Origin of the sequence: Bosea sp. 124 (genome assembly GCF_003046175.1) — a bacterium.
In the GTDB taxonomy this organism is placed as follows: Bacteria; Pseudomonadota; Alphaproteobacteria; order Rhizobiales; family Beijerinckiaceae; genus Allobosea.
Window position 1 is genome coordinate 4,320,250 of record NZ_PZZM01000001.1, and the last position, 54,529, is coordinate 4,374,778.

Annotated in this window: 62 protein-coding genes and 1 tRNA gene (2 of these 63 running past the window's edge); 51 read left to right on the forward strand and 12 right to left on the reverse strand. The window is 65.8% G+C overall.

Features of this window, described 5'->3' with window-relative positions; genetic code table 11:
- From rpoB to C8D03_RS20680, 36 genes are all read left to right on the forward strand, one after another.
- Positions 1–3,373, forward strand: the 3' portion of a protein-coding gene (gene rpoB, locus C8D03_RS20505) for a DNA-directed RNA polymerase subunit beta (protein ID WP_108049203.1). Its footprint begins 749 nt before the window's first position; 3,373 of the gene's 4,122 nt are visible here — the last part of the coding sequence; its start codon lies off the left edge, out of view; it ends in the stop codon at positions 3,371–3,373.
- A 134-nt stretch (positions 3,374–3,507) separates the two neighbouring features.
- A complete protein-coding gene (gene rpoC, locus C8D03_RS20510) occupies positions 3,508–7,722 on the forward strand; it encodes a DNA-directed RNA polymerase subunit beta' (RefSeq protein WP_108049205.1) in 4,215 nt (1,404 codons plus the stop codon).
- A gap of 428 nt (positions 7,723–8,150) precedes the next feature.
- The gene (gene rpsL / locus C8D03_RS20515) at positions 8,151–8,522 is read left to right on the forward strand and encodes a 30S ribosomal protein S12 (protein ID WP_038358286.1); all 372 of its coding nucleotides are present in this window, start codon (positions 8,151–8,153) and stop codon (positions 8,520–8,522) included.
- 73 nt (positions 8,523–8,595) lie between these two features.
- Positions 8,596–9,066 (forward strand): 30S ribosomal protein S7, encoded by a 471-nt coding sequence (gene rpsG, locus C8D03_RS20520; RefSeq protein ID WP_108049208.1) that lies wholly within the window; start codon positions 8,596–8,598, stop codon positions 9,064–9,066.
- Between the two features lie 35 nt (positions 9,067–9,101).
- Positions 9,102–11,177: an elongation factor G gene (gene fusA / locus C8D03_RS20525; protein WP_108049210.1), complete on the forward strand. Its 2,076-nt coding sequence runs from the start codon at positions 9,102–9,104 to the stop codon at positions 11,175–11,177.
- Between the two features lie 53 nt (positions 11,178–11,230).
- Complete coding sequence (gene tuf / locus C8D03_RS20530) at positions 11,231–12,421, forward strand: elongation factor Tu (protein ID WP_103872334.1); 1,191 nt, start codon at positions 11,231–11,233, stop codon at positions 12,419–12,421.
- Between the two features lie 68 nt (positions 12,422–12,489).
- A complete protein-coding gene (rpsJ, locus tag C8D03_RS20535; protein WP_043237115.1) occupies positions 12,490–12,798 on the forward strand; it encodes a 30S ribosomal protein S10 in 309 nt (102 codons plus the stop codon).
- Between the two features lie 74 nt (positions 12,799–12,872).
- Positions 12,873–13,598 carry a 50S ribosomal protein L3 gene (gene rplC, locus C8D03_RS20540; RefSeq protein WP_108049212.1) on the forward strand — a complete coding sequence of 242 codons (726 nt, stop codon included), beginning with the start codon at positions 12,873–12,875 and terminating at the stop codon, positions 13,596–13,598.
- Positions 13,598–14,218: a 50S ribosomal protein L4 gene (rplD, locus tag C8D03_RS20545; protein ID WP_108049214.1), complete on the forward strand. Its 621-nt coding sequence runs from the start codon at positions 13,598–13,600 to the stop codon at positions 14,216–14,218. The genes rplC and rplD overlap by 1 nt, the downstream gene beginning before the upstream one ends.
- A complete protein-coding gene (locus C8D03_RS20550) occupies positions 14,215–14,523 on the forward strand; it encodes a 50S ribosomal protein L23 (protein WP_108049216.1) in 309 nt (102 codons plus the stop codon). The genes rplD and C8D03_RS20550 overlap by 4 nt, the downstream gene beginning before the upstream one ends.
- A gap of 15 nt (positions 14,524–14,538) precedes the next feature.
- Positions 14,539–15,381: a 50S ribosomal protein L2 gene (gene rplB / locus C8D03_RS20555; RefSeq protein WP_108049219.1), complete on the forward strand. Its 843-nt coding sequence runs from the start codon at positions 14,539–14,541 to the stop codon at positions 15,379–15,381.
- Between the two features lie 8 nt (positions 15,382–15,389).
- Positions 15,390–15,668, forward strand: coding sequence for a 30S ribosomal protein S19 (gene rpsS / locus C8D03_RS20560; RefSeq protein WP_054144265.1), 279 nt, complete (start codon positions 15,390–15,392; stop codon positions 15,666–15,668).
- Between the two features lie 3 nt (positions 15,669–15,671).
- On the forward strand, positions 15,672–16,055 hold the full coding sequence (gene rplV / locus C8D03_RS20565; RefSeq protein WP_108049221.1) for a 50S ribosomal protein L22: 384 nt from the start codon (positions 15,672–15,674) through the stop codon (positions 16,053–16,055).
- Between the two features lie 10 nt (positions 16,056–16,065).
- Positions 16,066–16,776, forward strand: coding sequence for a 30S ribosomal protein S3 (gene rpsC, locus C8D03_RS20570; protein ID WP_108049223.1), 711 nt, complete (start codon positions 16,066–16,068; stop codon positions 16,774–16,776).
- 18 nt (positions 16,777–16,794) lie between these two features.
- A complete protein-coding gene (gene rplP, locus C8D03_RS20575; protein WP_108049225.1) occupies positions 16,795–17,208 on the forward strand; it encodes a 50S ribosomal protein L16 in 414 nt (137 codons plus the stop codon).
- An 11-nt stretch (positions 17,209–17,219) separates the two neighbouring features.
- Entirely contained in the window at positions 17,220–17,432 is a 213-nt protein-coding gene (gene rpmC / locus C8D03_RS20580; RefSeq protein WP_054144261.1) for a 50S ribosomal protein L29, read from the forward strand.
- An 11-nt stretch (positions 17,433–17,443) separates the two neighbouring features.
- Positions 17,444–17,686, forward strand: coding sequence for a 30S ribosomal protein S17 (rpsQ, locus tag C8D03_RS20585; RefSeq protein WP_054211873.1), 243 nt, complete (start codon positions 17,444–17,446; stop codon positions 17,684–17,686).
- 210 nt (positions 17,687–17,896) lie between these two features.
- Complete coding sequence (gene rplN / locus C8D03_RS20590) at positions 17,897–18,265, forward strand: 50S ribosomal protein L14 (RefSeq protein WP_054144259.1); 369 nt, start codon at positions 17,897–17,899, stop codon at positions 18,263–18,265.
- Positions 18,265–18,582 (forward strand): 50S ribosomal protein L24, encoded by a 318-nt coding sequence (gene rplX / locus C8D03_RS20595; protein ID WP_069055531.1) that lies wholly within the window; start codon positions 18,265–18,267, stop codon positions 18,580–18,582. The genes rplN and rplX overlap by 1 nt, the downstream gene beginning before the upstream one ends.
- Positions 18,575–19,144: a 50S ribosomal protein L5 gene (gene rplE, locus C8D03_RS20600; protein ID WP_108049227.1), complete on the forward strand. Its 570-nt coding sequence runs from the start codon at positions 18,575–18,577 to the stop codon at positions 19,142–19,144. Before rplX ends, rplE begins: the two co-directional genes overlap by 8 nt.
- 36 nt (positions 19,145–19,180) lie before the next feature.
- A complete protein-coding gene (rpsN, locus tag C8D03_RS20605) occupies positions 19,181–19,486 on the forward strand; it encodes a 30S ribosomal protein S14 (protein ID WP_108049229.1) in 306 nt (101 codons plus the stop codon).
- 12 nt (positions 19,487–19,498) lie between these two features.
- A complete protein-coding gene (gene rpsH, locus C8D03_RS20610) occupies positions 19,499–19,894 on the forward strand; it encodes a 30S ribosomal protein S8 (protein WP_092177802.1) in 396 nt (131 codons plus the stop codon).
- 33 nt (positions 19,895–19,927) lie between these two features.
- On the forward strand, positions 19,928–20,461 hold the full coding sequence (gene rplF, locus C8D03_RS20615; RefSeq protein WP_108049231.1) for a 50S ribosomal protein L6: 534 nt from the start codon (positions 19,928–19,930) through the stop codon (positions 20,459–20,461).
- Between the two features lie 5 nt (positions 20,462–20,466).
- Entirely contained in the window at positions 20,467–20,829 is a 363-nt protein-coding gene (gene rplR / locus C8D03_RS20620; protein ID WP_108049233.1) for a 50S ribosomal protein L18, read from the forward strand.
- Positions 20,830–20,983: 154 nt separating this feature from the next.
- Positions 20,984–21,544, forward strand: coding sequence for a 30S ribosomal protein S5 (rpsE, locus tag C8D03_RS20625; protein ID WP_108049235.1), 561 nt, complete (start codon positions 20,984–20,986; stop codon positions 21,542–21,544).
- 10 nt (positions 21,545–21,554) lie between these two features.
- Positions 21,555–21,752: a 50S ribosomal protein L30 gene (rpmD, locus tag C8D03_RS20630; protein WP_108051858.1), complete on the forward strand. Its 198-nt coding sequence runs from the start codon at positions 21,555–21,557 to the stop codon at positions 21,750–21,752.
- A gap of 13 nt (positions 21,753–21,765) precedes the next feature.
- Positions 21,766–22,245 (forward strand): 50S ribosomal protein L15, encoded by a 480-nt coding sequence (gene rplO / locus C8D03_RS20635; protein WP_108049238.1) that lies wholly within the window; start codon positions 21,766–21,768, stop codon positions 22,243–22,245.
- A 106-nt stretch (positions 22,246–22,351) separates the two neighbouring features.
- Positions 22,352–23,689 (forward strand): preprotein translocase subunit SecY, encoded by a 1,338-nt coding sequence (secY, locus tag C8D03_RS20640; protein WP_108049240.1) that lies wholly within the window; start codon positions 22,352–22,354, stop codon positions 23,687–23,689.
- The gene (locus tag C8D03_RS20645) at positions 23,689–24,273 is read left to right on the forward strand and encodes an adenylate kinase (protein WP_108049242.1); all 585 of its coding nucleotides are present in this window, start codon (positions 23,689–23,691) and stop codon (positions 24,271–24,273) included. Before secY ends, C8D03_RS20645 begins: the two co-directional genes overlap by 1 nt.
- Complete coding sequence (locus tag C8D03_RS20650; RefSeq protein ID WP_146170242.1) at positions 24,273–24,968, forward strand: tetratricopeptide repeat protein; 696 nt, start codon at positions 24,273–24,275, stop codon at positions 24,966–24,968. Before C8D03_RS20645 ends, C8D03_RS20650 begins: the two co-directional genes overlap by 1 nt.
- Before the next feature lie 242 nt (positions 24,969–25,210).
- Positions 25,211–25,579, forward strand: a complete 369-nt coding sequence (rpsM, locus tag C8D03_RS20655) for a 30S ribosomal protein S13 (RefSeq protein WP_108049246.1) — start codon at positions 25,211–25,213, stop codon at positions 25,577–25,579.
- A 171-nt stretch (positions 25,580–25,750) separates the two neighbouring features.
- Positions 25,751–26,140 (forward strand): 30S ribosomal protein S11, encoded by a 390-nt coding sequence (rpsK, locus tag C8D03_RS20660; protein ID WP_054144247.1) that lies wholly within the window; start codon positions 25,751–25,753, stop codon positions 26,138–26,140.
- Between the two features lie 88 nt (positions 26,141–26,228).
- On the forward strand, positions 26,229–27,245 hold the full coding sequence (locus tag C8D03_RS20665) for a DNA-directed RNA polymerase subunit alpha (protein WP_054211959.1): 1,017 nt from the start codon (positions 26,229–26,231) through the stop codon (positions 27,243–27,245).
- 117 nt (positions 27,246–27,362) lie between these two features.
- Positions 27,363–27,779 carry a 50S ribosomal protein L17 gene (gene rplQ, locus C8D03_RS20670; protein ID WP_108049248.1) on the forward strand — a complete coding sequence of 139 codons (417 nt, stop codon included), beginning with the start codon at positions 27,363–27,365 and terminating at the stop codon, positions 27,777–27,779.
- A 246-nt stretch (positions 27,780–28,025) separates the two neighbouring features.
- A complete protein-coding gene (locus C8D03_RS20675; protein ID WP_181301137.1) occupies positions 28,026–28,844 on the forward strand; it encodes an alpha/beta hydrolase family protein in 819 nt (272 codons plus the stop codon).
- 125 nt (positions 28,845–28,969) lie between these two features.
- Positions 28,970–29,941: a tripartite tricarboxylate transporter substrate-binding protein gene (locus tag C8D03_RS20680; protein WP_108049252.1), complete on the forward strand. Its 972-nt coding sequence runs from the start codon at positions 28,970–28,972 to the stop codon at positions 29,939–29,941.
- Positions 29,942–29,950: 9 nt separating this feature from the next.
- Here C8D03_RS20680 and C8D03_RS20685 read toward each other — a convergent pair whose 3' ends face one another.
- On the reverse strand, positions 29,951–30,370 hold the full coding sequence (locus C8D03_RS20685) for a BLUF domain-containing protein (protein ID WP_181301139.1): 420 nt from the start codon (positions 30,368–30,370) through the stop codon (positions 29,951–29,953).
- Positions 30,371–30,512: 142 nt separating this feature from the next.
- Between C8D03_RS20685 and C8D03_RS20690 the strand changes: the two genes are divergently transcribed.
- The gene (locus C8D03_RS20690) at positions 30,513–31,946 is read left to right on the forward strand and encodes a DegQ family serine endoprotease (RefSeq protein ID WP_108049256.1); all 1,434 of its coding nucleotides are present in this window, start codon (positions 30,513–30,515) and stop codon (positions 31,944–31,946) included.
- Positions 31,943–33,250 (forward strand): replication-associated recombination protein A, encoded by a 1,308-nt coding sequence (locus C8D03_RS20695; protein WP_108049258.1) that lies wholly within the window; start codon positions 31,943–31,945, stop codon positions 33,248–33,250. Before C8D03_RS20690 ends, C8D03_RS20695 begins: the two co-directional genes overlap by 4 nt.
- Positions 33,251–33,256: 6 nt before the next feature.
- Here the strand turns inward: C8D03_RS20695 and C8D03_RS20700 are convergent, their stop codons facing one another.
- Positions 33,257–34,576 carry a hypothetical protein gene (locus tag C8D03_RS20700; protein WP_108049260.1) on the reverse strand — a complete coding sequence of 440 codons (1,320 nt, stop codon included), beginning with the start codon at positions 34,574–34,576 and terminating at the stop codon, positions 33,257–33,259.
- Between the two features lie 118 nt (positions 34,577–34,694).
- Here C8D03_RS20700 and crcB point away from each other — a divergent pair, with 118 nt between their 5' ends.
- The 9 genes from crcB to C8D03_RS20745 all read left to right on the forward strand — a co-directional run bounded on the left by crcB (position 34,695) and on the right by C8D03_RS20745 (position 43,322).
- Positions 34,695–35,078, forward strand: a complete 384-nt coding sequence (crcB, locus tag C8D03_RS20705) for a fluoride efflux transporter CrcB (RefSeq protein WP_108049262.1) — start codon at positions 34,695–34,697, stop codon at positions 35,076–35,078.
- Positions 35,075–36,460: an RluA family pseudouridine synthase gene (locus C8D03_RS20710; RefSeq protein WP_108049264.1), complete on the forward strand. Its 1,386-nt coding sequence runs from the start codon at positions 35,075–35,077 to the stop codon at positions 36,458–36,460. The genes crcB and C8D03_RS20710 overlap by 4 nt, the downstream gene beginning before the upstream one ends.
- Before the next feature lie 208 nt (positions 36,461–36,668).
- Complete coding sequence (locus C8D03_RS20715; protein WP_108049266.1) at positions 36,669–37,163, forward strand: hypothetical protein; 495 nt, start codon at positions 36,669–36,671, stop codon at positions 37,161–37,163.
- 71 nt (positions 37,164–37,234) lie between these two features.
- The gene (locus C8D03_RS20720) at positions 37,235–37,927 is read left to right on the forward strand and encodes an HAD-IA family hydrolase (protein ID WP_108049268.1); all 693 of its coding nucleotides are present in this window, start codon (positions 37,235–37,237) and stop codon (positions 37,925–37,927) included.
- Between the two features lie 438 nt (positions 37,928–38,365).
- Positions 38,366–38,764, forward strand: coding sequence for a hypothetical protein (locus tag C8D03_RS20725; protein WP_108049270.1), 399 nt, complete (start codon positions 38,366–38,368; stop codon positions 38,762–38,764).
- Between the two features lie 347 nt (positions 38,765–39,111).
- The gene (locus C8D03_RS20730; protein ID WP_108049272.1) at positions 39,112–41,112 is read left to right on the forward strand and encodes an acetyl-CoA carboxylase biotin carboxylase subunit; all 2,001 of its coding nucleotides are present in this window, start codon (positions 39,112–39,114) and stop codon (positions 41,110–41,112) included.
- 169 nt (positions 41,113–41,281) lie between these two features.
- Positions 41,282–41,902: a glutathione S-transferase family protein gene (locus C8D03_RS20735; RefSeq protein ID WP_108049274.1), complete on the forward strand. Its 621-nt coding sequence runs from the start codon at positions 41,282–41,284 to the stop codon at positions 41,900–41,902.
- Position 41,903: 1 nt separating this feature from the next.
- Positions 41,904–42,464: a DUF1311 domain-containing protein gene (locus C8D03_RS20740; protein WP_146170243.1), complete on the forward strand. Its 561-nt coding sequence runs from the start codon at positions 41,904–41,906 to the stop codon at positions 42,462–42,464.
- A gap of 69 nt (positions 42,465–42,533) precedes the next feature.
- On the forward strand, positions 42,534–43,322 hold the full coding sequence (locus C8D03_RS20745) for a YdcF family protein (protein WP_108049277.1): 789 nt from the start codon (positions 42,534–42,536) through the stop codon (positions 43,320–43,322).
- Positions 43,323–43,364: 42 nt separating this feature from the next.
- Here the strand turns inward: C8D03_RS20745 and C8D03_RS20750 are convergent, their stop codons facing one another.
- Entirely contained in the window at positions 43,365–43,652 is a 288-nt protein-coding gene (locus C8D03_RS20750; RefSeq protein ID WP_108049279.1) for a DUF3253 domain-containing protein, read from the reverse strand.
- Entirely contained in the window at positions 43,649–44,341 is a 693-nt protein-coding gene (locus C8D03_RS20755; RefSeq protein ID WP_108051859.1) for a DUF599 domain-containing protein, read from the reverse strand. The genes C8D03_RS20750 and C8D03_RS20755 overlap by 4 nt, the downstream gene beginning before the upstream one ends.
- A gap of 266 nt (positions 44,342–44,607) precedes the next feature.
- On the opposite strand from C8D03_RS20755, the gene C8D03_RS26530 reads away from it, so the two are divergent.
- Positions 44,608–44,781, forward strand: a complete 174-nt coding sequence (locus C8D03_RS26530) for a hypothetical protein (RefSeq protein ID WP_181301141.1) — start codon at positions 44,608–44,610, stop codon at positions 44,779–44,781.
- A gap of 21 nt (positions 44,782–44,802) precedes the next feature.
- Here the strand turns inward: C8D03_RS26530 and C8D03_RS20760 are convergent, their stop codons facing one another.
- The 8 genes from C8D03_RS20760 to C8D03_RS20795 form a co-directional block, all read right to left on the reverse strand.
- On the reverse strand, positions 44,803–45,318 hold the full coding sequence (locus tag C8D03_RS20760; RefSeq protein WP_108049281.1) for a gamma-glutamylcyclotransferase family protein: 516 nt from the start codon (positions 45,316–45,318) through the stop codon (positions 44,803–44,805).
- A 138-nt stretch (positions 45,319–45,456) separates the two neighbouring features.
- The gene (locus C8D03_RS20765; protein WP_108049283.1) at positions 45,457–46,629 is read right to left on the reverse strand and encodes an isovaleryl-CoA dehydrogenase; all 1,173 of its coding nucleotides are present in this window, start codon (positions 46,627–46,629) and stop codon (positions 45,457–45,459) included.
- A gap of 144 nt (positions 46,630–46,773) precedes the next feature.
- Positions 46,774–47,784, reverse strand: a complete 1,011-nt coding sequence (locus tag C8D03_RS20770; RefSeq protein WP_108049285.1) for a CorA family divalent cation transporter — start codon at positions 47,782–47,784, stop codon at positions 46,774–46,776.
- 122 nt (positions 47,785–47,906) lie between these two features.
- Entirely contained in the window at positions 47,907–48,839 is a 933-nt protein-coding gene (locus tag C8D03_RS20775) for a glycoside hydrolase family 25 protein (RefSeq protein ID WP_108049287.1), read from the reverse strand.
- Between the two features lie 141 nt (positions 48,840–48,980).
- Complete coding sequence (locus C8D03_RS20780; RefSeq protein WP_248308553.1) at positions 48,981–49,916, reverse strand: glycoside hydrolase family 25 protein; 936 nt, start codon at positions 49,914–49,916, stop codon at positions 48,981–48,983.
- A gap of 212 nt (positions 49,917–50,128) precedes the next feature.
- Complete coding sequence (gene mgtE / locus C8D03_RS20785) at positions 50,129–51,535, reverse strand: magnesium transporter (RefSeq protein ID WP_108049289.1); 1,407 nt, start codon at positions 51,533–51,535, stop codon at positions 50,129–50,131.
- A 192-nt stretch (positions 51,536–51,727) separates the two neighbouring features.
- Positions 51,728–51,812: transfer RNA gene (locus C8D03_RS20790), tRNA-Leu, on the reverse strand.
- 97 nt (positions 51,813–51,909) lie between these two features.
- On the reverse strand, positions 51,910–52,179 hold the full coding sequence (locus C8D03_RS20795; protein WP_248308554.1) for a FliM/FliN family flagellar motor switch protein: 270 nt from the start codon (positions 52,177–52,179) through the stop codon (positions 51,910–51,912).
- A gap of 149 nt (positions 52,180–52,328) precedes the next feature.
- Between C8D03_RS20795 and lipB the strand changes: the two genes are divergently transcribed.
- The 3 genes from lipB to C8D03_RS20810 all read left to right on the forward strand — a co-directional run.
- Entirely contained in the window at positions 52,329–53,003 is a 675-nt protein-coding gene (gene lipB, locus C8D03_RS20800) for a lipoyl(octanoyl) transferase LipB (RefSeq protein ID WP_108051861.1), read from the forward strand.
- An 89-nt stretch (positions 53,004–53,092) separates the two neighbouring features.
- Positions 53,093–53,293 (forward strand): hypothetical protein, encoded by a 201-nt coding sequence (locus C8D03_RS20805; RefSeq protein WP_146170244.1) that lies wholly within the window; start codon positions 53,093–53,095, stop codon positions 53,291–53,293.
- 129 nt (positions 53,294–53,422) lie between these two features.
- Positions 53,423–54,529, forward strand: the 5' portion of a protein-coding gene (locus tag C8D03_RS20810; RefSeq protein WP_108051862.1) for a carboxyl transferase domain-containing protein. It continues 501 nt past the right edge of the window; 1,107 of the gene's 1,608 nt are visible here — the first part of the coding sequence; it begins with the start codon at positions 53,423–53,425; its stop codon lies off the right edge, out of view.

Sequence of the window (54,529 nt, forward strand, 5' to 3'; positions counted from 1 at the left end):
GCGCATGAAGGGCTTCAAGACGACCGAGGACATGATCGACGCCGACACCGGCGAGGTCGTGGTCGAGGCCGGCAAGAAGCTCGTTGCCCGCACCGCCCGGCAACTAGCCGAGAAGGGCCTCAAGTTCCTGCGCGCCACGGACGAGGACCTCTACACCCAGTACATCGCCGAGGACCTGGTCAATCCGGCGACCGGCGAGGTCTTCGCCGAGGCTGGCGAGGAGATCAACGAGAAGCTCCTCAAGCTGCTAACCGACGAGGGTTTCGACGAGATCCCGGTGCTCGACATCGACCACATCACGGTCGGCCCCTATATCCGCAACACGCTGAACGTAGACAAGAACTCGCGCCGTGAAGAGGCGCTGTTCGACATCTACCGCGTGATGCGTCCGGGCGAGCCGCCGACGCTCGAGACCGCCGAGAACATGTTCCAGTCGCTGTTCTTCGACGCCGAGCGCTACGACCTCTCGGCCGTCGGCCGCGTCAAGATGAACATGCGCCTCGACCTCGACGCCGAGGACACCGTGCGCATCCTGCGCAAGGAGGACATCTTCGCGGTCGTCAAGGCGCTGGTCGACCTGCGCGACGGCAAGGGCGAGATCGACGACATCGACCATCTCGGCAACCGGCGCGTGCGCTCGGTCGGCGAGCTGATGGAGAACCAGTATCGCCTGGGCCTGCTGCGCATGGAGCGCGCCATCAAGGAGCGCATGTCCTCGGTCGACATCGACACGGTGATGCCGCAGGACCTGATCAACGCGAAGCCTGCGGCCGCCGCCGTGCGCGAGTTCTTCGGCTCGTCGCAGCTCTCGCAGTTCATGGACCAGACGAACCCCCTCTCGGAAGTCACACATAAGCGTCGTCTTTCGGCGCTTGGCCCGGGTGGTCTGACCCGCGAGCGCGCCGGCTTCGAGGTGCGCGACGTGCACCCGACGCATTACGGCCGCATCTGCCCGATCGAGACGCCGGAAGGCCCGAATATCGGCCTGATCAACTCGCTCGCCACCTTCGCGCGGGTGAACAAGTACGGCTTTATCGAGAGCCCCTATCGCCGCATCCGTGACGGCAAGCAGACCGAGGAGATCATCTATCTCTCGGCGATGGAGGAGGCGAAGTACAACGTCGCCCAGGCCAATGCCGCCGTCGACAAGGAAGGCCGTCTGACGGACGATCTGATCGTCTGTCGCCGCGCCGGCGAGGTCATCGTCACGCCGGTCGACAAGGTCGACTTCCAGGACGTGTCGCCGAAGCAGCTCGTCTCGGTCGCCGCGGCGCTGATCCCGTTCCTCGAGAACGACGACGCCAACCGCGCGCTGATGGGCTCGAACATGCAGCGCCAGGCGGTGCCGCTGGTTCGCGCCGATGCGCCCTTCGTCGGCACCGGCATGGAAGCTGTCGTCGCCCGTGACTCGGGCGCCGCGATCGCGGCCCGCCGCGCCGGCGTCGTCGACCAGGTCGACGCGACGCGTATCGTCATCCGCGCTTCCGACGAGATGGACCCGACCAAGCCGGGCGTTGACATCTACCGGCTGCAGAAGTTCCAACGCTCGAACCAGTCGACCTGCATCACGCAGCGTCCGCTGGTGCGCGTCGGCGACGTCATCAAGAAGGGTGACATCGTCGCTGACGGCCCGTCGACTGAGTTCGGCGAGCTTGCGCTCGGCCGCAACGTGCTCGTCGCGTTCATGCCGTGGAACGGCTACAACTTCGAGGACTCGATCCTGCTCTCGGAGAAGATCGTCTCGGAAGACATCTTCACCTCGATCCATATCGAGGAATTCGAAGTCATGGCCCGCGACACCAAGCTCGGGCCGGAGGAGATCACGCGCGACATTCCGAACGTTTCGGAAGAGGCGCTGAAGAACCTCGACGAAGCCGGCATCGTCTATATCGGCGCCGAAGTGGCGGCTGGCGACATCCTCGTGGGCAAGATCACGCCCAAGGGCGAAAGCCCGATGACGCCGGAGGAGAAGCTGCTCCGCGCCATCTTCGGCGAGAAGGCCTCGGACGTCCGCGACACCTCGCTGCGGGTTCCGCCCGGCGTGCAGGGCACGATCGTCGAGGTGCGCGTGTTCAACCGCCATGGCGTCGACAAGGACGAGCGCGCCCAGGCGATCGAGCGCGAGGAGATCGAGCGTCTCGCCAAGGACCGCGACGACGAGCAGGCGATCCTGGACCGCAACACTTTCGCGCGTCTTGGCGACATCCTGACCGGCAAGGTCGGTCTCGCCGGTCCGAAGGGCTTCAAGAAGGACACGGTCATCTCCCGCGAGGGCATGTCCGAGTTCCCGCGCTCGCAGTGGTGGCTGTTCGCGGTCGGCGACGACCCGCTGATGACCGAGATCGAAGCGATGCGGAAGCAGTACGACGAGTCGAAGAAGCGCCTCGAGCAGCGCTTCCTCGACAAGGTCGAGAAGCTGCAGCGCGGCGACGAACTGCCTCCGGGCGTGATGAAGATGGTCAAGGTCTTCGTCGCGGTGAAGCGCAAGATCCAGCCGGGCGACAAGATGGCCGGCCGTCACGGCAACAAGGGCGTGGTCTCGCGCATCGTTGCCGCCGAGGACATGCCGTTCCTCGAGGACGGCACCCATGCCGACATCGTGCTGAACCCGCTGGGCGTGCCGTCGCGTATGAATGTCGGGCAGATCCTGGAGACCCATCTGGGCTGGGCCGCTGCCGGTCTCGGCAAGCAGATCGGTGCGGCGATCGACGCGTACAAGAAGGCGCATGACGTCAAGGCGCTGCGGGCTTCGTTCGACGCTGTCTACGAGGACAACGAGATCATCGCCTCGATGGACGAGAACGAGCTCGTCGAGATGGGCCAGAACCTGCGCCGCGGCGTTCCGATCGCGACGCCGGTGTTCAACGGCGCCAAGGAGGCCGATATCGAGCGGCTGCTGGAGCAAGCGGGCTTGCACTCGTCCGGCCAGTCCACGCTCTATGACGGCCGGACTGGCGAGCCCTTCGACCGCAAGGTCACGATGGGCTACATCTACATGCTGAAGCTGCACCATCTGGTCGACGACAAGATCCATGCCCGTTCGATCGGCCCGTACTCGCTCGTTACCCAGCAGCCGCTGGGCGGCAAGGCGCAGTTCGGCGGACAGCGCTTCGGCGAGATGGAGGTCTGGGCGCTCGAGGCTTACGGCGCCGCCTACACGCTGCAAGAAATGCTGACGGTGAAGTCGGACGACGTCGCGGGCCGTACCAAGGTCTACGAGTCGATCGTGCGCGGCGAGGACAACTTCGAGGCGGGCATCCCCGAGAGCTTCAACGTGCTCGTCAAGGAAATGCGCTCGCTCGGCCTCAACGTCGAACTGGTCAGCAACAAGCCGCGCCCCGGCGAGTTGCCGCCGGCCGAAGCGGCCGAATAAGGCTTGCGCGCCTCCGCGAGGGGGCAGCGCGCCGGACACGACATCATGCCAGCGGCACTCACGCCGCCGGCATAATCGCATGAAGGCCGGGCAGGGCGGTTCACCAACCCCCGCCGGCGGCAGGAGAGCAGGCGATGAAGCAAGAGGTCATGAATCTCTTTGGGCAGCAGCCGGTGCAGCAGGCGTTCGATGCGATCCGCATCTCGATCGCCAGCCCGGAAAAGATCCTGTCCTGGTCCTATGGCGAGATCAAAAAGCCGGAGACCATCAACTACCGCACGTTCAAGCCGGAGCGCGACGGCCTGTTCTGCGCCCGCATCTTCGGGCCGATCAAGGACTACGAGTGCCTGTGCGGCAAGTACAAGCGCATGAAGTTCAAGGGCGTCATCTGCGAGAAGTGCGGCGTCGAAGTCACGCTCGCCCGCGTCCGGCGCGAGCGCATGGGCCATATCGAGCTGGCCGCCCCGGTCGCGCATATCTGGTTCCTGAAGTCGCTGCCCTCGCGCATCGGCCTTTTGATGGACATGCCGCTCAAGGATCTCGAGCGCATTCTCTACTTCGAGTCGTATGTGGTCATCGAGCCAGGCCTGACGCCGCTCAAGGACCGCCAGCTTCTGTCGGAAGAAGAGTATGTCCGGTGCCAGGAAGAGTACGGCGCCGACACCTTCACCGCCATGATCGGCGCGGAAGCCATCCGCGAGATGCTGCGCGCGCTCGACCTCGACCAGATCAACGCCGATCTCAAGCATGAGATCGCGACGACGACGTCGGAGCTGAAGCCCAAGAAGCTGATGAAGCGCCTCAAGATCATCGAGGCGTTCCAGCAGTCGGGCAACAAGCCGGAATGGATGGTCATGACCATCATCCCGGTGATCCCGCCCGATCTGCGTCCGCTCGTGCCGCTCGATGGCGGCCGCTTCGCGACCTCGGACCTGAATGACCTGTATCGCCGCGTCATCAACCGCAACAACCGCCTGAAGCGGCTGATCGAGCTGCGCGCGCCGGACATCATCATCCGCAACGAGAAGCGGATGCTGCAGGAATCGGTCGATGCGCTGTTCGACAACGGCCGCCGCGGCCGCGTCATCACGGGTGCCAACAAGCGCCCGCTGAAGTCGCTCGCCGACATGCTGAAGGGCAAGCAGGGCCGCTTCCGCCAGAACCTGCTTGGCAAGCGCGTCGACTATTCCGGCCGTTCGGTCATCGTCGTCGGTCCGGAGCTGAAGCTGCACCAGTGCGGGCTGCCCAAGAAGATGGCACTCGAGCTGTTCAAGCCGTTCATCTATGCGCGCCTCGACGCCAAGGGCTACTCGACCACGGTCAAGCAGGCCAAGAAGCTCGTCGAGAAGGAGAAGCCTGAGGTCTGGGACATCCTGGACGAGGTCATCCGCGAGCATCCGGTGATGCTGAACCGGGCGCCGACGCTCCATCGCTTGGGCATCCAGGCCTTCGAGCCGACGCTGATCGAGGGCAAGGCGATCCAGCTTCACCCGCTGGTCTGCGCCGCCTTCAACGCGGACTTCGACGGCGACCAGATGGCGGTGCACGTGCCGCTGTCGCTGGAAGCGCAGCTCGAAGCGCGCGTCCTGATGATGTCGACCAACAACATCCTGCACCCGGCGAACGGCTTGCCGATCATCGTGCCGTCGCAGGACATCGTGCTCGGCCTGTACTACCTCTCGATCGTCTCGGACGGCGAGCCGGGCCAGGGCAAGATCTTCGGCGATATCGGCGAGCTCGAATACGCGCTCTACGAGAAGGTCGTGACGCTGCATTCGAAGATCAAATACCGCTGGACCGGGGTCGACCAGGACGGCAAGTCCTATACCAAGATCTACGACACCACGCCCGGCCGCGTCATCCTCTCGACCGCGCTGCCAAAGCACCCGAACATGACCTTCGACGTCAGCAACCGCCTGATGACGAAGAAGGAAATCTCCGGGATGATCGACGCCGTTTATCGCGGCTGCGGTCAGAAGGAATCGGTGATCTTCTGCGACCGCATCATGTCGCTGGGCTTCACCCACGCCTTCAAGGCCGGCATCTCCTTCGGCAAGGACGACATGGTCGTGCCGGAGAACAAGTGGGAGATCGTCGACACCACCCGCGCGCTCGCCAAGGATTACGAGCAGCAGTATCAGGACGGCCTGATCACCCAGGGCGAGAAGTACAACAAGGTCGTCGACGCCTGGGCGAAGTGCTCCGACAAGCTCGCCCAGGAGATGATGCTGCGCATCTCGACGGTGAAGAAGGACGAGCACGGTCGCGACAAGCCGATCAACTCGATCTACATGATGAGCCACTCCGGAGCGCGTGGTTCGCCGGCGCAGATGAAGCAGCTCGCGGCGATGCGCGGCCTGATGGCCAAGCCCTCGGGCGAGATCATCGAGTCGCCGATCATCTCGAACTTCAAGGAAGGCCTCGACGTTCTCGAGTACTTCAACTCGACCCACGGCGCCCGCAAGGGCCTTGCCGATACGGCGCTGAAGACGGCCAACTCCGGCTATCTGACCCGTCGTCTCGTCGACGTGGCGCAGGATGCCATCATCTCCGAGACGGATTGCGGCTCGGAGAGCGGCATCAAGATGCGCGCCATCATCGACGCCGGCCAGGTCGTGGCTTCGCTCGGCATCCGCATCCTGGGTCGCTCCGCGGCTGAGGACGTGACGGATATCGACGGCAAGGTCCTAGTGCCGAAGGGCACGATGATCGAGGAAAGCCATATCGAGGCGATCAACGCCGCTGGCGTGCAGGAGGTGAAGATCCGTTCGGTGCTGACCTGCGCCACCAAGAACGGCGTCTGCGCGACCTGCTACGGTCGCGACCTGGCTCGCGGCACGCCCGTCAACATGGGTGAGGCCGTCGGCGTCATCGCGGCGCAGTCGATCGGCGAGCCGGGTACGCAGCTCACGATGCGCACCTTCCACATCGGCGGCGCGGCGACGATCGCCGACCAGTCCTTCGTCGAGTCGAACTTCGAAGGCACGGTCAAGATCCGCAACCGCAACCTCGCCCGCAACTCGGACGGCGACCTGATCGCCATGGCGCGCAATATCGCCGTGGTCATCGTCGGCCCGGACGGGGCGGAGCGCGCGGTGCATCGCGTCCAGTTCGGTTCGAAGCTGCGGATCGACGAGGGCGACAAGGTCAAGCGCGGTCAGCGCCTGATCGAGTGGGACCCCTATTCCCGCCCGATCCTGGCAGAGGTCGACGGCACCGTCGGTTACGAGGACCTGGTCGACGGCATGTCGATCACCGAGACGACCGACGAGGCGACCGGCATCTCCAAGCGCGTCGTGATCGACTGGCGCGGCTCGGCCCGGACCTCGGATCTGCGTCCGGCGCTCACCGTGCATGGCCCCGACGGCAAGATCGGCAAGCTCGCCCGTGGCGGCGAGGCTCGCTACATCCTGCCGGTCGAAGGCATCATCTCGATGGAGCCCGGCGCCTCGATCAAGGCCGGCGACGTGCTGGCGCGTGTCTCGACCGACTCGGCCAAGACCCGCGACATCACCGGCGGCCTGCCGCGTGTCGCGGAATTGTTCGAGGCCCGTCGTCCGAAGGATGCGGCGATCATCGCGGAGAAGTCCGGCGTGATCGGCTTCGGCAAGGACTACAAGAACAAGCGTCGCGTCACGCTGACGCCGCATGACGGTTCCGAGGGGCTCGAATATCTGATCCCCAAGGGCAAGCACATCCATCTCCAGGACGGCGACGTCGTGGAGACGGGCGACTACATCCTCGACGGCAACCCGGCCCCGCACGACATCCTGGCGATCAAGGGCGTCGAGGAACTGGCGGCTTATCTGGTGAACGAGATCCAGGAGGTCTATCGCCTCCAGGGCGTGGGCATCAACGACAAGCACATCGAGGTGATCGTCCGGCAGATGCTGCAGAAGGTCGAGATCACGGAGTCGGGCGATACCGACATCCTGACCGGCGACCAGGTCGACCGCATCGAGCTGCAGGAGATCAACGCGAAGATGAAGGAAGAGGGCAAGAAGCCGGCCTCCGGCGTCCCCGTGCTGCTCGGCATCACCAAGGCCAGCCTGCAGACGCGCTCCTTCATCTCGGCGGCGTCGTTCCAGGAGACCACCCGCGTCCTCACCGAGGCGGCGGTCAACGGCAAGTACGACACGCTGGAAGGCCTCAAGGAGAACGTCATCGTCGGCTCGCTGATCCCGGCCGGCACCGGCGCGCAGGTCGCCCGCATCAAGCAGGTGGCGACGCGTCGCGACGATCTCATCGTCGGCCAGAAGGCGGAAGCGGCCGCGAAGGCCGCGGCTTCGGCTGCCAAGGCCGTCGAGGCGGCCAGGGCTGTCGAGGCGGCGATCCCCGCGGCGGAGTAATCCGTCTCCGCACGCCAGCGGACTGCAACAGTTGAACATGGCCGCTCCCGCAAGGGGCGGCCATGTCGGTTTCGGGGCGCTGGACCCGTGGGGCAGGGCTTTTCGGCGCCCAATCCCGAGAATGGGGGTTGACGCGAATCTATCCCCGAGTCATAAGCGCGCCACTATCGGTGGTTGTCGGACACGTATGTCGCCTTAGGCTTTGTTGCTGGCGAATTTCGCGGCCGAAACTCCACCGGAATTCCAGCGTCGATTGACGACATGGCAAGATGCATGAACGCGGTGAGAGCCGTGCTCCTCTGCTGGCGAACGCGCCTGAGGCCTCCCTGCCGGGAGCCGATGGCGCGGCTTCGTTTGTGTCATGGCAACGGTCGGCCTGGGCCACGGATCTAGCGATTTCCAAACGCTCAGTGGAGCGAGAGGCCAGAATGCCGACAATCAGCCAGCTCATTCGCAAGCCGCGTTCGCCCGTCAAGGCGCGCAACACCGCTCCGGCGCTCGAGTCCTGCCCGCAGAAGCGCGGCGTCTGCACGCGCGTCTACACGACGACGCCGAAGAAGCCGAACTCGGCGCTGCGTAAGGTCGCCAAGGTGCGCCTGACCAACGGCTTCGAGGTGATCGGCTACATTCCGGGTGAGGGTCACAACCTCCAGGAGCACTCCGTGGTCATGATCCGCGGCGGTCGCGTCAAGGACCTTCCCGGCGTGCGCTACCACATCCTGCGCGGCGTGCTCGACACCCAGGGCGTCAAGAACCGCAAGCAGCGCCGTTCGAAGTACGGCGCCAAGCGTCCCAAGTAATTTCTGCCAGACCGGCAGGGCCTTGATGGTTCGCGCCGGTTCGCAGCATTGAAGATTGACCGGAGACTAGACGATGTCCCGCCGCCATAGCGCCGAAAAGCGCGAGATCATTCCCGATCCGAAGTTCCACGACGTGATCGTGACCAAGTTCATGAACTCGGTCATGTACGAGGGCAAGAAGTCGACCGCAGAGCGGATCGTCTACGGTGCCTTCGACATCATCGAGAGCAAGATGAAGAGCGATCCGCTCGCTGTCTTCAAGAGCGCGCTCGAGAACGTCGCTCCGGCGATCGAGGTGCGTTCGCGCCGCGTCGGCGGCGCCACCTACCAGGTTCCGGTCGAGGTTCGTACCGAGCGCCGTCAGGCGCTGGCGATCCGCTGGCTGATCTCGGCCGCTCGCGGCCGCAACGACAAGACGATGGTCGAGCGTCTCTCCTCGGAGCTGATGGATGCGGCCAGCAACCGTGGCAACGCGGTCAAGAAGCGTGAAGACACGCACCGGATGGCGGAAGCCAACCGTGCCTTCTCGCATTATCGCTGGTAATCGTCCGCGCCACTTCGGAAAGACAGAGCATACTCATGGCCCGTTCCCATCCCATCGACCGTTATCGTAATTTCGGCATCATGGCCCACATTGATGCCGGCAAGACGACGACGACCGAGCGAATCCTGTTCTACACGGGCAAGTCGCACAAGATCGGCGAAGTCCATGATGGCGCCGCGACCATGGACTGGATGACGCAGGAGCAGGAGCGTGGCATCACGATCACCTCCGCTGCGACGACCTGCCTGTGGCGCGAGCATCGCCTGAACATCATCGACACCCCTGGCCACGTCGACTTCACCATCGAAGTCGAGCGTTCGCTGCGCGTGCTCGACGGCGCCGTCTGCGTTCTCGACGGCAACCAGGGCGTCGAGCCCCAGACCGAGACCGTCTGGCGCCAGGCCGACAAGTATGACGTGCCGCGCGTCGTGTTCGTCAACAAGATGGACAAGACCGGCGCCGATTTCTATCGCTGCGTTCAGGACATCATCGATCGCGTTGCCGGCAAGCCTGTCTGCCTGCAGATCCCGATCGGCGCCGAGTCGGATTTCGCCGGCGTCATCGATCTGATCAAGATGAAGGCGATCGTCTGGAACGGCGAAGCGCTGGGCGCGTCCTTCGAAGAGACAGACATCCCGGCGAACCTGCTCGACAAGGCCGTCGAGTATCGCGGCAAGCTGATCGAAGCCGCCGTCGATATGGACGATGCGGCGATGGAAGCCTATCTCGACGGCACCGAGCCGGATGCCGAGACGCTTCGTCGCCTGGTGCGCACCGCCGTGCAGCGCCGCGCCTTTCATCCCGTGCTCTGCGGTTCGGCCTTCAAGAACAAGGGTGTGCAGCCGCTTCTCGATGCGGTCGTCGACTTCCTGCCGTCCCCGGTGGATCGCGGCGAGATCAAGGGCATCGACTTCAAGACCGAGGAAGAGACCGTTCGTCATCCGACGGATGAGGATCCCTTCTCCATGCTCGCCTTCAAGATCATGGACGATCCGTTCGTCGGTACGATCACCTTCTGCCGCGTCTATTCCGGCAAGGTCGAGACCGGCCAGGGCGTGATCAACTCGACCCGCGACAAGAAAGAGCGCGTCGGCCGCATGCTGCTGATGCACGCGAACAACCGCGAAGACATCAAGGAGGCTTTCGCCGGCGACATCGTCGCCCTGGCCGGCCTCAAGGATGTCCGCACCGGCGACACGCTGTGCGACCCCCTCAAGGCGGTCATCCTCGAGCGCATGGAATTCCCCGAGCCGGTCATCACGATCGCGATCGAGCCGAAGTCCAAGGCCGACCAGGAGAAGCTCGGCCTCGCCCTGGCGAAGCTCGCCAACGAGGATCCCTCGTTCCGCGTCTCGACCGACCAGGAGAGTGGCCAGACCATCCTCAAGGGCATGGGCGAGCTGCATCTCGACATCAAGGTCGACATTCTGCGCCGGACCTACAAGGTGGACGCCAATATCGGCGCGCCGCAGGTGGCCTATCGCGAGACCCTGACCAAGAAGGTCGAGGTCGACTACACCCACAAGAAGCAGACCGGCGGTACCGGCCAGTTCGCCCGCGTCAAGCTGGTGATCGAGCCCAACGAGACGGGCAAGGGCTTCGAGTTCGAATCCAAGGTCGTCGGCGGAACGGTTCCGAAGGAATATATCCCCGGCGTCGAAAAGGGCCTCAACTCGGTCATCGGCTCGGGCGTGATCGCCGGCTTCCCGGTGGTCGACGTCAAGGTGACGTTGATCGACGGCGCCTTCCACGAGGTTGACTCGTCGGCTCTTGCCTTCGAAATCGCGTCGCGCGCCGCGCTTCGTGAAGGTCTGCAGAAGGGCGGCTCCGTGCTGCTCGAGCCGATCATGAAGGTCGAGGTCGTGACCCCGGAAGACTATACCGGTTCGGTCATCGGCGATCTGAACTCGCGTCGTGGCCAGATCCAGGGCCAGGACATGCGCGGCAACGCGGTCGTCGTGAATGCGATGGTCCCGCTCGCCAACATGTTCGGCTATGTCAACCAGCTGCGCTCGTTCAGCCAGGGCCGTGCCAACTACACCATGCAGTTCGACCACTATGAGCAGGTTCCGTCGGCGGTGGCCGCCGAGGTCCAGGCCAAGTACGCCTGATCACCAGCCCGACCTGCTTTAACGCAACAACGATTTGACTGACGGAGGCTACGATGGCCAAAGAGAAATTTGCTCGGACGAAGCCGCATTGCAACATTGGAACGATTGGTCACGTCGACCATGGCAAGACGTCTTTGACGGCTGCGATCACGAAGATCCTGGCGGAGTCGGGCGGGGCGACGTTCACGGCGTATGACCAGATCGACAAGGCTCCGGAAGAGAAGGCCCGCGGCATCACGATCTCGACGGCGCATGTCGAGTACGAGACGGCTGCGCGTCACTACGCTCACGTCGACTGCCCCGGCCACGCCGACTATGTGAAGAACATGATCACGGGCGCGGCGCAGATGGACGGCGCGATCCTGGTGGTGTCGGCGGCCGACGGCCCGATGCCGCAGACCCGCGAGCACATCCTTCTGGCGCGCCAGGTCGGCGTTCCGGCGCTGGTGGTGTTCATGAACAAGGTCGATCTCGTCGACGACGCCGAGCTGCTCGAGCTGGTCGAGATGGAGATCCGCGAGCTTCTGTCGAAATACGATTTCCCCGGCGACGACATCCCGATCACCAAGGGTTCGGCCAAGGTCGCGCTCGACAATGGCGACAAGACCATCGGCCATGACGCGGTTCTGGCGCTGATGAAGACGGTCGACGAGTACATCCCGCAGCCGGCGCGTCCGCTGGACCTGCCGTTCCTGATGCCGGTCGAGGACGTGTTCTCGATCTCGGGCCGCGGCACGGTGGTGACGGGTCGCGTCGAGCGCGGCATCGTCAAGGTCGGCGAGGAAATCGAGATCGTCGGGCTGAAGGACACGGTCAAGACGACGGTGACGGGCGTCGAGATGTTCCGCAAGCTGCTCGACCAGGGCCAGGCGGGCGACAACATCGGCGCGCTGCTGCGCGGCACGAAGCGTGAGGACGTCGAGCGCGGGCAGATCCTGTGCAAGCCGGGCTCTGTGAAGCCGCACACGAAGTTCAAGGCCGAGGCCTACATCCTGACCAAGGAGGAGGGCGGTCGCCACACCCCGTTCTTCACCAACTACCGCCCGCAGTTCTACTTCCGCACGACCGACGTGACGGGCGTGGTGCACCTGCCGGAAGGCACGGAGATGGTGATGCCGGGCGACAACATCGCCATGGAAGTGCACCTGATCGTGCCGATCGCGATGGAAGAGAAGCTGCGCTTCGCCATCCGCGAAGGCGGCAGGACCGTCGGCGCCGGCGTCGTCGCAAGCATCATCGCGTAACAGGCGTTTTCGTGAGGGCGAAGGCCCTGCGGCCTTTGCCTTCTCACGTCACGAGGAAGATTGAGACCATGAACGGTCAGAATATCCGGATCCGCCTCAAGGCGTTCGACCACCGCATTCTCGACGCTTCGACGCGCGAGATCGTGTCGACCGCAAAGAGGACGGGCGCCCAGGTCCGCGGCCCCATCCCGCTGCCCACGCTCATCGAAAAGTTCACGGTCAACCGCTCGCCCCACATCGACAAGAAGTCGCGCGAGCAGTTCGAAATGCGGACCCACAAGCGGGTTCTCGACATCGTCGACCCGACCCCGCAGACGGTCGACGCCCTCATGAAGCTCGATCTCGCCGCCGGCGTCGACGTCGAAATCAAGCTCTGATCCTAATTTAGCCGGGTCCTCTGTCTCCCGCATATCGGCGGGATGAACATGACCCCAAGGGAAGGTATGCACCGATGCGTTCCGGTGTGATTGCACAGAAAGTCGGGATGACCCGCATCTTCACGGATGCCGGCGAACATATCCCGGTCACCGTGCTGAAACTCGATAACTGCCAGGTCGTCGCTCATCGCACGATCGAGAAGAACGGCTATGTCGCCGTGCAGCTCGGAACAGGCTTGGCCAAGGTCAAGAATGTCTCGAAGGCTGAGCGCGGCCATTTCGCCGTCGCCAAGGTCGAGCCCAAGCGCAAGGTCGTCGAGTTCCGCGTGTCCGATGACGCGCTGATCCCGGTCGGCGCCGAGCTGACGGCGGACCACTTCGTCGTCGGCCAGTTCGTCGATGTCAGCGGCACGACGCTCGGCAAGGGCTTCGCCGGTGGCATGAAGCGCTGGAACTTCGGTGGTCTGCGCGCCACGCACGGTGTTTCGGTCTCGCACCGCTCGATCGGTTCGACCGGCGGCCGTCAGGACCCTGGCAAGACCTTCAAGAACAAGAAGATGCCTGGCCACCTCGGAGCCGAGCGCGTCACCACGCAGAACCTGCGCGTCGTCCAGACGGATGTCGAGCGCGGTCTGATCCTGGTCGAGGGCGCTGTCCCCGGGCACGCCGGCGGCTGGATCCATGTGCGGGACGCGATCAAGCGCGCCCTGCCGAAGGATGCGCCCCTGCCGGGCAAGTTCAAGCTGAATGGCGGCGAAACGCCGGCTCCCGCAGCCGAGACGGTTGAGGAGAACGCGTGATGAAGCTCGATATCACCACCCTCGAAGGTGGCTCGGCCGGTTCGGTCGAGCTCTCGGATGCGATCTTCGGCCTTGAGCCGCGCGCCGATATCCTGGCCCGCATGGTGCGCTACCAGCTCGCCAAGCGCCGCGCCGGCACGCACAAGTCCAAGGGCCGGTCGGAAGTCGACCGCACCCGCAAGAAGATCTACAAGCAGAAGGGCACCGGCGGCGCTCGTCACGGTGCAGCGTCTGCTCCGCAGTTCCGCGGTGGCGGCAAGGCCTTCGGCCCGATCGTTCGCGACCACGCTCACGATCTGCCCAAGAAGGTCCGCGCCTTGGCTCTGCGCCATGCGCTTTCGTCCAAGGCCAAGACCGGCGGCATCATCATCATCGATGACGCCAAGCTGTCCGAGCCGAAGACCAAGGTGCTGCTCGGCCATTTCGGCAAGCTGGCTCTTTCCAGCGCGCTGGTGATCGGCGGCGCCGAGATCGACACGAATTTCGGCCTGGCGGCACGTGCGATCCCGAATGTCGACGTCCTGCCGATCCAGGGCATCAACGTTTATGACATCCTGCGTCGCGACAAGCTTGTCCTGACCCGCGCGGCTGTCGATGCGCTGGAGGCGCGCTTCACATGAGCTCCGCGAAGAATCTGGACCCGCGCCACTACGACGTCATTCGTGGCCCGGTGATCACCGAAAAGGCGACCATGCTCTCCGAGCACAACAAGGTCGTCTTCAAGGTCGCCAAGACCGCGACCAAGCCGCAGATCAAGGCGGCGATCGAGAAGCTGTTCGATGTCAAGGTGAAGAGCGTCAACACGCTTGTCACCGAGGGCAAGATGAAGGTCTTCCGGGGCCGGCTCGGCCAGCGCTCGGACGTCAAGAAGGCGGTCGTGACCCTCGAGGAAGGTCACTCCATCGATGTGACCACGGGCCTGTAAGGAAGGATCGCAAACATGGCTTTGAAGCATTTCAAGCCGGTCACGCCGAGCCTTCGCCAGCTCGTGATCGTCGACCGCAGCGAGCTCTACAAGGGCAAGCCGCTCAAGGTGCTGACGGAGGGCAAGTCGTCCTCCGGCGGCCGCAACAATCTCGGCCGCATCACCGTCCGCTTCCGCGGTGGTGGACACAAGCGGACGCTGCGCCTGATCGACTTCAAGCGTCGCGGCAAGGATGGCATTCCGGCCGTCGTGGAGCGGCTTGAGTATGATCCGAACCGCACGGCGTTCATCGCGCTGATCAAGTACAGCGACGGCGAGCAGGCCTATATCCTGGCCCCGCAGCGCCTTGCCGTCGGCGACAGCGTGATCTCGGGTCCGTCGGTCGACGTGAAACCCGGCAATGCCGCCCCGATGGGCACGCTGCCGATCGGCACGATCGTCCACAATGTCGAGCTCAAGATCGGCAAGGGCGGACAGCTGGCGCGTTCGGCTGGCAACTATGCCCAGATCGTCGGTCGCGACCAGGGCTATGTCATCGTCCGCCTGAACTCGGGCGAGCAGCGCCTGATCAGCGGCCTTTGCTATGCTACGGTGGGCGCGGTTTCGAACCCCGACCACATGAACAGGAACGACGGCAAGGCGGGTCGCTCGCGCTGGCTCGGCCGTCGTCCGCATAACCGCGGCGTCTCGATGAACCCGGTCGACCATCCCCATGGCGGCGGCGAAGGCCGCACCTCGGGTGGCCGTCACCCGGTCACGCCCTGGGGTCAGCCGACCAAGGGCAAGAAGACCCGCTCGAACAAGCGGACCGATACGTTCATCGTGTCGAGCCGTCACGCCCGCAAGAAGAAGAACTGAGGTCCGTCATGGCGCGTTCGCTTTGGAAAGGTCCGTTTGTCGACGGATACCTTCTGAAAAAGGCCGAGGTTGCCCGTTCGGCGGCCCGGTCTGAGGTCATCAAGATCTGGAGCCGTCGCTCCACGATCCTTCCGCAGTTCGTCGGTCTGACGTTCGGCGTCTACAACGGCCACAAGCATGTGCCGGTGAACGTCTCCGAGGAGATGGTGGGCCACAAGTTCGGCGAGTTCTCGCCGACGCGCACCTTTCACGGCCACGCCGCCGACAAGAAGGCGAAGAGGAAGTAAGCCATGGGAAAAGCATCAGCCCCCCGTGCGCTGCCCGAGAACGAAGCCGTTGCAATCGCTCGCAACCTTCGCGTCTCGCCGCAGAAGCTCAACCTCGTCGCCCAGCTCATCCGGGGCAAGAAGGTCGCTACGGCGCTCGCCGATCTCGAGTTCTCGCGCAAGCGGATCTCGCTCGATGTGCGCAAGTGCCTCCAGAGCGCGATCGCCAATGCCGAGAACAATCATGATCTCGACGTCGACGATCTCGTGGTGGCCCAGGCCTTCGTCGGCAAGGCGCTCGTGATGAAGCGCTTCCATGCCCGCGCCCGCGGCCGTGGCGCCCGCATCCTGAAGCCCTTCGCGAACATCACGATCATCGTGCGCGAAGTCGCTGCGGCCAAGGCCTGAGGAGAGAACGATGGGTCAGAAAATCAATCCGATCGGGCTTCGCCTCGGCATCAATCGCACCTGGGATTCGCGCTGGTTCGCGCAGAAGGGCGAGTACGGCAAGCTGCTTCATGAGGATATGGCGATCCGCGCCTCCCTGATGAAGATGCTGAAGCAGGCCGCGATCTCCAAGATCATCATCGAGCGCCCGCACAAGAAGTGCCGCGTCACCATCCACTCGGCTCGTCCGGGCGTGGTGATCGGCAAGAAGGGCGCCGATATCGAGAAGCTGCGCAAGTCGGTGATGAAGCTCACCAAGGCCGATGTGACGATCAACATCGTCGAGGTGCGCAAGCCCGAGATCGACGCGACGCTGGTCGCCGACTCGATCGCGCAGCAGCTCGAGCGCCGCGTCGCGTTCCGTCGCGCCATGAAGCGGGCCGTTCAGTCGGCCATGCGTCTGGGCGCCGAGGGCATCCGCATCAACTGCTCGGGCCGTCTCGGCGGCGCTGAAATCGCGCGGCTGGAGTGGTATCGCGAGGGCCGCGTGCCGCTGCACACGCTGCGCGCCGATGTGGATTACGGTGTCGGCACCGCCTTCACCACCTACGGCACGTGCGGCATCAAGGTCTGGATCTTCAAGGGCGAGATCCTCGAACACGACCCGATGGCCCAGGACAAGCGCATGGCAGACGAGGGCAGCCGTTCCGGCGGTGGCCATCGTCGTGACCATGCAGCGTAAGGCTGATCGAGAAGAGCCATGTTGCAACCAAAGAAGACGAAGTTCCGCAAGCAGTTCAAGGGGCGCATTTCCGGCGTCGCCAAGGGCGGCACGGATCTCAACTTCGGCCAGTTCGGTCTGAAGGCCCAGGAGCCCGAGCGCGTCACCGCCCGGCAGATCGAGGCGGCCCGCCGCGCGATCACCCGTGCCATGAAGCGTGCCGGCCGCGTCTGGATCCGCATCTTCCCGGACGTGCCGGTTTCGAAGAAGCCGACCGAAGTCCGCATGGGCAAGGGCAAGGGCGCGCCTGAATTCTGGGCAGCCAAGGTCAAGCCGGGCCGGATCATGTTCGAGATCGACGGCGTGCCCGAGGATATCGCTCGCGAGGCCATGCGCCTCGGTGCGGCCAAGCTGCCGATCAAGACGCGCTTCATCCAGCGCATCGCCGAGTAAGGGAGGACACGATGAAAGCTTCGCAACGCCTGTCCGACCTGACCGCCATGAGCGTGGACCTGCTTCAGGACGAACTCCTGAAGCTCAAGAAGGAGCAGTTCAACCTGCGCTTTCAGAAGGCCACCGGCCAGCTCGAGAACACCGCCCGGGTGACCGAGGTCCGCAAGGACATCGCCCGCATCAAGACGCTGCAGCGGTCGAAGACCGTGGCGGCGAGCGCCTGAGGAGTTAGACAATGCCGAAGCGCGTGCTGCAGGGCGTCGTCGTCAGCGACAAGCAGAACAAAACTGTTGTGGTCAAGGTCGAGCGGCGCTATACGCACCCTCTCCTCAAGAAGACGGTTCGCCGTACCAAGAACTACCACGCCCACGATGAGGCGCAGGTGGCCAAGGTCGGCGATCAGGTCTGGATCGAGGAGTCCAAGCCCATTTCCAAGCTGAAAAGCTGGGTTGTGCTCGACAACGCCCCCAAGGCGTAGGTCAACGCGGTCTCCATGGTCCGAATCATATCGGATCGCGGGGAGGGCGGAATACGAAGTCGGGCATGTTTAGCCGCAAGAGTGCGCGCCACTTTTGCGGATCATGCTTTGTTTTGAGGCCAGGGGGCGATCGACCCCCGTCAGTCGTAGTCCCGGAGGCGCTGATGCTTTCGGGAAACCGCGCTGATACACACTGGAAGGATCAAGGCCATGATCCAGGTGCAGACGAATCTCGAGGTCGCGGATAACTCCGGCGCCCGTCGCGTGATGTGCATCAAGGTTCTCGGCGGGTCGAAGCGGCGCTATGCCCGCATTGGCGACATCATTGTCGTTTCGATCAAGGAAGCCATTCCGCGCGGTCGCGTGAAGAAGGGCGACGTCATGAAGGCGGTCGTCGTTCGCACGGCCAAGGACGTCAAGCGCGCCGACGGCTCGGTGATCCGCTTCGACCGCAATGCGGCCGTGCTGATCAACAACCAGAAAGAGCCGGTCGGCACCCGTATCTTCGGACCGGTTCCGCGCGAGCTGCGCGCCAAGAACCACATGAAGATCATCTCGCTTGCGCCAGAGGTGCTTTGATGGCTGCGAAAATCAAGAAGGGCGACAAGGTCGTCGTGCTGGCCGGCCGTGATAAGGGCAAGGCCGGTGAAGTGCTCCAGGTGATGCCGAAGGATGCCCGCGCCGTGGTGCGTGGTGTCAACCTCGTCAAGAAGCACACCAAGGCGTCTGCCCAGTCCGAAGGTGGCATCATCTCCAAGGAAGCCACCATCGATTTGTCGAACCTGGCCGTGGCCGATCCGAAGGACGGCAAGCCGACCCGCGTCGGCTTCAAGGTTCTGGACGACGGCCGAAAGGTCCGTTTCGCCAAGCGTTCGGGAGATCTGATCGATGGCTGATAATCAGCAGCAGGCGGCTCTCACGCCGCGCATGAAGACGCATTACGAGGACGTCGTCCGTCCTGCGATGATCGCCGAGTTCGGCTACAAGAACGTCATGGAGGTGCCGACCATCGAAAAGGTCGTCATCAACATGGGCGTTGGCGAAGCGACGGCCGATCGCAAGAAGGTCGACAACGCCGCCGGCGACCTCGCCCTGATCGCCGGCCAGCGGCCGGTCATCACCAAGTCCCGCCTCGCCATCGCCGGCTTCAAGCTGCGCGAGAACATGGCGGTCGGCTGCAAGGTCACGCTGCGCAAGACCAAGATGTTCGAGTTCGTCGACCGGCTCGTCACCATCGCCCTGCCGCGCGTGCGAGACTTCCGGGGTCTCAACCCGAAGTCCTTCGACGGGCGCGGCAATTTTGCGCTCGGGATCAAGGAGCACATCGTGTTCCCCGAGATCAACTACGACAAGGTCGACCAGGTCTGGGGTATGGACGTGATCGTCTGCACGACTGCGAAGTCGGACGACGAGGCACGCGCCCTGCTCAAGCACTTCAACTTCCCGTTCCGGCAGTGAACTTAAGCGTTCATACGCGGAAACCAGGAGAGATCGATGGCTAAGAAAAGCTCCGTCGAGAACAACAACCACCGCAAGGCTCTCGTGAAGAAATTCGCGGGCAAGCGCGCGCGGCTTCTCGCGATCGCCAATGACGAAAGCCAGTCCATGGACGAGCGGTTCCTCGCTCGCCTCAAGCTGGCCGAACTGCCGCGCAATTCGGCGCCGACCCGCGTTCGCAACCGTTGCGAAGTGACCGGCCGTCCGCGTGCGTTCTATCGCAAGCTGAAGATGTCGCGCGTTGCTCTGCGCGAGCTCGGCAACAAGGGGCTGGTTCCCGGCCTCGTCAAGTCGAGCTGGTGAGGAGGACGCATCGTGATCATTGATCCGCTTGGAGATATGCTGACCCGCATCCGCAATGCGCAGATGCGGCGCAAGTCGCGCGTTTCGACGCCCGGTTCGAAGCTGAGGGCTCGTGTCCTCGACGTGCTTCAGTCCGAGGGCTACATCCGCGGCTACACGCAGACCGAGTTCGGCAATGGCCGGACCGAGTTCGATATCGAGCTGAAGTACCATGAGGGACAGCCGGTCATCCGGTCGATCTCGCGTGTGTCGAAGCCCGGCCGCCGCGTCTATTCTTCGGTGGAGACGATGCCGCGCGTGGCCGATGGCCTGGGCGTGACCATCATCTCGACCCCGAAGGGTGTGATGCCCGATCACCTTGCCCGCGAGCAGAACGTGGGCGGCGAAGTGCTTTGCAAGGTCTTCTGACCTTTCGCGCCGCTCGTTTTCAGGAGAAATCCAATGTCTCGTATCGGTAAGAAGCCTGTTCCGGTTCCCGCTGGCGTCACCGCCAACGTCGCCGGCCAGCTCGTCAAGATCAAGGGCGCGAAGGGGGAACTCTCCTTCACCGTGCCCGACGACGTCTCGGTCGCCATGGAGAACGGTTCGATCGCGGTTCAGCCGCGTTCGCAGAGCAAGCGCGCCCGTTCGCTCTGGGGCACCTCGCGTGCCCGCATCGCCAATCTGGTGCTCGGCACGACCTCGGGCTTCGAGAAGAAGCTCGAGATCAACGGCGTCGGCTACAAGGCCGCCGTCACCGGCAAGGTGCTCAAGCTGTCGCTCGGCTACAGCCACGACATCGACTATCCGATCCCGGAAGGGGTCGCGATCGTCACGCCGAAGCCGACCGAAATCGTCATCACCGGCATCGACAAGCAGGTGGTCGGCCAGACCGCCGCCGAGATTCGCGACTATCGCGGGCCTGAGCCTTACAAGGGCAAGGGCGTCAAATACGCCGGCGAATTCATCTTCCGCAAGGAAGGGAAGAAGAAGTAAGCGCCATGAGCAAGCAGACCGAAAATACTGCGCGCCGCAAGGCCCGCGTCCGCCGCGCGATCAAGGCCGTTGCCAATGGCCGCGCCCGCCTGTCGGTGCACCGCACCGGCAAGCAGATCTATGCCCAGGTCATCGACGACGTGAAGGGTGTTACCGTCGCGTCGGCCTCGAGCCTGGACAAGGACATCCGCGGCGACATCAAGTCGGGCGCGAACGTCGAGGCCGCTGCGACGATCGGCAAGCTGATCGCCGAGCGCGCTGCGAAGGCGGGCGTGAAGGACGTGGTCTTCGACCGCGGCTCCTACATGTATCACGGCCGCGTCAAGGCGCTGGCGGATGCAGCCCGCGAAGGCGGCCTGAACTTCTGAGTTCGGCCAAATCCCGGTTTTCCTCCCTCGACGCCGCAAGGCGCCGGGGCAGGGGCCGGGCTCTATCTGTTTTGAGACCGTCGTTCCATCAGGAACGCTCGAGCGAGCGGCGCCGGACACTGAGCCTGCTGCCGCGCAAGTAAGAGGAAAGACAATGGCGAGAGAGCCTCGTGACCGCGATCGCGAAGAGCGCGATTCGGAATTCGTGGACCGTCTGGTCCATATCAACCGCGTCGCCAAGGTGGTGAAGGGTGGTCGTCGCTTCGGCTTCGCTGCGCTCGTCGTCGTCGGCGACCAGAAGGGCCGCGTTGGCTTCGGCCACGGCAAGGCCCGTGAAGTTCCCGAGGCCATCCGCAAGGCGACGGAAGCCGCCAAGCGCGGTCTGGTCCGTATCCCGCTGCGCGAGGGTCGCACCCTGCATCATGACGTCCAGGGCCGTCATGGCGCCGGCAAGGTCGTGCTGCGCGCCGCTCCGGCCGGTACCGGCATCATCGCCGGCGGCCCGATGCGCGCCGTCTTCGAGGCGGTCGGCATGCAGGACGTGGTGTCGAAGTCGCTCGGCTCCTCGAACCCGTACAACCTCGTTCGCGCGACGTTCGACGCGCTGAAGAACGAAGACAGCCCGCGTGGCGTCGCCGCGCGCCGCAACCTCAAGGTTTCGTCCCTGCAGACGCGTCGCCGCGATGCCGGCACCGACGCCGCTGTCGAAGCGTGAGGGTGCGATCATGGCAAAGTCTGAAAACAAGACCGTCGTCGTCGAGCAGATCGGTAGCCCGATCCGCCGCGAGGCGTCGCAGCGCCAGACCCTGATCGGTCTCGGCCTCAACAAGATTCGCCGGCAGTCGACCCTGGTCGATACGCCGTCCGTGCGGGGCATGATCGATAAGGTCAGGCACCTCGTGCGCGTCGTTGACGCGAAGTGAGGGGTATCGTTCGATGAAACTCAACGACATCCGTGACAACGAAGGCGCCCACAAGTCGCGCATCCGCGTCGGCCGGGGCATCGGCTCGGGCAAGGGCAAGACCGGCGGCCGTGGCGTCAAGGGTCAGAAGGCCCGTGCAGGCGTGGCGGTCAAGGGCTTCGAAGGCGGCCAGATGCCGCTCTATCGTCGCCTGCCGAAGCGCGGCTTCCACAACCTCTTCGCCAAGGATCTGAACGAGGTCAATCTCGGCCGGATTCAGCAGGCGGTCGAGGCCGGCAAACTCGATGCGAAGGGTATCGTGACCATCGAGGCGCTCGTCGCCGCCGGTGTCATCACGCGCCAGGCCAAGGACGGCGTCAAGATTCTGGGCGTAGGCGAACTCAAGGCCAAGCTCGTCTTCGAGGTGTTCGGCGCGTCGAAGTCGGCCGTCGAGGCGATCGAGAAGGCCGGCGGTTCTGTGAAGATCCTGGCGGCTGCCGCTTCACAGGCGTGAGCCGAACGCTTACATGACGACTCGCGAACGGCGGCCGGGCCAGAAGCCCAGGCCGCCGTTCGACTGTTTGACGACCGAATGACGACATCACCCAAGGACCAGACGCATGGCATCGGCGGCTGAACAGCTTGCTTCCAACCTGAACTTCGGGGCGTTCGCCAAGGCGGACGAGCTGAAGAAGCGGATCTGGTTCACCCTCGGGGCGCTGGTGATCTTCCGGCTCGGCACCTATATCCCGCTGCCCGGCATGAACCCTGACGCGGTCGCCGACCTGTTCAAGCAGTCGCAGACGGGCGTGCTGGGCCTGTTCAACATGTTTTCCGGCGGCGCCGTCGGCCGGCTTGCGATCTTCGCACTGGCGATCATGCCGTATATCTCGGCCTCGATCATCATCCAGCTGCTCTCCAGCGTCGTCCCGACCTTCGAGACGCTGAAGAAGGAGGGTGAGCAGGGCCGCAAGATCCTGAACCAGTACACGCGCTACCTGACGCTCGTGCTGGCGGTGTTCCAGGCCTATGGCATCGGCGTCGGCCTCCAGGGCTCGGGCAATCTGGTGCTGGAGCCGGGGCCGTTCTTCCTGCTCTCGACCACGCTGACACTCGTCGGTGGCACGATGTTCCTGCTCTGGCTCGGTGAGCAGATCACCAGCCGCGGCATCGGCAACGGCACCTCGATGATCATCTTCTCGGGCATCATCGCCGAATTCCCCTCGCAACTCGCGCAGACGCTCGAACTCGGCCGCCAGGGTGCGATCTCGACGGGCCTGCTGCTGCTGATCCTGGTGATGGCGATCTGCGTCATCGCGTTCTGCGTGTTCATGGAGCGGGCTCAGCGCCGGCTGTTGATCAATTACCCCAAGCGCCAGGTCGGCAACCGGATGTATGAGGGCCAGACCTCGTTCCTGCCGCTGAAGCTCAACACGGCCGGCGTCATTCCGCCGATCTTCGCCTCCTCGCTCTTGCTGCTGCCGACGACGATCGCGAGCTTCAGCCAAGCCTCCGGCGGGACGGGCTTCCTGTCCATCGTCGCGACCTATCTGGCCCATGGTCGGCCGCTGTTCATGTTCCTCTACGCGGCGCTGATCATCTTCTTCTGCTTCTTCTACACCGCGATCGTGTTCAACCCGGTCGAGACGGCGGACAACCTCAAGAAGCATGGCGGCTTCATGCCGGGTATCCGCCCGGGCGAGCGCACCGCCGAGCATATCGACCGCGTGCTGACCCGCATCACCGTGCTCGGCGCAGGCTATTTGACTATCGTCTGCCTTATCCCCGAGTTCATGATCACCTATGCCCAGATTCCGATCATCCTGCTGGGCGGCACGTCGCTGCTCATCGTGGTGACGACGACCATGGACACCGTGGCGCAAGTCCACGGACACCTGCTGGCCCATCAGTATGAGGGGCTGGTGAAGAAGGCCAAGCTGCGAGGGGCGAAACGCTGATGCGACTGATCTTCCTGGGGCCGCCGGGGGCGGGTAAAGGCACTCAGGCTGCGCGCATCGTCGCGAAGCATGGCATTCCGCAGCTCTCGACCGGCGACATGCTGCGCGCCGCCGTCGCGGCCGGGACGCCGATCGGCGTGAAGGCCAAGGCGGTGATGGATGCGGGCGGGCTCGTCTCGGACGAGATCGTGATCGGCATCGTCGCCGATCGCATCGAGGAGGCGGATGCGAAGAGGGGGTTCATCCTCGACGGTTTTCCGCGCACGCTGGCACAGGCCGAAGCGCTCGACACGATGCTGGCCTCCAAGGGCCTGAAGCTCGACACGGTGCTGGAGCTCAAGGTCGACCAGAGCAAGCTCGTCGACCGCATCGTCAGGCGCGCCGCGGAGGCGAGGGCCGCCGGCCAGCCGGTTCGCAAGGATGATGATCCGGAGGTCTTCAAGACGCGGCTCGAGGCCTATAACCGCGATACGGCGGTCGTGGCGCCCTATTATGCTGCGCGCGGACAGGTGGTCGATATCGACGGCATGAAGCCGATCGACGAGGTCACGGCAGCGATCGAGAAGGCGCTCGGAGCGAACTGATGGCCCAGTGCCGGGGCCGGTCTGGACTTGCGTTTCTGGGCTGGCTTTTGGCCGTTGCACCGACACTTGCCGAGACGGTGGCTGTTGCGCCGGGGATTTCGGTCACCAGGCGAAGCTATGACGCGCCATTGAACGAGATGCCGTTCTTCGGCTTCGGCGTAAAGACAGCGCAACAGGTGGCGGCAGATCAGGCGTTCGTCGCCTCCGTCGAGACCAGCGCCGGCCGGGAAGCCGGCTTTCGCAGGGCGCTGCAACTGGCCGGACAGGCGCTGCCCGGCAATGATCTCGCCTCGGCGGCCCGGCGCTACAATCAGGCCTATCTGCTGAACCCGGCCGCGCCTGAGGTTTATCACGGCTTTGCCATCATCGCCGTGGCGCGGTTCAGGGATGCGGCCTATGCCGAGGAGCTGTTCGCGATAGCGGCTCGGCTCAAGCCGGGCGATCCGGCCATCCTCGCCGATCAGGCGCGGCTGCTCCTGACGCTGGGGCGGCCGGCCGAGGCTCTGCCGTTGCTTGAGACCGTGGTGCGCGATCCGCAGGCCGGCGCGATGCATTGGAGCAATCTCGGCTTCGCCTATGCCCAGACTGGACAGAAGGCCAGGGCCTGCGACGCGCTGGCGCAGGCGAGGAGCAAATCGCCGCCTGCCGGACTGCAGAATGATCTGGCGGGGCTGGCAAAACTTGCAGCGTGTTGACGCGTTCGGCGGTTTGGCATGTTTCTTGATTTTGGCGGGTTGACTCAGGCTTCCCAAGCGACTAACGACCCCACTTCCGGTTTCATGCGAGCGATGCCGTTACCTTCGTGAGAAGGGGCGACGTCGCATTCCCGCGTGGAACAGGTTCAACGCTTCGCAGAGGCCGGCCTCCACCGGCGCGAGGTCATCGATAACCGCCGGTGCGCCAATGGGCGTCGATCGGCCGACATGGAGAGACGATCATGGCTCGTATCGCGGGCGTCAACATTCCGACCAATAAGCGCGTCGTCATCGGCCTGCAGTACATCCACGGCATCGGCGCGTCCAAGGCCCAGGAAATCTGCACCAAGGTCGGCATTGCCGCCGAGCGCCGTGTCAACCAGCTGACCGATGCCGAAGTCCTTCAGATCCGCGAGGCGATCGATCGCGATTATCTCGTCGAGGGCGATCTGCGCCGCGAAGTCTCGATGAACATCAAGCGCCTGATGGATCTGGGCTGCTATCGCGGCCTGCGCCATCGCCGTGGCCTGCCGGTTCGCGGTCAGCGCACGCATACCAATGCGCGCACCCGGAAGGGTAAGCCGAAGGCGATCGCCGGCAAGAAGAAGTGACGATTGCCTGAGGCAATCGTCATCCTCGGGCTTGGCCCGAGGATCTCGTGACGAGGGCGCGGTCCACGCGCCTTCTCCTGCCTGAGATGCCCGGGACAAGCCCGGGTATGACGGCGGAATATCTCTCCCCAGCGCCTGGCATCACGGGCGCGCCTGAAGGATGAAAGACCTATGGCCAAGGAAGCCCAGCGCGTTAAGCGCCGCGAACGCAAGAACATCGTTTCCGGCGTTGCGCATGTGAACGCCTCGTTCAACAACACCATGATCACCATCACCGACGCGCAGGGCAACACGATCTCGTGGTCGTCCGCCGGCACGATGGGCTTCAAGGGTTCGCGGAAGTCGACGCCCTACGCCGCCCAGGTTGCCGCCGAGGACGCCGCCCGCAAGGCTGCCGAGCACGGCATGCGCACGCTGGAAGTCGAAGTCACCGGCCCGGGTTCGGGACGTGAATCGGCCCTGCGCGCCCTCCAGGCCGCCGGCTTCACCGTGACCTCGATCCGCGACGTGACGCCGATCCCGCATAACGGCTGCCGTCCGCGCAAGCGCCGTCGCGTCTGATACCCGATCTTAGAGGCGCCCGCACCGGCGGGCGCCTGTCCGGGGCGGCCCGCCGCCGCCATTGAATTCAAGCACCAGGAGTGCGGTCGTGATCAGCAAGAACTGGCAGGATCTGTCAAAGCCCAACAAGCTCGAAATCAAGGTCGGAGACGATCCGAAGCGTCAGGCGACCGTCATCGCCCGTCCGCTGGAGCGCGGTTTCGGCATGACGCTCGGCAACGCGCTGCGTCGCGTGCTGCTCTCCTCGCTCCAGGGCGCGGCCGTCACCGCCGTCCAGATCGACGGCGTGCTGCATGAATTCTCATCGATCCCGGGCGTCCGCGAGGACGTCACCGACATCGTCCTCAACATCAAGGCCATCGCGGTCAAGATGCAGGGCGAGGGCCCCAAGCGCATGACCCTGCGCAAGACCGGCCCGGGCACTGTCACCGCCGGCGACATCAACACCATTGGCGACGTCTCGATCCTGAACCCCGATCTCGTGCTCTGCACGCTGGACGAGGGCTCCGAGATCCGCATGGAGTTTACGGTCAACACCGGCAAGGGCTACGTCCCCTCCGAGCAGAACCGCCCGGAAGATGCGCCGATCGGCCTGATCCCGGTCGACAGCCTGTATTCGCCGGTCAAGAAGGTGTCCTACCGCGTCGAGAACACCCGCGAGGGCCAGAATCTCGACCGCGACATGCTTACCCTGAACATCGAGACCAACGGCTCGGTGACCCCTGAGGACGCGCTGGCTCTGGCCGCCCGCATCCTGCAGGACCAACTCGCCGTCTTCATCACCTTCGAGGAGCCGCGCAAGGAAGAGGCCGTCTCGACCGCGCCGCAGCTGCCCTTCAACCCGGCGCTGCTCAAGAAGGTCGACGAGCTCGAGCTTTCGGTGCGTTCGGCGAACTGCCTGAAGAACGACAACATCGTCTATATCGGCGACCTGATCCAGAAGTCGGAGGGCGAGATGCTGCGCACCCCGAACTTCGGCCGCAAGTCGCTGAACGAGATCAAGGAAGTGCTCGCCACCATGGGCCTCCACCTCGGCATGGACGTCACCGGCTGGCCGCCGGAGAACATCGAAGAGCTCGCGAAGCGCTTCGAGGAGCATTACTGATCCAGCCGGCGCGGGCTCGTACTCGCGCCAGCTCTACCCCGCCCGGTGCATGAGCGTCGGAGCATAAAGAACGGCCGTACCGTGGCACGGCGGCCGTAATCACGAAGGAGCCATCACATGCGTCACGGTTTTCGCGGTCGTCGTTTCAACCGCTCTGTCGAGCATCGCAAGGCGATGTTCGCCAACATGTCCCAGGCCCTGATCAAGCACGAGCAGATCACCACCACTTTGCCCAAGGCCAAAGATCTGCGTCCGGTCGTCGAGAAGCTGATCACGCTCGCCAAGCGCGGCGACCTGCATGCCCGCCGCCAGGCGATCGCGCAGATCAAGGACGTCGCCCTGGTCGGCAAGCTCTTCGCGGTGCTCGGGCCCCGCTACAAGGAGCGCAACGGCGGCTATCTTCGCATCATGAAGGCGGGCTTCCGCTTCGGCGATAACGCCCCGATGGCCGTGATCGAGTTCGTCGACCGCGACGTCGATGCCAAGGGCCAGGATTCAGGCCCGGTGTTCACGGCGGAGGACGAGGCGGCCTGAGGCTCTCCTCGGTCGGATGATCGATTTCAGAAGGGTGGTCTTCGGGCCACCCTTTTTTCTTGCCTTGATTTTGGGGAGGAGCGGATGCGACGTCACGGCCCGGGTTCCCGCTGCGGAGGCGTCCCGCCTGTCCCGCGTTTCGTCCGGTCTGCGCCTGTCGCTGGCCTTCTCCTGCTCTGTTTCGCCGCCCATGGTCTAGCGCAGCAGCGGGGCGCCCCTCCGACGCCATTTTCGGCGCGCGATCTCGTGGAGGGCACGCAAGCCGACGAGAGGAAATGCGCCGAACAGGAGGGCGCCGTCTGGGTCTCGCACAAGCTCGGAACGGAATGTCTGGCGACCTACGCGTCTCATCCGGCACCCAAGCCCGATCAGGTCCCGCCAGAGGCCCTCGTCATCTATCTGCACGGCGATCACCTGAGCGGGGGAAAGTCGCTCGGCGACTACGAGAAGATCACGCCGGAAACGCTGGTCCGCAACATGCGCCGACAGTCGTTCAAGCCCGGCGTGGTCTATCTGCTTCTGGCGAGACCGGGGGTCTTCGGATCATCGGGGGATCACAAGCAGCGCCGTCGTGCGAAGGAGTTCCACTCCATCGCGGCTGCGATCGAGACTCTGCGTGAACGATATCGCAGGCCAAGTATCGTCGTGGTCGGGCAGTCGGGCGGCAGCGCCGCCATCGGCGCGGTGCTGACGCTGGGCGCGAGAAACATCGCCTGTGCGGTCATGGGTTCGGGCGTCTATGCCGTCAACGCCAGAGCCGAGTTCAGGCGTCGGCTGCTTGGCCAGCCGTCGCGCCCGGGATGTGACGTGACGGGCTATTGCGACGCCTATGAAAGTATCGATCACATTGCGAGCATCGTTCGCGACCCGGCACGCCGCCTGATCGTCGTCGGCGATCCCAGGGATCAGAACACGCCCTTCGCCTTGCAGCTCGACTGGGTGGAGCGGCTCCGGAAAGCCGGGCACGGCGTCGAGGTCGTCGAGACGGAAGGTCGAGGGCCGGACCATCATGGCGTCACGAGGACGTCGTTCCAGCTGGCGCGCGGCTGCATCCCGTCCCCTTGAACGGGCTGTTTCCTGTGCGCGATTGTTGCCGAAGCCACGCCTTTGCCGCTCGCGATGCGGATGCTAGCCTCTGCCGCGGGTTGGCTCGCCGGACTCGGCGGGCTGCGCAGGCAGGGAACAACGTCATGCTAGCTCACATCGTCGCATGGACCGCGGCCATCGCATTGGGGGCTGTGGCCTCGATCGCGCCCGTCGTGGCCCAGGACAGCTACCCCTCCAAGCCCATCACCATGATCGTGCCCTTCGCGGCTGGCGGCTCGTCGGACGTGATCGCCCGGCTCGTCGGCGACGAGATGGGGCGCGTGCTGGGGCAGCGCATCGTGATGGAGAACATGGGCGGCGCGGGCGGGGCGACGGCGCTGTCACGGGCCTCGCGGGCCGAACCCGACGGCTACACCATCGTCATCGGCAACAGCGGCACCAATGCCGCGTCCTATACGATCTACCCGGACCTCAAATACACCCATGCCGACTTCGCGCCGGTGGGGCTGGTCGCGAAGACCTCGCCGATGATCGCGCTGAAACTCGACTTCCCGGCCAAGACGCTGATGGAGTTCGTCGCCTATGCCAAGGCCAATCCCGGCAAGGTCAGCCTCGGCCATGCCGGCGTCGGGTCGTCGAACTATCTGATCTGCCGCAATTTCATCAAGGCGGCCGGCGTCGATGTCGCGCTGGTGAGCTATCGCGGCGCGGGGCCGGCGCTGAACGACCTGATGGGCGGGCAGATCGACGGCGTCTGCGATGCGGCGACCTCGCTGTCGGGCGCGGTCATGGGCGAGAAGGTCAGGGCGCTCGTGGTGGCGACGCCGTCCCGGCTGGCGAGCCTGCCGGATGTCCCGACTGCGGCGGAGGCTGGCCTGCCGGCGTTTCAGGCGCAGGGCTGGAATGCGATCTTCGTACCAAAGAACACGCCCGAGCCGGTCATCGCCAAGCTGAACGCGGCGCTGAAAACCGCGCTGTCCAGCGCGAACCTGCAGAGGCGGTTCAAGGATCTGTCGTCGGTCGTGCCGGCCGCGGACGAGATGACGCCCGCCTTTGTGGCGGCGCTGGTTCCGGGCGAGATCGAAAAGTACCGGCTTCTGCTCCAGGACAAGTGAGCCGCGGCGTCAGCTGCGCTGGCGCGCAAGTTCGCCGGCGAGATCGACCAGCACGTCGGCTTCATGCTGCGGCAGGTCGTTTTCCGGCGTCACGCCATAGAGCCCGAAGATGAAGGTCGTGGTCTCGTCGCGCTCGGCCAGGCCCATCGACCAATGTGGAAAGCCGCGCTGGTCGATCCCGTGCTCCGCCAGCAGGCGGACCGTGTCATGGCGTGGATCGGCCACGATCCGGCCATAGGTCTCGGCAACGGTCCGGCCATCGCCTTCCAGCACCTGCGCGAAGGAGGCGGTCGTGGCCAGCAGGAAGCCGGTGATGTCGTTGCGGGCGTTCAGGCGGCGGGCACTCTCGATGATCCTGTCGATCTCGGCCTGACGATTGGCCTCGACGAGCCGGCTTTCACTGGCATAAACAAGTCGGATCAAGCTCATGGGCCGCTTCTTTCGTGGCAGAGACCGGTGGTCATCGGGTGAATCAGGCCCTCTCCACCAGAACGGTGGCGGGCGGCATCCATGGATCGATGCTGGAGCTGCAACGTTGCCGCCACACCTTTGTTTCATCGTGAGGACAGGAATGACCGAACGTTTCGTGAGAAGCCGGACCCGATCCGCCGCCGGCGGGCTTCTGCTCGCGCTGGCGATCGGGTTTGCTCCCTGGCCTGCGGCCGGGCAGGCGCGGCAGGTCCCCGAGTCGCGTCAGGAGATATCGCTCTCCTTCGCGGGCGTCGTGAAGAAGAGCGCCGGCGCCGTCGTCAACGTCTATGGCGCGCGCGTCGAGAAGCAGCCGCGCAACCCGTTCATGGACGATCCGTTCTTTCGCCGCTTCTTCGGCGATGGTGGCTTCGGCGTGCCGCAGGAGCGCGTGCAGCGTTCGCTGGGCTCGGGCGTCGTGGTCGATGCCAGCGGGCTCGTGGTCACCAACAACCACGTCATCGAGGGCATGAGCGAGGTCAAGGTTGCCTTTGCCGACAAGCGCGAGGTCGAGGCGACGATCCTGCTGCGCGATCCGCGCACCGATCTCGCCGTGCTCAAGCTCAAGAGCGCCAAGGACCTGATCGCGATCGAGTTGGCCGATTCCGACAAGGTCGAGATCGGCGACATCGTGCTGGCGATCGGCAATCCCTTCGGTGTCGGCCAGACGGTGACACAGGGTATCGTCTCGGCGCTGGCGCGCACGCAGATCGGTGTCGGTGACGCCCAATCCTTCATCCAGACCGACGCAGCGATCAATCCCGGCAATTCCGGCGGCGCGCTGGTCGACATGCAGGGCCGCGTGATCGGCATCAACACGGCGATCTTCTCGCGCTCCGGCGGCAGCCACGGCATCGGTTTCGCCATTCCCGCCGCCATGGTGCGGGTCGTGCTGGAAAGCGCGAAGACCGGCGCCAAGACGGTGCGCCGGCCGTGGTTCGGAGCCCGGCTGCAGGCGCTGACGCCCGATGTCGCAGACGGGCTCGGGCTCGACCGGCCGGCCGGCTCGGTCGTCGCCGGCGTGGTCGAGAAGGGGCCCGCGGCGGAGGGAGGCCTGCGCCGCTCCGATGTGATTCTGGCCGTCGACGGGGTCGGCGTCGATGATCCGGAGTCCTTCGGCTATCGCTTCGCGACGCGGCCGCTTGGTGGCGTCGCCAGCCTGACGGTGCTGCGCTCCGGAAAACGCGTCACCTTGCCGGTGAAGCTGATTCCGGCGCCGGAGCTGCGTCCGCGTGATCCGGTGACGCTGTCGGGCCGTTCGCCGCTCGCGGGGTTGACCGTGATGAACCTGTCGCCGGCCCTCGCCGAGGAACTGGCGATCGATGCCGGCACCGAAGGGGTCGTGGTCGCCGAGATCGCGGAGGACAGCACGGCCGCCCGCATCGGCTTCCAGAAGGGCGACATCGTTCAGGCCCTGAACGGCGAGCGCATGACGAATTCGCGTGATGTCGAGACCGCACTGAAGGAGCGCAAGCGCTCCTGGGAGGTGACGATCTCGCGCGGCGGCCAGAGCGTGACCTCGGTCTTCCCGGGGTGAGCGATCTGTTCGCCGCCTCAGGGCTGGACAAGTCCGGCCCGCGTCCGCTCGCCGACCGCTTGCGTCCGACGACGCTGGCCGAGGTCGCTGGCCAGGAGCACCTGACCGGGCCGGACGGGGCGCTGACGCGCCTGGTGCATTCGGGTTCGCTCGGCAGCCTGATCTTCTGGGGCCCGCCCGGCACGGGCAAGACGACCGTGGCGCGGCTGCTCGCCGGGCAGGTCGATCTCGGCTTCGAGCAGATCAGTGCGATCTTCTCCGGTATTGCCGATCTCAAGAAGGTCTTCGAATCGGCGCGTGGGCGCCGCCTCGGCGGCAAGGGCACGCTGCTCTTCGTCGACGAGATCCACCGCTTCAACCGGGCCCAGCTCGACGCCTTCCTGCCGGTGATGGAGGACGGCACGATCACGCTGGTCGGGGCGACCACCGAGAACCCGTCCTTCGCACTCAACGCGGCGCTGCTGTCGCGTGCCCGCGTGCTGACCTTCAAGTCGCTGGACGAGGGCTCTCTGCTCTTCCTGCTCGGCCGGGCCGAGTTGCTCGAGAATCGCGAATTGCCGCTGACGCCGGAGGCGAGGGCTGCGCTGGCGCGCTTCGCCGATGGCGACGGGCGTGCCGTGCTGACGCTGGCCGAGGAGCTGTGGCGCGCCGCCAAGCCCGGCGAGATCTTCGACGAGGCGGGGCTGGCCGAGGTGATCCAGCGCCGCGCGCCGATCTACGACAAGGCGCAGGACGGCCACTACAACCTGATCTCGGCGCTGCATAAAACGATCCGCGGTTCGGATCCCGATGCGGCGCTGTATTATTTCGCCCGCATGCTCGACGCCGGCGAGGACCCGCGCTTCCTGGCGCGGCGGCTGGTGCGGATGGCGGTCGAGGATATCGGGCTCGCCGATCCGCAGGCGCTGGTGCACGCGCGGGCCGCGGCGCAGACCTATGAGCAGCTCGGCTCGCCCGAGGGCGAACTGGCACTCGCCAACACGGTCATCTATCTCGCGACCGCGCCGAAATCGAATGCCGCCTACATGGCCTACAAGGCCGCGCGCCGCGTCGCGGCCGAGCGCGGCTCGCTGATGCCGCCCAAGACCATCCTCAACGCCCCGACCAAGCTGATGAAAAACGAGGGCTATGGCGCGGACTACAACTACGACCACGACGCGCCCGACGCCTTCTCGGGCCAGAACTACTGGCCGGACGCGCTCGGCCGGCAGCGCTTCTACGACCCGCCGGAGCGCGGTTTCGAACGCGAGATCAGGAAGCGGCTGGAGTATTGGGAGAAGCTGCGGGAAGAGCGGGGGGAGTAGGCGCGGCTAAAACGCCCGCTCGACGAAGAGTTGGGCCGAGAGCAGGCGCCCGCCCAGCGTCGCCGGCACGACGCGGTTTGCGATCGCGATGTTGGTGTGGGCGATCGAGCCCTCGATCCCGGCCTTGAACCCTTCCACCGGCGTCCAGACGAGGTTTGCGGCGATGCGGTCGATCCTGAGCTTGCCCTTGCTCTGGTCGACGAACGGCACCGAGATCTGATAGCGGCTGACATAGATATTGCTCGCCCATTCGTCGGTCCATTCGCGGCGCGCGGCGATCACGGCCGAGAATCCGCGAGTCGAATCGGCCGGCAGCAGGATCTGTCGCACGATGGTCGCATCGAGCGACGAGCCGATATAGGGCGCGCCGTTGACCGCGCTGGCGATCTGCGCGGTGACCTCGCCCGGGCGACCCAGCAGCTTGACCTCATAGGTCGCGCCGATGATGCCCGCATAGCCGAAGCCGGAGGCCGCGACGGGCACGTCGCGCAGGGCGCCGGCGAGATGCACGGTCAGCGGCCCGTTGACATAGGTGAGGCGTGCGATCCCGTCCGGGACGCGGCCATTCACGGTCGGGACGGTCGAGGTCGTCGCCAGCGTCGGATCCTCGAGGGCCAGCGCCAGGTTCCAGCGCTCGGTGAGGTCCCGCTCCCAGGCGATCATGCCGGCATTGCGGCTGGGCAGGCGGGCGCTGAAGGCAAATTCATCCGCGGTCCAGAAGCTGAAGCGCGACGTCGCCAGCCCGAAGGTCATGGTGCCCAGCGTGACTGTCGCCTCGTCGACCGTCACCGTGTCGGGCTGGCCGCTGGTCGGGGCGATCGACATCTCGAAGGCCGTGCCGACGCGCAGGCCGGAGGCGAGATCATGCGAGGTCGCAATCCGCAAGGAGGCGTTGGGCAACCAGGAATAGCCCGGCGGCGGCACCGCGCTGGTGGCCTGCGGGACCCGGTAGCTGTCGTATTGCAGGCCGGCGGTGACGGTGCCGGAGATTGCCAGGCAGGTGGCGGAGCTCGGCAGGATCAGGCCCGGCTCGTCATCCTCATCCTCGTCCTCGTCATCTTCGTCGTCTACCGACGCATCGTCGCTGTCCTCATCCGGTTTGCTCTTGGCCTCCGCCGCATCGACCGGGGAGGGAAACAGCGGAGCGATGTCAGGCGGCTTGATGATGCAACTGCGGGCGAGCGCGGGCACTTTGGCGGCCACGGGCCGTGGCGAGGCAGCCTGAGCCTGCCACAATGCCACCGGCGCGATCGACAGGGCCAGCGTCAGGGCGAGACGGCGCAGCAGGCTCCGATGATCGGCCGCGCTGTCGCCTGCTTCATGCATCGCCCGCCCTTGCCCCCCGGCCCGGATGTAGCCGTCTCCACCCAGTCCAAGTCAATCGCGGCCCGGCAACAGGCCGAATTCGTTTGTGCGGAACAGGCGCGCTGGCTATTGCAGAGCGATGACCTCCACTGTTCTCGTCTTTTTCGGCGCCGGCATCGGCGGCATGCTGCGGCATGGCGTCAATCTCGTCTCGCCGCGCTGGTTCGGCACCGGCTTTCCCGCCGGCACCTTGCTGATCAACGTCCTCGGCTCCGCCCTGATGGGGCTGATCGCCGGCTGGCTCGCCTTCAAGGCGCAGGCCGAGTGGTCGCAGTCGATGCGGCTGTTCCTGACCACGGGCATCCTCGGCGGCTTCACCACCTTCTCGGCCTTCTCGCTTGACGCGGTCCTGCTCTGGGAGCGCGGCGAGATCGGTCTCGCCGCGGCCTATGTGCTGGGCTCCGTCATCCTCTCGCTGGCAGCGCTCTGCGCCGGCCTCGCACTCGTCCGGAGCCTGTCATGAGAACCGGTGGCAAAGGCGTGGGTGGCCAAGGCGTGGGCGGCAAGGGGGCTGGCGGCAAAAGCGCCGGCCCGAAGCGTGGCGGCCGGCCGCCGGCAGCGGGCGCGCCGAAAGGCAAGCGGCCGAGCCATGACGCGCGCCGCTCGGCGCGGGCCGTCGCGCGGCCCCGGCCGAAGCGCGAGGAGGCCGAAATCCGCACCGAGCCGACGCGCAACCCGGCGCCGCTCCATCCGGTGCCGCGCGCGGCGGGGCCGCGAAAGCCGCCCGCCCAACAGGCGGACAAGCCCGCAGCCAGGCCGGCAGCGAGATCGGCTCCCACGCGCCGGGCGCCGGTGAGCGACGCGCCGACGCGCGCCGAGGTCAAGGCCGAGACCGCGCAGGTGCTCGCCACCGGCGTGCAGCAGCTCGTGGTCAGCGCCGACGAGAACGAGATGCGGATCGATCGCTTCCTCGAAAACCGCTTTCCGCAGCTCTCCTTCAGCCATATCCAGCGCATCGTCCGGAAGGGCGAACTGCGCGTCAACGGCAAGCGCGCCGACAGCAAGGACCGCCTCGAAGAAGGCCAGACCGTGCGGATTCCACCGCTGAAGCTGGACCCGCAGGAGCAGCGGCCGCGCTCGGCCAAGGCCGACGGCGATACGCTGGAATTCCTGCGCTCGATCACGCTCTACGAGGATGACGACGTCATCGTCCTGAACAAGCCGGCTGGCCTCGCCGTGCAGGGCGGTTCCGGCACGACGCGCCATGTCGACCAGATGCTGGAGGCGCTGACCGACAAGAGCGGGCAGAAACCCCGCCTCGTCCATCGGCTCGACAAGGACACCGCCGGCTGCCTCGTCATCGCCAAGTCGCGCTTCGCCGCGGCGACGCTCGCCAAGACCTTCCGCTCGCGCTCGGCGCGCAAGGTCTACTGGGCGCTGGTCGCAGGCGTGCCGCGCGTGCGCCAGGGCCGGATCTCGACCTATCTCGCCCGCGAGGAGGCCTATGACGGCGACCAGCGCATGGCGGTGGCGAAGCATGGCGAGGATGGCGCGATGCATGCCGTGACCTATTATGCCGTGGTCGAGACCGCCGCGCAGAAACTCTCCTGGCTCTCTTTGAAGCCTGTGACGGGCCGCACCCACCAGCTGCGCGCGCATGCCGCCCATATCGGCCACCCGATCGTCGGCGATCCGAAATACTTCAACATTGCCAACTGGGAATTGCCCGGCGGCATCCAGAACAAGCTGCACCTGCTGGCCCGGCGCATCGTCCTGCCGCATCCGCGCGGCAAGGGCACGATCGACGTCAGCGCGCCGCTGCCGCCGCATATGCGACAGTCCTGGAACCTGCTCGGCTTCGAGGACGAGCGCTACGATCCCATCGTCGACGCGCCCGACGCATAGGCGCCACATGGCCCGGGGCGAGCCCAGGTATGTCCTGCAAGAGAGCCTTCTACGGCTCGCGGTTCTCGGGCCTGCACGGCGCTTATCCATGGGGCTGGGCGAAAGGCCTGACCCGGGAGCTTTGCGTGAGAATCTTCAAGAGAACGATTGCAGAACAAAATAGATTGTGTTTTCATTTTGTTCCCATCGCTCTGACGCAGGTGCTCCGATGATCCGTTTTGCCTTCCTGCTTGCCGGCCTCGTTCTTTCTGCCTCCGTTCCCGCTTTCGCCCAGAGTCCAGGCGCGCCCGCCGCGCGGAGCGCAGCAGCCTCTGCAGACGAGCCGGTGCCGCGCGCCGAGCGGGCCAAGGCTCGCCAGGACTGCCTGGCCGAGCATGTCGCGCTGTCCGGCGACGATCTCAGGGCCGCGATGCGCGACTGCATCCAGGCGAAGTTTCCGGGCGTGCAGCTCTATGCGCGCGATGGCGTAACCCGCGACGGCAAGCCGACCGCGGTGGCAACGCGGGCGGCCTGCAAGGAAGAGGTGGATGGCCGGGCGCTTTCGGGCTCGACCCGCACCGCCGCGCTCGTCGCCTGCTTCAACAGCAAACGGCCGGACCTCGCCCAGCGTGCCGAATGCCGCAAGGAGGCTCGCGGCAAGGGGCTCGATGGCGAGGATTTGCGCAAGGCGGTGGATGCCTGTGCCCGCGAGGCGCGTTCCTGACCGGGCCAGGGCGGATGCGCCATGACCGCAGCGCAGTGGATCGCGCTGGCGTTTCGGGCTAGAGCGCAGCCATGGACCTCATCATCTTCGATCTCGACGGCACGCTGATCAACTCCGAGGCGATCCTGCTCGGCGCGCAGGTAGAGACCTTCGCACGGCATGGTCTCGCTCATCCGGGCCGCGAGGCCGGGCTCGGGGTGGTCGGCCTGACGCTCAACATCGCGCTGATGCGGCTGGCGGGGCTTGCCGAGCCGGACGAGGACCTGACCGCGACCTACAGGGACGTGTTCGGTGCGATGCGGCGCCAGGCCGAGACGGATGCGGCTTTCGACGAGCCGCTCTTTCCCGGCGTGCCGGAGACGCTGGCGGCGCTTGCCGCGCGGCCCGGGCTCAAGCTCGGTGTCGCGACCGGAAAATCCCGCCGCGGCGCGGAGTACATCATCGAGCGCCATGGCTGGGAGGATCTGTTCGATACCGTACAGACCGCTGACGATGCGCCGTCGAAGCCACATCCCGGGATGATCCTGCGGGCGATGGCCGAGACCGGGGCTGCGCCGGAGCGGACCGCGATGGTGGGCGACAGCTCCTTCGACATCGAGATGGCGGTCGCGGCCGGCGTCGTGCCGGTCGCCGTATCCTGGGGCTTCCAGCCGGCCGCGAGCCTGGTCGCGCTCGGCGCACGCCATGTGCTCGACACCTGCCCGGACCTGCCCGGTGCGCTGGGCTTGCGGCCTGCCGCACCGGCGGCGACCGAACGCGTCTGAGCATCATTCGGCGGTCAGGGTTTCCGCCGGGCCGACCCGTCATTGCGCGTGCAGCGAAGCGATCCGGAAGGGTTCGCTTTCTGTCGCGGGGATGGCTTCGTCGCTGCGCCCCTCGCGATGACGGTCGGGCGCTCTTGGCTTTTGTTCCATTCTGCCGATGGTGGTCACGGACGCTGTGTATCGCTTCCGAGCAAGCTTGCTTCGAACGACGTCCGGAGTCGCCTGGCGCTGTCAGAGGGGCGGGATAGTAACATCCTCGCAACCACGTCCGATCAGGGCTGTTTAACCTGAACAAGCGTTCAGATTTGGCCGTTAACGACCTGATGGCGAGCGTCGATCCATTGTGTTCCTGCAACGGGAACGTACCGGCATAAAACAACGCCGGACAGGGGTCGAACAATGATTGGTCATGAGCTTCGTGAATTCGTTGATCGTGTGATGGATCGTTTCGTCATCGACAATGAAGACGTCAGGTTTCTTCAGCATGATATTCTGGACGATGCGGTGCTGACGCGCGACACGATCGATGTGTTGATTGCGCTGGATCGGGCCGTGCCGGAGCGCTGCGAGGCTTTCGGCGACTATCTGGTGGCGCTGGTCGTCGATTTCGCGGTTTGGCAGAACCGGCCGACCGGCCTCGTCGACCGCGACAAGGCGCATTGGCTGGTGACGACGCTCTCGGCCGGCGAGGGGCCGACGCAGACCGCGCGGCGCATCGCCTTCGAGATCGTGCGCGAGGCGGAGCGCTGCGACGAGGTGCTGCTCGGCTTCGCGCTCGACAAGGGCGCCGCACAGCCGCAGCGCTTCAGCCCCGAGCGGGTCGTGCTGGCGAGCTGACGGCTCCGCCACGCCTGGTCGCATCGAGCCGGATATCGAAACCGGCCACCACCGACTTTCGCATCGGTGGACGCCGCGCGCGGCGTCCCATACACCGCACCCTGATCGATGCGCCCGCCGGACGCATCGATCAGGGTTTCGTCGTTGTGGCTGTGCGAAAAAGCGGTAGCCGGTTTTGTCCGACATGCTCTAACTGAGCATTCAGAGCGTGTCGCCGAAAAGCGGGAAGCGGGAAGCGGTTTGCGGACGGCGACAGGCTCGAGGCTTATGGAATCGATCACGTTTTGCGCATGCGGTCGGCATCGTCCGCATGCGTCGTCATCTGGACGGCCGGGGAGGCGCCACGCATGTTCTCGAAGATCCTGATCGCGAACCGCGGCGAGATCGCCTGCCGGGTCATCAAGACGGCAAGGCGCATGGGCATCAAGACCGTCGCGGTCTATTCGGACGCCGATCGGGATGCGCTTCACGTCGAGATGGCCGACGAGGCGGTGCATATCGGGCCGCCGGCCGCCGCTCAATCCTATCTGGTGATCGAGAAGATCATCGAGGCCTGCAAGGCGACGGGCGCAGAGGCCGTGCATCCGGGCTACGGCTTCCTGTCCGAGCGCGAGGCCTTCGCCCAGGCGCTGAAGGACAACGGCATCGTCTTCATCGGCCCCAATCCCGGCGCCATTGCCGCGATGGGCGACAAGATCGAATCGAAGAAGGCGGCGGCCGCCGCGAAGGTCTCCACCGTGCCCGGCCATCTCGGCATCATCGAAGACCCGGACCATGCCGTGAAGATCGCCGACGAGATCGGCTACCCGGTGATGATCAAGGCTTCGGCCGGCGGCGGCGGCAAGGGCATGCGCATCGCCCATTCCGCCGGTGAGGTGGCGGAAGGCTTCGCGCGGGCGAAGTCGGAAGCTGCGTCCTCCTTCGGCGACGACCGCGTCTTCGTCGAGAAGTTCATCGTCGATCCGCGCCATATCGAGATCCAGGTGCTGGGCGACAAGCATGGCAACGTGATCTATCTCGGCGAGCGCGAATGCTCGATCCAGCGCCGCAACCAGAAGGTCGTCGAGGAGGCGCCGTCGCCGCTGCTCGACGAGGCGACGCGCCGCAAGATGGGCGAGCAGGCGGTCGCGCTGGCCAAGGCGGTGAACTACGATTCCGCCGGCACGGTCGAGTTCGTCGCCGGGCAGGATAAATCCTTCTATTTCCTCGAGATGAACACGCGTCTTCAGGTCGAGCATCCGGTGACGGAGATGATCACCGGCGTCGATCTGGTCGAGGAGATGATCCGGGTCGCCTATGGCGAGACGCTCAGGCTCACCCAGGCCGATGTGAAGCTGGACGGCTGGGCGGTCGAGAGCCGCGTCTATGCCGAGGATCCGACGCGCAGCTTCCTGCCCTCGACCGGCCGGCTGGTGACCTACCGTCCGCCGGCGGAAGGCCCCGATGGCGACGCCACGGTGCGCAACGACACCGGCGTCTTCGAGGGCGGCGAGATCTCGATCTATTACGACCCGATGATCGCCAAGCTCGTGACCCATGCGCCGACGCGGCTTGCGGCGATCGAGGCGCAGGCGCGCGCGCTCGATGCCTTCGCGATCGACGGCATCCGCCACAACATTCCGTTCGTGTCGGCGCTGATGCATCATCCGCGCTGGATCGCCGGCAACCTCTCGACCGGCTTCATCGCCGAGGAGTTTCCCGAGGGCTTCGCGCTGCCGGCGCCGGAGGGCGAGGTCGCGTTGCGGATGGCGGCGATCACGATCGCCTGCGACCACAAGCTCAACCAGCGCAAGCGCCATGTCTCGGCGCAGATGGAGGGCTGGCGCAAGGTCTCGTTCGAGCGAACCCGCATCGTCGTTCTCGGCGGCGAGCGCTTCGAGGGCGAGGTGACGGAGCAGGGCGAGGCGGTGGTGATCAGCTTCGGCACGCGCAGCCTCGTTGTCGTCAGCGACTGGCGCCCGGGCGAGCCGGTCTGGCGCGGTACGCTCGACGGCGTCGCGGTGGCGGCGCAGGTGCGGTCGATCCTGAACGGCTTCTCGCTCGGCCATGCCGGCGCCTATGCCAACGCCCAGGTCCACACGCCGCGCGAGGCCGAACTCGCCGCGCTGATGCCGGAGAAGGTCGCGGCCGACACCGGCAAGTTCCTGCTCTGCCCGATGCCGGGCGTCGTCAAGGCGATCTCGGTCAAGCTTGGCCAGGAGGTCAAGGCCGGCGAGGCGCTCTGCATGGTCGAGGCGATGAAGATGGAAAACGTGCTGCGCGCCGAGAAAGACGCCACCATCTCCAAGATCCTGGCGAAGGAGGGCGATTCGCTCGCCGTCGACGCCGTCATCATGGAATTCGCCTGAGCGGCCTCATTGCGAGGGGCGAAGCGACGAAGCCATTCGGGGAACGCGGAGCGAGCCCTTCCGGAGCGCTTGCCCGCGCTCGCAATGCCGTGAGGGCGGCGATCCCGACTTGCCAATCGCGCCGGCCGCACTGACACTCCCGACGACGAGAACAAGGACCACGCCGCGCATGCTGACGATCTGGGGGCGGATCAGCTCCATCAATGTCCAGAAGGCGGTGTGGGCGGCAGGAGAGGTCGGCCAGAGCTTCGAGCGCATCGATTGCGGCGGAGCCTTCGGCGGCTTGCGCGAGCCGGTCTTCCTCGCCCGGAACCCGAACGCCCAGATTCCGGTGCTGGAGGATGGCGAGGTCTGCATCTGGGAGTCCAACAGCATCGTGCGCTATCTGGCGGCGCGTTACGGCTCCGGCTGGATCTGGGAGGAGGATCCCGCCCTGCGTGCCGACGCCGATCGCTGGATGGACTGGATGCAGTCGGAGCTGCAGCCGGCGCTGACGCCGGTGCTCTGGGGCGTCGTGCGCAAGATGCCCGAGTACACCGATCCGGAGCGGATCGCGGCCAGTGCCGCCAAGGCCGAAAAGCTGATGGAGATCCTGGACGCGCATCTTTCCACCCGCAGCTTCCTTGCCGGGGAGCGCTTCGGCATGGCTGACATCACGACGGGCTGTGGCGCGCATCGCTGGCTCAACATGCCGGTGGAGCGGATCGAGCGGCCGCATGTGCGGCGCTGGTACGAGACGATCTTCGCCCGCCCGGCCGCAAAGCCGGCGCTGGCCCTGCCGGTGACCTGACGTGACCGGCGCGCATCCCGATCCGGCGGTGCCGGGTGGCCGGATGAAGGCCCTGCTGGTGGCCGGGCTCGCCTTCCTCATGCTGCCTTTGCTTTGCGCTGCGCCTGTCGCGGCACAGGGGAGCCCGGCGGTCGCAGCCGACCGGGTGCAACTGGCCGCGTGCCTGCGCGACAGCCGTGGAAGCCTGCCGTCCTGCATCGGCTCGATCGCCATCTCTTGTGTGCGCGCCGCGAGCGGCGACCGCCGCGCTGCGGAGTTCAGTTGCGCAAGGCGCGAGGAGACGGTCTGGCGCGAGCGCCTGATGCAGGCGATGCAGTTGAGCGGGCGCACGCTCGATGCCGGGCAGCGCAGCCGGCTAGCGGCGCTGCATCTCGCATGGGAGGGTTTCATCGCCCAGAAATGCGCCTTCTATGGCGCGACCCAGCGGGAGGGCTGGCAAGTCGGCCGGCAGGCCGGTTGCGAACTGCGCGAGGTCGCGACGCGTGCGCTGGAACTGGAACGCGTCGCGTTGCAGCAGGCGCCGACACGCCGTCCGTCATCGCCGCCGCAGATCATCCGCTGAGCGGCCGTTGGCGCGCTGTCAGCTCTCGCGGGCTAGAAGCGGCTCATCCCTGCGGCGCGGAGGCAATGCATGTTCTTCACCCTCTCCAAGCTGGTCTGGTTCGTGTTCTCGCCAGTGAATCTGGCGGTCCTGCTGGCGGCGCTCGCGGGACTGCTGTCCTTCACGCGCTTCGCTCGCAAGGCGCGCTGGCTGGGGGGCGCAGCGCTTTTGGCCCTGGTGCTGATGGCGTTCAGCCCGCTGTCGCGCATCGTGGTGCGCCCGCTGGAAGATCGTTTTCCGCAGCAGGATGCGACGAAGGGGCCGGTTGCCGGTATCATCGTGCTGGGCGGGCCGATTGGTATCGCGCGGGGCGACGTGGTCTTGCTCTCGGCCGGGGCGCGCATCACCAAGGCCGTCGAACTCGCCCGGCTGCACCCGCAGGCGAAGCTCGTCTTCACCGGCGGCGCCGCCAATCTGATCTCGCCGGTGACCACGACCGAGGCGGACGGCGCGCGGCTGCTCTTCACCGGGCTTGGCCTTCCGCCGGAACGGCTGCTGCTCGAGGACAAGTCGCGCAACACGCTGGAGAACGCCGTCTTCACGCGCCGGCTGGTCGACCCCAAGCCCGGTGAGCGCTGGCTCTTGGTGACCTCGGCCTGGCACATGCCGCGCTCGATGGGGGTGTTCCGCAAGGCAGGCTTCGCCGTCGAGGCCTTCCCGGTCGACTATCTCTCCGAGGGGGAGCCGGCAGACTTCCTGCGGCCCCATCTGCGGGCGGCGGGCGGCCTCACCATCGCCGATGACGGCTTCAAGGAATGGGTCGGGCTCTTAGCTTATTGGCTGGCGGGCTATACCGACGCGCTGTTTCCGGGGCCTTGAGGGGCAGGAGGCCGTCCGCCTTGCTTCGACGGCCTGTTGCCGTCACTCGCCTTCCGGCAGCCTCAGCCGGTAGACGCCGCGGAAATCGTCGGGATCGACCGGGCGGCCCTTGCGGGTGATGACGATCTTGCCCTCCTTCATCAGCCTGACCGCGACACGACGGATCGGCTGCATCAGCGGGCCCCAGCCATCGGGGTGGTCGCCGCCGAGCGCGCGGGCGGCCTCCGAGGGGCAGATCGTGCGGCCTTCGCCGCGATCCGTCGCGAGCTTCAGGATCGTGGCCTCGAACTCGGTCTCGTTCGGATTGGTGGGCAGGTCGGGCTTGGTCATGAGGCGTCCGGATAGCGGAAGACGCGGGCGGCGTCGGAGGCGAATTGCCGCCGGTACATCGCCACCAGCACGGCGCCCGTGAAGAGAATGAAGGTGGTCGGGCCGAGGAACCAGCCCATATAGGCGAGTGCGAAGAAGAAGGCGCGCTGGCCGCGGTTGAAATGGCGCCCGCCCGCGATGTTCATCTCGGTCGCCTCATGGACGGCGCGCTCGGCATCCTTGGGGTCGTGGTTCTTGGCCGGGGGCAGGGAGCCAAGCAGGATGACGCAGTAGTTGAACAGCCGGTAGCTCCAGGCGAATTTGAAGAAGGCGTAGCCGAAGATCAGCGCGAGCCCGATCACCTTGAGTTCCCAGGCGGCGCGGGTCGGGGCGGTGCCGAAGGGCAGGTCGGAGAACAGGGCGACGACCCGGTCGGTCGATTGCAGCAGCGTCAGCGTGCCGCCGATGGCAATGAGCGAGGTCGAGGCGAAGAAGGCCGTGCCGTTCTGCAGGCCGTTCATGATCTGGGTGTCGACGATGCGGTTGTCGCGGGTCATCGATTCGCGAATCCAGCGGGCGCGGCGCAGGTTCATCCGCATGTTCAGGCTCTTGCCGGCATGCGGCCCCATCTCGACGGCGAAATGGTAACCGACCCATGAGGCGGCGAAGAACACCATGCCGATTATGTCGAGCGTTTCGAAACCGATCATGCCCATCCCCTAGAGGCGGATTCGATCAGGTCGAACCGACCTGATCGAATCCGCCTCTAAACTCCTGATAGAGAACGCGTGATCCGATCGGATTGCGCGGCAATCTGATCGGCGCGTGCTCTGGCGGCAGCTTGCGTCGTCCATGGGCGCTTGCCAAGGCTGGCGGCGAGCCCTGTCCCGGATTGACCTGCTTCGCCCAAGCCGACAAGGGTGTCGCTCATGAAAGCGGTGCATTCGCTGCACCCGGAACGGTTCGAGCAGTTTCCTTGTCCCATATCCTGATCGTTCTCGCCGTTGTCGCCTTCCTGTTCCGCAAGCCGCTCGGGCGGATCTTCGCGCGGCAGTTCCCCGACCGGGCCAAGCGCCAGCAGGTGCTCGGAACCGTCATCGCCGGCTTCCTGCTGGTGATCGCGATCAGGCTCCTGGCGCTGTTCTGGTAAGGGCGGCGCCGGCAGAACGTCTCACTTCGGAGCCAGCGCCCTCGGGCGGACGCCCTTGACCGGCCCTGGCGGCAGATCGCTCGCATCCGGGTTCGGCGACTTCAGATCCAGTGCGGGCTTGCTCAGAAATCGATTCAAGCCGGCTACATAACTCTCTGGCAGAGACCAGTGTTTGGCGCTGGCGATCACCGTCTCCAGATAGCCCGGCTTCGGCTTTCCGACCTCGCCGGAGCGGCCGATATAGACCAGCGCGCGCTTGGCGCCGCCCGGCACGATCACCGGCTGGCTGATCTTGACGTAGAGCCCGCTCGCCAGTTCCTCGAACTTGTCCAGCGTGCGGATGTCGCCCAGCGCGCAATCCCAGAGCACGCCATGGACCTCCTCGCGCGGGTCGCGGATGACCGAGGCGTAGCCGTCGCGGGTGACGATGAAGCGATGGCGCGGCAGCCGCGCCAGACCGAGCGCCGTCGAACGCGGGCAGCGCTGCGCCATCCCGGCGGGGTCCATGTTGAGGCCGTAAGCGAAGTAGAGGGGCATGAATGCCTTGCGTCATTCTCGGGCGGAGCGCAGCGCAGACCCGAGAATCTCTTGGCCAAGGGCGCGCTTGTTTCAGGCAGGAGCCTTCGTGTCATGAGATGCTCGGGTCAAGCCCGAGCATGACGGTCTGCTGCCTCGTCACTTCGTCTTCTCGAACAATTCCCGCCCAATCAGCATCCGCCGGATCTCGCTGGTGCCGGCGCCGATCTCGTAGAGCTTGGCGTCGCGCAGCAGGCGGCCGGTCGGGTAGTCGTTGATGTAGCCGTTGCCGCCGAGGAGCTGGATCGCGTCGAGCGCGATCTGCGTCGCCTTCTCGGCCGAGATCAGGATCGCGCCGGCGGCGTCCTCGCGGGTGGTCTCGCCACGGTCGCAGGCTTTCGCGACGGCATACACATAGGCCTTGCAGGCGTTCATCATCACATACATGTCGGCGAGCTTGCCCTGGACGAGCTGGAACTGGCCGATCGACTGGCCGAACTGCCGGCGCTCATGGACATAGGGCATGACCACATCGAGCGCCGCCTGCATGATGCCGAGCGGGCCGGCCGAGAGCACGACGCGCTCATAGTCGAGCCCCGACATCAGCACGTTGACGCCGCGCCCGACGCTGCCCAGCACGTTCTCCTCGGGCACCTCGCAGTCCTCGAAGACGAGTTCGCAGGTGTCGGAGCCGCGCATGCCGAGCTTGTCGAGCTTCTGGTGGGTCGAGAAGCCCTTCATGCCCTTCTCGATCAGGAAGGCGGTGATGCCCTTCGAACCGGCTTCCGGGTCGGTCTTGGCGTAGACCACCAGCGTCTCGGCGATCGGGCCATTGGTGATCCACATCTTGTTGCCGGTCAGAACGTAGCGGTCGCCGGTCTTGACGGCCCTGGTCTTCATCGAGACGACATCGGAGCCGGCTCCCGGCTCGGACATGGCAAGCGCGCCGACATGCTCGCCGGAGATCAGCTTCGGCAGATATTTCGCCTTCTGCGCGGCGCTGCCGTTGCGGGCGATCTGGTTGATGCAGAGATTGGAGTGGGCGCCGTAGCTCAGGCCAACCGAAGCCGAGGCGCGTGAGACCTCTTCGATCGCGACGACATGCTCGAGATAACCGAGCCCCGAGCCGCCGTCCTCATCCTTGACCGTGATGCCATGCAGGCCGAGTGCGCCCATCTGCGGCCAGAGATCGCGCGGGAACTGGTTCGTCGCGTCGATCTCCTGGGCGCGCGGGGCGACCTTTTCCTGCGCGAAGGCATGGACCGTGTCGCGGATCGCGTCGGCGGTCTCGCCGAGGTCGAAATTGAAGGGGCGGGGCGCGTTGGCGAGCATGAGGGCCTCCCGGCTTGTGCGTGACGCTGAAGCGTCGTTGCCAGCGTTATAGCGCGGATGGCGCTGAGTCAGTGCAGGCAAGTCGGTGCGCTGGCCTGCGAACCGGGTTGGTATCGCTGCGCAGAGATGACGAGCGCCGGTGCGTCAGCCGCCGATCACGCCGCGGCGCCTGAGCAGGACCAGTGTCAGGAGCGCCGCGCAGATGCAGGCGAGGGCAACGAAGAGCGCTCCAAGATCATGCTCCATCCAGGGCAGGCCCTTCACATTGATGCCGAACAGGCCGGTGATGAAGGTCGCGGGCATGAACAGCGCCGTCAGGATCGAGAGCACATAGAGCTGGCGGTTGGTCTGGCTCGCGGTTCGGGCGGTCATCTCGTCCTGGAGAAGCCTGGCGCGGTCCTGCACCGACTGGACGTCGTGATGGAGCCCGTCGATGCGCTGCAGCAGGCGCGCGGCGGCCGCCTTGACCTCGTCGGGCGCCTTGCGGCCGGAATTCGTCTCGGCGAAACGCCGAAACAGCAGGTGCAGCCCCCCGAGCTGGCGGTGTAGTCTCACCGCCATGCGGCGCACGGCGCCCACCTGCGCCGGCGCGTCGTCGAAGCGGTCGGCCAGCACATGATCCTCGACGCTGTCGGTTTCATCCATCAGCCGCACGACCGCGTTGGCCACGTCGTCGATGATGTATTCGATGATCTGCTCGAAGAGCAGGACCGGACTGCCGACCTCCTCGCCGCGATTCAGCGCGTCGGCAGCGAGCCGGATCGACTGCAATGCGTCGCGCCGCCCTGTCAGCAGCAGCCGCTCGCCGACGATCCAGTAGAGTGCACCGACCCTGTCCGAGTCGGAGGCGATGTCCCGGACGAGGTCATGGGAGACGCCCCAGACCAGGCCGGCGGAATGGTCGAGACGCTGATGGCTTTCCGGCGAGACGAACATCTCCTCGGCGCCTGCCGGCAGCCAGGGCTGCTCGGTGATCCAGGCCTTGGCGCGGCTGTGGACGAGGTCAAGATGGATCCAGACGAAGCCTTCGGCGGGATCGACGCCGGGAACGCTCTCGCGTTCGATCAGCGCGGGCACGCCCTCGCCATCGAAGCGATAGGCCCAGACGATGCCCAGGCGGGATTGCGCATCGGCAATGGCGGTCGGGGAGGTCATCGGGCTGCTGATCGGCGAACGGGCTGGCGAGGCCGCGAGCCCTGCGCCCGCGCGATGACGGTTCGATGACAGTGCCGGCAGGATGACGTCGCCCGTTCGACGAGATCATCCTGCCGGCGGCGTCAATCGTTATGCGCGGTGCGCTGCGGAATCCCGGCTGGCGGGGCGAGGCGCAGCGGCGTGGCGCCGGCTGCCTTCGGCGCGCGCGAGCCGGCCGAGGTCGCGGGCGGCCTCTGGCTCGCGACTTTCGGCTCGCCGCCATGCCATTTGCGGGCGCCGATGTCGAAGCGCCCCTCGCGCCAGGCCAAGAACTGCTGCTCGGTGCCGAAGAAGGCGTTGCGATCGACGTCGCCGGTGATGCCGGGCACGCGGCCGGTGGTGGTGAATTGCCAGAACTCCCACTGTTCGCGCTTGTAGCGATGGCGCAGCGGCGCGGCCGTGGAGCGCAGCCAGTAAGGGTAGTCGTTGAACTCGCCCTCGAGCACGTCCTCGTGGAAATTGATGTCTGTGTAGATGATCGGTTTCTTGCCGGTGTGCTCGTGCAGCGCCGCGAGCATGATGCGCATCTTCTCCAGTGCATCCTCGCGCGAGACCTTGCGGGTGCATTGGGAGCCGTTCTGCCACTCCACGTCCAGAACCGGGGGCAGGGCGTCCTTGTCGCGCGGGATGTGGCGCTTCATCCAGCGCACCTGCTCCCTGGCCGGCCGGCACCACCAGACGAAATGATAGGCGCCGCGGGCGACGCCCGCCTTCTTCGCCTCGGCCCAGTTCTGCCTGAAGCTCGGATCGAGATGGTCGCCGCCTTCCGTCGCCTTGATGAAGGCGAAGCGGGTGCCGGCGTCCCTGACCTGGTTCCAGTCGATCTCGCCCTGCCAGCGCGACACGTCGATGCCCTGGATCGCCTGACGACGCGCATCGCGGACGCCGTGATGGGGGGCGGAGTCGCTCTTCTTGGGATAGAGCGCAGCGGCGGGCGCGGCCAGGCAGGTCAGCAGGCCGCCAAGCGCCAGCGCGCCGAGTGTCGTCCGCTCCAGAATCCTCGATCGCACCGGCATCTCCTTCTCCTGCGTCGCCCTCCGAGATGGGGAGGTCGTGGTTAAGGGCCGGTTAGATTTGGATCGAATGCGCCGGGCTTGTTTCAGCTTTGGTTAACCGGGGAGGGCCGGCGACCGACGCAGGCTCCGACGGGAAGCCGCTCACTCGGTCTCGGCGACTTCGTCGTCCGGCGGCTGGAAGGACGAAGAGATGGGCGCGACGCTGCCCGGAATCCGCGCGACGGCCGGAGAGGTCGTCGGCGCGGCCGGGCGTTCGGGGCCCGGGCTCGGCTGCGGCGGCACGGGCTTCTGCTTGTCCCAGCGCCGCGTGCCGATGTCGAACTCGCCAGTGCGCCAGCCGACGAATTCGCCGTCATTGCCGAAGAAGGCGTTGCGGTCGACATCGCCCTTGATGCCGGGAATGCGGCCGGTCGTGGTGAACTGCCAGAACGCCCAGGGCCGGTTGGCGTAGCGCGTTTCGGGCAGGGCCGCGGTCGAGCGAATCCAATAGGGGTAATCGTTGAACTCGCCCTCCAGCACCTCCTTGTGGAAGGTGATGTCGGTGTAGATCACCGGCTTCTTGCCGGTGAGCTGCTCGAGCTCGGTCAGCATCAGCTTGATCTTCTCAAGCGCCAGCGACCGCTCGATCTTCTGCGGGCAGGTCTTGGAGTGGCCGTTCCATTCGACGTCGAGCACCGGGGGCAGGGCATCGGGGTCGTTGGGTATCTGCTGCTTGAACCAGACAGCCTGCTCGTGGGCCGGGCGGCACCAGTAGACGAAGTGGTAGGCGCCGCGCGGGATGCCGGCACGGCGCGCGCCTTCCCAGTTGCGCAGGAAGGCGGGGTCGACATGGTCGCCGCCCTCGGTCGCCTTCATGTAGACAAAGCGGGTTCCGGCGCCCCTCACGGCGGTCCAGTCGATGTCGCCCTGCCAGCGCGAGATGTCGATGCCGTGGATCGGGTAGCTGTGCGCCTGCGCCACGCCCGGATGCGGGCGCGCGTCGCCCTTGGCGGGGTAGTGACCCTCCATGGCCACGCAGCCGCCAAGGACCGCGAGGGCGGCGGCGGCGAGGAAAGTTGCGGGCTTCACGATGGTCATGCGGCGAAGGATCATGTCGCGCAAGATCGTGGAGAAAACTTGACGGCCCGTTTACGCTAACGGAATTCGCGCACCGCCTTCGGCCCATCGTGCCTCAGCCCACGTGCCTCCGCCCGTCTTGCCTCCGCCCGTCTTGCCTCCGCCCGTCTTGCCTCCGCCCGTCTTGCCTCCGCCCGTCTTGCCTCCGCCCGTCTTGCCTCGCGCGCCTTGTCTCAACCTTGGGCGAGCCAGAGCGCAGCGACGCCGAGAAAGGCGAAGAAGCCGACGACATCGGTGACGGTCGTGACGAAAGTTCCCGATGCGATTGCGGGATCGATCTCGTAGCGGTCGAGCAGCACCGGAATGGCGACGCCGGCCACGGCGGCAGCGAGCAGGTTGAAGGCCATCGCGATGGCGATGACCACGCCGAGGCCCGGACTCGCGAACCAGAGCGCGGCGACGCCGCCGGTGATCAGCGCGAAGCCGACGCCGTTGATCAGACCGACGATCATCTCGCGGGTAAAGAAGCGGCGCAGGTTCCAGGCGCCGAGTTCCTGCGTCGCGAGCGCCCGCACCGCGACGGTCATCGTCTGCGTCGCAGCGTTGCCGCCCTGGCTCGCCACCACCGGCGCGAGAATCGCGAGCGCCACGACCTGGGAGAGCTGCGCCTCGAACAGGCTCATCACGGCAGCGGCGAGGAAGGAGGTCACCAGGTTGATGAAGAGCCAGCTGAAGCGGCTGCGCGCGATCTTCGGCACCGGGTCCGAGAGTTCCTCGTCGGCATGGACGCCGCCGAGCTGCTTGACGTCGTCGTCGGCGGCGTCCTCGATCACATCGACGATATCGTCGATGGTGATGACGCCGACGAGCCGCCCGGCACCGTCGATGACGGGCGCCGCGATCAAATTGTAGCGCTGGAACAGCCGCGCCACATCCTCGATGTCGTCGGTCGCCTTCACGGCGCGGCTGTCCTCGTCGACGAGGGTTGCGATCGCGACCGGGCGCTGGGTGCGCAACAGCCGGTCAAGCGGCACCGAACCGACGAAGTGATGGGCCGGATCGGCGACGAGTATCTCGAAGAAGCGCTCGGGCAGATTGTCGGTCTGGCGGAGATGATCGATCGTCTGGCCGACTGTCCAGAAGGCCGGCACGGCGAGGATCTCGCTCTGCATGCGCCGGCCGGCGCTGTCCTCGGGATAGTCGAGGCCCTGCTGCAGGACGATGCGCTCAGCCGGGGTGAGCCGGTCGAGCACCTCCTGCTTGTCGGCCTCGTCAAGGTCTTCGAGAATGTAGACCGCGTCGTCGGTGTCGAGGTCGCGGACGCCCTCGGCGACCGTCTGGGCCGAAAGCTCCTCGAGAATCTCTTCGCGGACCGAATCATCGACCTCCGTCAGGGCGGTGAAGTCGAAATCCGGGCCGAGCAGCGAGATCAGCCGCGGCCGCTCCTCAGGGTCGAGGGCTTCCAGCAAGGCGCCGAGATCGGCCTCGTGCATGTCGGCCACGACGGCGCGCAGCGTCGTCAGGTCGGAGAGCAGCAGTGCCTGCGAGACCTGCTCGACGAGGCCGGCGTCGATCGCCCCGTCCTCGTCGCGGATCGGGCGCTCGAGCGTCTCGCCCGGAGCCTTTTCGGTGTCCGTCATGGGCCCGCTCCGCGCTTCGAGACTCAAACAATGGGTTCGGCCGAAACGGATTCGACCGGGTGCCTGCCGCCCTTGTGTCAGCGGCCTCCCTCCGTTGCAATGCAGCAGGGCGCTTTCGCGGCAAAAAGCCGGCCCCGAAACGCGAACGGCGACCCTTGCGGATCGCCGTTCGCCGGGCCGAGGCCCTCAATCTGGTGCGGTCAAGAGGACTCGAACCTCCACGGGTCTCCCCGCTACCACCTCAAGGTAGTGCGTCTACCAATTCCGCCATGACCGCGGCGTCGAAGCGTCCCGCCGTGGCGGTGAACTCCGGAGCGGCGCGGGTCTAGCAAATCGAATCCGTCGCCACAAGGGCATTGCGCAGGAAAAGACGATCAGGCTGCCGCGGCGACGGTCTGAAGTGTGTAGACCGTCGGCCGTTTCAGCATCTGCGTGATCTCGACGGAGATGCGGGAGCCGCTGACGACGACGATACCCTTGGCGAAGGGGTGATTGTTGGCGAGAATCTGGACCTCGTCGGTCTCGCTGGCATTGAGCTCGATGATCGCGCCGCGGCCCATGCGCAGGAGCTTGTAGATCGGCATCCGGGCGGAGCCCAGCACCACCGTCAATTCGACAGGTACGAGATCGAGATCGGCCTTCAAGTCCTGCCTCCGAAACCCTACTTCAGAATCCAACCAACGAAACTTGCCTGTTGCCCCGCCAGGGAGCATGAGGCTGGCCGCCGCTTCGATCCCGAGGTTGGGCCGAACAGGGTTAATGCGCAGTGAAGACGCGCGACGCGCTCGCCGAAATGTTCCTGTCCTCCGCCGGCTCCCCGGCGGTCGAATGGGTCGTGGCCGAGGGGCTGACCGGCTATGACGCCGCCGTCGCCGAGATGGAGATGCGCGCCGGGCTGATCGCCGACGGGCTGGCGCGCGAGCGGGTCTGGCTGGTCGAGCATCCGGCGCTCTATACCGCCGGCACCTCGGCGAAGGATGAGGATCTGATCGCGCCGGAGCGTTTTCCGGTGCATCGCAGCGGGCGCGGAGGGCAGTTCACCTATCACGGGCCGGGTCAACGCGTGGCCTATGTCATGCTCGACCTGAAGCGGCGCGAGCCGGATCTCCGGCGCTTCGTCGCGGCGCTGGAATCCTGGCTGATCGCGACGCTCGACGGCTTCAACATCCGGGGCGAGCGCCGCGAGGATCGCGTCGGCGTCTGGGTGCGCCGACCGGAGAAGGCAGAAGGCGCCGAGGACAAGATTGCCGCCATCGGCATCCGCGTGCGGCGCTGGGTCTCGTTCCACGGCATCTCGCTCAATGTCGAGCCGGAGCTGGCGCATTTCGACGGCATCGTGCCCTGCGGCGTCAGCGACCATGGCGTGACCTCGCTGGTCGATCTCGGCCTGCCGCTGACGATGGCGGATGTCGATTCGGGGCTGCGGGCCGAATTCGAGCGCATCTTCGGGCCGACCGTCGCCGCCTGACATCGCGCGGACATCGGCCGGTTTACCTCTTGTTGACCATGCGCTGCCCATCCTGCCCGTCGAAGACAGACGGAGAGGAAGGGGACGACATGACGAAAATCATGCTTGCGGCTGCCATGGTCGCGTGCCTTGGGGCCTGTACCACCACCGACCAGCGCATCGCCGGTGCGGCGGCGGGGGCGGGAGCCGGCGCGATCGTGCTCGGGCCGATCGGTGCGGTCGCCGGCGGCGCGATCGGGGCGGTGGCGGGGCCGACCGTGACGGGCTCGATCAACAAGGCCCAACAGTAACAGGCGCAATCGTAACGCACGGCGACGGCGTCGGGGATTTCCGCTCTCGGCTCTGAGCATCCCCGCCGGTTGGCGTTTGCCGCGCGGCGCGCCATAACCCGGTGCAGCAACACCGCCTGGGAGCGCACCGTGCCGGTCATCGAGAGCAAGGTCGATCTGAATTCGGCCGAGACGCGCGCCAATGCCGAGGCCTGGAACGGGCTGCGGTCCGAGCTTCAGGAGCGGCGCGCTACGGCGGCGCTCGGCGGCAATGCGAAGGCGCGCGAGCGCCACACCGCACGCGGCAAGCTGCTCCCCCGGGAACGCGTCCTGCGCCTGCTCGATCCGGGCTCGGCCTTCCTCGAAATCGGCTCGCTCGCAGCCTTCGGCATGTATGAGGGCGACGTCCATGGTGCCGGCATGATCGCCGGCATCGGCCGCGTCGCCGGACGCGAGGTGATGGTCGTCTGCAACGACGCCACCATCAAGGGCGGCACCTATTACCCTATGACGGTGAAGAAGCATCTGCGGGCGCAGGAGATCGCGCGCGAGAACCGGCTGACTTGCGTCTATCTGGTCGATTCGGGCGGCGCCAACCTGCCGCACCAGACCGAGGTGTTCCCGGACCGCGAGCATTTCGGCCGGATCTTCTACAACCAGGCGACGCTCTCGGCGGAAGGAATCCCGCAGATCGCGGTCGTCATGGGCTCTTGCACGGCCGGCGGCGCCTATGTGCCGGCGATGTCGGACGAGACGATTATCGTCAAGAATCAAGGCACTATTTTTCTGGGCGGCCCGCCCCTGGTGAAGGCCGCGACCGGCGAGGTCGTCTCGGCGGAGGATCTCGGCGGTGCCGACGTCCATGCCAGACTGTCCGGCGTCGCCGACCATTATGCCGGTGACGACACCCATGCACTCGCCATCGCGCGCCGCATCGCGGCCAACCTCAACAGCGTCAAGCGGCCGGACCTCGACATCGCCGAGGCAACCGAGCCGCTCTACGATCCGGCCGAACTCGAAGCGGTCGTCCCGACCGACCTGAAGAAGCAATACGATATCCGCGAGGTCATCGCCCGCCTCGTCGACGGTTCCGAATTCGACGAGTTCAAGAAGCTCTATGGCACGACGCTGATCACTGGATTCGCCCGCATCCACGGCATCCCGGTCGGCATCATCGCCAATAACGGCATCCTGTTCTCCGAAAGCGCGCTGAAGGGCGCGCATTTCATCGAACTCTGCTGCCAGCGCCGGATTCCG

What these genes read in the sequence shown, in the direction of transcription:
- rpmD (WP_108051858.1), top strand. Translation starts at nt 21,555, where the DNA reads ATGGCAAAGTCTGAAAACAAGACCGTCGTCGTCGAGCAGATCGGTAGC.
- tuf (WP_103872334.1), top strand. Translation starts at nt 11,231, where the DNA reads ATGGCCAAAGAGAAATTTGCTCGGACGAAGCCGCATTGCAACATTGGA.
- rpsN (WP_108049229.1), top strand. Translation starts at nt 19,181, where the DNA reads ATGGCTAAGAAAAGCTCCGTCGAGAACAACAACCACCGCAAGGCTCTC.
- C8D03_RS20765 (WP_108049283.1), bottom strand. Translation starts at nt 46,629, where the DNA reads ATGCTCGCCAACGCGCCCCGCCCCTTCAATTTCGACCTCGGCGAGACC.
- rplE (WP_108049227.1), top strand. Translation starts at nt 18,575, where the DNA reads ATGGCTGATAATCAGCAGCAGGCGGCTCTCACGCCGCGCATGAAGACG.
- rplN (WP_054144259.1), top strand. Translation starts at nt 17,897, where the DNA reads ATGATCCAGGTGCAGACGAATCTCGAGGTCGCGGATAACTCCGGCGCC.
- C8D03_RS20750 (WP_108049279.1), bottom strand. Translation starts at nt 43,652, where the DNA reads ATGACCAAGCCCGACCTGCCCACCAATCCGAACGAGACCGAGTTCGAG.
- C8D03_RS20710 (WP_108049264.1), top strand. Translation starts at nt 35,075, where the DNA reads ATGAGAACCGGTGGCAAAGGCGTGGGTGGCCAAGGCGTGGGCGGCAAG.
- rplD (WP_108049214.1), top strand. Translation starts at nt 13,598, where the DNA reads ATGAAGCTCGATATCACCACCCTCGAAGGTGGCTCGGCCGGTTCGGTC.
- rplX (WP_069055531.1), top strand. Translation starts at nt 18,265, where the DNA reads ATGGCTGCGAAAATCAAGAAGGGCGACAAGGTCGTCGTGCTGGCCGGC.
- rpsJ (WP_043237115.1), top strand. Translation starts at nt 12,490, where the DNA reads ATGAACGGTCAGAATATCCGGATCCGCCTCAAGGCGTTCGACCACCGC.
- C8D03_RS20725 (WP_108049270.1), top strand. Translation starts at nt 38,366, where the DNA reads ATGGATCGTTTCGTCATCGACAATGAAGACGTCAGGTTTCTTCAGCAT.
- C8D03_RS20720 (WP_108049268.1), top strand. Translation starts at nt 37,235, where the DNA reads ATGGACCTCATCATCTTCGATCTCGACGGCACGCTGATCAACTCCGAG.
- rpsS (WP_054144265.1), top strand. Translation starts at nt 15,390, where the DNA reads ATGGCGCGTTCGCTTTGGAAAGGTCCGTTTGTCGACGGATACCTTCTG.
- C8D03_RS20715 (WP_108049266.1), top strand. Translation starts at nt 36,669, where the DNA reads ATGATCCGTTTTGCCTTCCTGCTTGCCGGCCTCGTTCTTTCTGCCTCC.
- C8D03_RS20645 (WP_108049242.1), top strand. Translation starts at nt 23,689, where the DNA reads ATGCGACTGATCTTCCTGGGGCCGCCGGGGGCGGGTAAAGGCACTCAG.
- C8D03_RS20755 (WP_108051859.1), bottom strand. Translation starts at nt 44,341, where the DNA reads ATGATCGGTTTCGAAACGCTCGACATAATCGGCATGGTGTTCTTCGCC.
- rpsG (WP_108049208.1), top strand. Translation starts at nt 8,596, where the DNA reads ATGTCCCGCCGCCATAGCGCCGAAAAGCGCGAGATCATTCCCGATCCG.
- rpsQ (WP_054211873.1), top strand. Translation starts at nt 17,444, where the DNA reads ATGCCGAAGCGCGTGCTGCAGGGCGTCGTCGTCAGCGACAAGCAGAAC.
- C8D03_RS20770 (WP_108049285.1), bottom strand. Translation starts at nt 47,784, where the DNA reads ATGACCTCCCCGACCGCCATTGCCGATGCGCAATCCCGCCTGGGCATC.
- C8D03_RS20730 (WP_108049272.1), top strand. Translation starts at nt 39,112, where the DNA reads ATGTTCTCGAAGATCCTGATCGCGAACCGCGGCGAGATCGCCTGCCGG.
- rplO (WP_108049238.1), top strand. Translation starts at nt 21,766, where the DNA reads ATGAAACTCAACGACATCCGTGACAACGAAGGCGCCCACAAGTCGCGC.
- C8D03_RS20680 (WP_108049252.1), top strand. Translation starts at nt 28,970, where the DNA reads ATGCTAGCTCACATCGTCGCATGGACCGCGGCCATCGCATTGGGGGCT.
- secY (WP_108049240.1), top strand. Translation starts at nt 22,352, where the DNA reads ATGGCATCGGCGGCTGAACAGCTTGCTTCCAACCTGAACTTCGGGGCG.
- rpsL (WP_038358286.1), top strand. Translation starts at nt 8,151, where the DNA reads ATGCCGACAATCAGCCAGCTCATTCGCAAGCCGCGTTCGCCCGTCAAG.
- rplF (WP_108049231.1), top strand. Translation starts at nt 19,928, where the DNA reads ATGTCTCGTATCGGTAAGAAGCCTGTTCCGGTTCCCGCTGGCGTCACC.
- rplQ (WP_108049248.1), top strand. Translation starts at nt 27,363, where the DNA reads ATGCGTCACGGTTTTCGCGGTCGTCGTTTCAACCGCTCTGTCGAGCAT.
- C8D03_RS20760 (WP_108049281.1), bottom strand. Translation starts at nt 45,318, where the DNA reads ATGCCCCTCTACTTCGCTTACGGCCTCAACATGGACCCCGCCGGGATG.
- C8D03_RS20780 (WP_248308553.1), bottom strand. Translation starts at nt 49,916, where the DNA reads ATGACCATCGTGAAGCCCGCAACTTTCCTCGCCGCCGCCGCCCTCGCG.
- rpsM (WP_108049246.1), top strand. Translation starts at nt 25,211, where the DNA reads ATGGCTCGTATCGCGGGCGTCAACATTCCGACCAATAAGCGCGTCGTC.
- C8D03_RS20650 (WP_146170242.1), top strand. Translation starts at nt 24,273, where the DNA reads ATGGCCCAGTGCCGGGGCCGGTCTGGACTTGCGTTTCTGGGCTGGCTT.
- C8D03_RS20690 (WP_108049256.1), top strand. Translation starts at nt 30,513, where the DNA reads ATGACCGAACGTTTCGTGAGAAGCCGGACCCGATCCGCCGCCGGCGGG.
- rplC (WP_108049212.1), top strand. Translation starts at nt 12,873, where the DNA reads ATGCGTTCCGGTGTGATTGCACAGAAAGTCGGGATGACCCGCATCTTC.
- rpmC (WP_054144261.1), top strand. Translation starts at nt 17,220, where the DNA reads ATGAAAGCTTCGCAACGCCTGTCCGACCTGACCGCCATGAGCGTGGAC.
- mgtE (WP_108049289.1), bottom strand. Translation starts at nt 51,535, where the DNA reads ATGACGGACACCGAAAAGGCTCCGGGCGAGACGCTCGAGCGCCCGATC.
- C8D03_RS20775 (WP_108049287.1), bottom strand. Translation starts at nt 48,839, where the DNA reads ATGCCGGTGCGATCGAGGATTCTGGAGCGGACGACACTCGGCGCGCTG.
- C8D03_RS20685 (WP_181301139.1), bottom strand. Translation starts at nt 30,370, where the DNA reads ATGAGCTTGATCCGACTTGTTTATGCCAGTGAAAGCCGGCTCGTCGAG.
- rpsE (WP_108049235.1), top strand. Translation starts at nt 20,984, where the DNA reads ATGGCGAGAGAGCCTCGTGACCGCGATCGCGAAGAGCGCGATTCGGAA.
- rplP (WP_108049225.1), top strand. Translation starts at nt 16,795, where the DNA reads ATGTTGCAACCAAAGAAGACGAAGTTCCGCAAGCAGTTCAAGGGGCGC.
- C8D03_RS20550 (WP_108049216.1), top strand. Translation starts at nt 14,215, where the DNA reads ATGAGCTCCGCGAAGAATCTGGACCCGCGCCACTACGACGTCATTCGT.
- C8D03_RS20745 (WP_108049277.1), top strand. Translation starts at nt 42,534, where the DNA reads ATGTTCTTCACCCTCTCCAAGCTGGTCTGGTTCGTGTTCTCGCCAGTG.
- rplR (WP_108049233.1), top strand. Translation starts at nt 20,467, where the DNA reads ATGAGCAAGCAGACCGAAAATACTGCGCGCCGCAAGGCCCGCGTCCGC.
- C8D03_RS20700 (WP_108049260.1), bottom strand. Translation starts at nt 34,576, where the DNA reads ATGCATGAAGCAGGCGACAGCGCGGCCGATCATCGGAGCCTGCTGCGC.
- rpsK (WP_054144247.1), top strand. Translation starts at nt 25,751, where the DNA reads ATGGCCAAGGAAGCCCAGCGCGTTAAGCGCCGCGAACGCAAGAACATC.
- crcB (WP_108049262.1), top strand. Translation starts at nt 34,695, where the DNA reads ATGACCTCCACTGTTCTCGTCTTTTTCGGCGCCGGCATCGGCGGCATG.
- rpsC (WP_108049223.1), top strand. Translation starts at nt 16,066, where the DNA reads ATGGGTCAGAAAATCAATCCGATCGGGCTTCGCCTCGGCATCAATCGC.
- fusA (WP_108049210.1), top strand. Translation starts at nt 9,102, where the DNA reads ATGGCCCGTTCCCATCCCATCGACCGTTATCGTAATTTCGGCATCATG.
- rpoC (WP_108049205.1), top strand. Translation starts at nt 3,508, where the DNA reads ATGAAGCAAGAGGTCATGAATCTCTTTGGGCAGCAGCCGGTGCAGCAG.
- rplB (WP_108049219.1), top strand. Translation starts at nt 14,539, where the DNA reads ATGGCTTTGAAGCATTTCAAGCCGGTCACGCCGAGCCTTCGCCAGCTC.
- C8D03_RS20805 (WP_146170244.1), top strand. Translation starts at nt 53,093, where the DNA reads ATGACGAAAATCATGCTTGCGGCTGCCATGGTCGCGTGCCTTGGGGCC.
- rplV (WP_108049221.1), top strand. Translation starts at nt 15,672, where the DNA reads ATGGGAAAAGCATCAGCCCCCCGTGCGCTGCCCGAGAACGAAGCCGTT.
- C8D03_RS20735 (WP_108049274.1), top strand. Translation starts at nt 41,282, where the DNA reads ATGCTGACGATCTGGGGGCGGATCAGCTCCATCAATGTCCAGAAGGCG.
- lipB (WP_108051861.1), top strand. Translation starts at nt 52,329, where the DNA reads ATGTTCCTGTCCTCCGCCGGCTCCCCGGCGGTCGAATGGGTCGTGGCC.